The 55,402-nt window shown below is 61.5% G+C and carries 56 protein-coding genes and 3 pseudogenes (2 of these 59 cut by a window edge); 33 read left to right on the top strand and 26 right to left on the bottom strand.

The genetic code is table 11. The features are described 5' to 3' along the window. On the top strand, positions 1-1,687 hold the 3' portion of the coding sequence (locus CO657_RS14800) for a response regulator (RefSeq protein ID WP_054182787.1). 1,694 nt of this gene lie to the left of the window's left edge; 1,687 of the gene's 3,381 nt are visible here — the last part of the coding sequence; its start codon lies off the left edge, out of view; it ends in the stop codon at positions 1,685-1,687. Positions 1,688-1,689: 2 nt separating this feature from the next. Here the strand turns inward: CO657_RS14800 and mnmC2 are convergent, their stop codons facing one another. Next, positions 1,690-2,421 carry a tRNA (5-methylaminomethyl-2-thiouridine)(34)-methyltransferase MnmC2 gene (gene mnmC2, locus CO657_RS14795; protein WP_054182786.1) on the bottom strand — a complete coding sequence of 244 codons (732 nt, stop codon included), beginning with the start codon at positions 2,419-2,421 and terminating at the stop codon, positions 1,690-1,692. Between mnmC2 and CO657_RS14790 the strand changes: the two genes are divergently transcribed. The 8 genes from CO657_RS14790 (at position 2,420) to CO657_RS14755 (ending at position 7,917) form a co-directional block, all read left to right on the top strand. Continuing rightward, positions 2,420-3,598: an NAD(P)/FAD-dependent oxidoreductase gene (locus CO657_RS14790; protein ID WP_054182785.1), complete on the top strand. Its 1,179-nt coding sequence runs from the start codon at positions 2,420-2,422 to the stop codon at positions 3,596-3,598. The two genes, mnmC2 and CO657_RS14790, sit on opposite strands and share 2 nt — an antisense overlap. 114 nt (positions 3,599-3,712) lie before the next feature. Beyond that, the gene (locus CO657_RS14785) at positions 3,713-4,420 is read left to right on the top strand and encodes a DUF1045 domain-containing protein (protein WP_054182784.1); all 708 of its coding nucleotides are present in this window, start codon (positions 3,713-3,715) and stop codon (positions 4,418-4,420) included. A gap of 113 nt (positions 4,421-4,533) precedes the next feature. Then, entirely contained in the window at positions 4,534-5,457 is a 924-nt protein-coding gene (gene puuE, locus CO657_RS14780; protein ID WP_054182783.1) for an allantoinase PuuE, read from the top strand. Then, a complete protein-coding gene (gene uraD, locus CO657_RS14775) occupies positions 5,457-5,957 on the top strand; it encodes a 2-oxo-4-hydroxy-4-carboxy-5-ureidoimidazoline decarboxylase (RefSeq protein WP_054182782.1) in 501 nt (166 codons plus the stop codon). Before puuE ends, uraD begins: the two co-directional genes overlap by 1 nt. Continuing rightward, positions 5,954-6,316: a HepT-like ribonuclease domain-containing protein gene (locus CO657_RS14770; protein WP_054182781.1), complete on the top strand. Its 363-nt coding sequence runs from the start codon at positions 5,954-5,956 to the stop codon at positions 6,314-6,316. The genes uraD and CO657_RS14770 overlap by 4 nt, the downstream gene beginning before the upstream one ends. A 4-nt stretch (positions 6,317-6,320) precedes the next feature. Next, a complete protein-coding gene (locus CO657_RS14765) occupies positions 6,321-6,821 on the top strand; it encodes an ureidoglycolate lyase (RefSeq protein ID WP_054182959.1) in 501 nt (166 codons plus the stop codon). Further along, a complete protein-coding gene (gene uraH / locus CO657_RS14760) occupies positions 6,818-7,174 on the top strand; it encodes a hydroxyisourate hydrolase (protein WP_054182780.1) in 357 nt (118 codons plus the stop codon). Before CO657_RS14765 ends, uraH begins: the two co-directional genes overlap by 4 nt. 2 nt (positions 7,175-7,176) lie before the next feature. Further along, entirely contained in the window at positions 7,177-7,917 is a 741-nt protein-coding gene (locus CO657_RS14755) for a metallophosphoesterase family protein (protein ID WP_054182779.1), read from the top strand. 22 nt (positions 7,918-7,939) lie between these two features. Here CO657_RS14755 and CO657_RS14750 read toward each other — a convergent pair whose 3' ends face one another. The 4 genes from CO657_RS14750 to CO657_RS14735 all read right to left on the bottom strand — a co-directional run bounded on the left by CO657_RS14750 (position 7,940) and on the right by CO657_RS14735 (position 12,288). Beyond that, a complete protein-coding gene (locus CO657_RS14750) occupies positions 7,940-9,703 on the bottom strand; it encodes a flotillin family protein (protein ID WP_054182778.1) in 1,764 nt (587 codons plus the stop codon). After that, entirely contained in the window at positions 9,700-10,347 is a 648-nt protein-coding gene (locus tag CO657_RS14745) for an OB-fold-containig protein (RefSeq protein WP_012558584.1), read from the bottom strand. Before CO657_RS14745 ends, CO657_RS14750 begins: the two co-directional genes overlap by 4 nt. Positions 10,348-10,352: 5 nt before the next feature. Further along, positions 10,353-11,492, bottom strand: a complete 1,140-nt coding sequence (locus CO657_RS14740) for a PspA/IM30 family protein (RefSeq protein ID WP_012558583.1) — start codon at positions 11,490-11,492, stop codon at positions 10,353-10,355. A 184-nt stretch (positions 11,493-11,676) separates the two neighbouring features. Then, a complete protein-coding gene (locus CO657_RS14735; protein ID WP_054182777.1) occupies positions 11,677-12,288 on the bottom strand; it encodes a CDP-alcohol phosphatidyltransferase family protein in 612 nt (203 codons plus the stop codon). 199 nt (positions 12,289-12,487) lie between these two features. Between CO657_RS14735 and CO657_RS14730 the strand changes: the two genes are divergently transcribed. The 3 genes from CO657_RS14730 to CO657_RS14720 are packed head-to-tail and all read left to right on the top strand — an operon-like array spanning position 12,488 to position 16,049. Further along, on the top strand, positions 12,488-14,272 hold the full coding sequence (locus CO657_RS14730) for a bifunctional alpha/beta hydrolase/class I SAM-dependent methyltransferase (protein ID WP_012558581.1): 1,785 nt from the start codon (positions 12,488-12,490) through the stop codon (positions 14,270-14,272). A gap of 11 nt (positions 14,273-14,283) precedes the next feature. Continuing rightward, entirely contained in the window at positions 14,284-15,612 is a 1,329-nt protein-coding gene (locus CO657_RS14725; protein ID WP_041671499.1) for a phosphatase PAP2/dual specificity phosphatase family protein, read from the top strand. After that, on the top strand, positions 15,609-16,049 hold the full coding sequence (locus CO657_RS14720) for a hypothetical protein (RefSeq protein WP_012558579.1): 441 nt from the start codon (positions 15,609-15,611) through the stop codon (positions 16,047-16,049). Before CO657_RS14725 ends, CO657_RS14720 begins: the two co-directional genes overlap by 4 nt. Positions 16,050-16,067: 18 nt before the next feature. Here CO657_RS14720 and CO657_RS14715 read toward each other — a convergent pair whose 3' ends face one another. Continuing rightward, positions 16,068-17,210 (bottom strand): alpha-hydroxy acid oxidase, encoded by a 1,143-nt coding sequence (locus tag CO657_RS14715; RefSeq protein WP_012558578.1) that lies wholly within the window; start codon positions 17,208-17,210, stop codon positions 16,068-16,070. Positions 17,211-17,365: 155 nt separating this feature from the next. On the opposite strand from CO657_RS14715, the pseudogene tnpC reads away from it, so the two are divergent. From tnpC to CO657_RS14700, 3 genes and pseudogenes are all read left to right on the top strand, one after another. Further along, positions 17,366-18,380: pseudogene (gene tnpC, locus CO657_RS14710) on the top strand (IS66 family transposase); the annotation flags it as partial. A gap of 27 nt (positions 18,381-18,407) precedes the next feature. Beyond that, a complete protein-coding gene (locus CO657_RS14705) occupies positions 18,408-18,686 on the top strand; it encodes a hypothetical protein (protein WP_012558577.1) in 279 nt (92 codons plus the stop codon). Between the two features lie 262 nt (positions 18,687-18,948). Next, positions 18,949-19,500, top strand: coding sequence for a hypothetical protein (locus tag CO657_RS14700; protein ID WP_012558576.1), 552 nt, complete (start codon positions 18,949-18,951; stop codon positions 19,498-19,500). Positions 19,501-19,891: 391 nt separating this feature from the next. Here the strand turns inward: CO657_RS14700 and CO657_RS14690 are convergent, their stop codons facing one another. Genes CO657_RS14690 through puuD form a run of 3 tightly spaced genes read right to left on the bottom strand, consistent with a single transcriptional unit; the run spans position 19,892 to position 22,747 of the window. Further along, positions 19,892-20,152 carry a type II toxin-antitoxin system ParD family antitoxin gene (locus tag CO657_RS14690; RefSeq protein ID WP_012558575.1) on the bottom strand — a complete coding sequence of 87 codons (261 nt, stop codon included), beginning with the start codon at positions 20,150-20,152 and terminating at the stop codon, positions 19,892-19,894. A 52-nt stretch (positions 20,153-20,204) separates the two neighbouring features. Then, complete coding sequence (guaD, locus tag CO657_RS14685) at positions 20,205-21,512, bottom strand: guanine deaminase (RefSeq protein WP_012558574.1); 1,308 nt, start codon at positions 21,510-21,512, stop codon at positions 20,205-20,207. Further along, positions 21,509-22,747: a urate hydroxylase PuuD gene (gene puuD, locus CO657_RS14680; RefSeq protein WP_054182776.1), complete on the bottom strand. Its 1,239-nt coding sequence runs from the start codon at positions 22,745-22,747 to the stop codon at positions 21,509-21,511. Before puuD ends, guaD begins: the two co-directional genes overlap by 4 nt. 126 nt (positions 22,748-22,873) lie before the next feature. On the opposite strand from puuD, the gene CO657_RS14675 reads away from it, so the two are divergent. Next, on the top strand, positions 22,874-23,560 hold the full coding sequence (locus CO657_RS14675) for a Type 1 glutamine amidotransferase-like domain-containing protein (protein ID WP_012558572.1): 687 nt from the start codon (positions 22,874-22,876) through the stop codon (positions 23,558-23,560). 162 nt (positions 23,561-23,722) lie between these two features. After that, positions 23,723-24,055 (top strand): hypothetical protein, encoded by a 333-nt coding sequence (locus tag CO657_RS14670; protein WP_003565666.1) that lies wholly within the window; start codon positions 23,723-23,725, stop codon positions 24,053-24,055. Positions 24,056-24,203: 148 nt separating this feature from the next. On the opposite strand, the gene gcvA is transcribed toward CO657_RS14670, so the two are convergent. Beyond that, positions 24,204-25,100, bottom strand: coding sequence for a transcriptional regulator GcvA (gene gcvA / locus CO657_RS14665; RefSeq protein ID WP_012558571.1), 897 nt, complete (start codon positions 25,098-25,100; stop codon positions 24,204-24,206). Positions 25,101-25,201: 101 nt separating this feature from the next. Here gcvA and CO657_RS14660 point away from each other — a divergent pair, with 101 nt between their 5' ends. Next, positions 25,202-25,405 (top strand): hypothetical protein, encoded by a 204-nt coding sequence (locus CO657_RS14660; RefSeq protein WP_012558570.1) that lies wholly within the window; start codon positions 25,202-25,204, stop codon positions 25,403-25,405. Here the strand turns inward: CO657_RS14660 and xdhC are convergent. From xdhC to CO657_RS14635, 6 genes are all read right to left on the bottom strand, one after another. After that, a complete protein-coding gene (gene xdhC / locus CO657_RS14655; RefSeq protein WP_012558569.1) occupies positions 25,381-26,196 on the bottom strand; it encodes a xanthine dehydrogenase accessory protein XdhC in 816 nt (271 codons plus the stop codon). The genes CO657_RS14660 and xdhC overlap by 25 nt on opposite strands. A gap of 250 nt (positions 26,197-26,446) precedes the next feature. Beyond that, on the bottom strand, positions 26,447-26,749 hold the full coding sequence (locus CO657_RS14650; protein WP_425349925.1) for an endonuclease domain-containing protein: 303 nt from the start codon (positions 26,747-26,749) through the stop codon (positions 26,447-26,449). Beyond that, positions 26,691-26,873, bottom strand: a complete 183-nt coding sequence (locus CO657_RS38235; protein WP_425349924.1) for a DUF559 domain-containing protein — start codon at positions 26,871-26,873, stop codon at positions 26,691-26,693. The genes CO657_RS14650 and CO657_RS38235 overlap by 59 nt, the downstream gene beginning before the upstream one ends. Positions 26,874-26,887: 14 nt before the next feature. Continuing rightward, positions 26,888-29,227 (bottom strand): xanthine dehydrogenase molybdopterin binding subunit, encoded by a 2,340-nt coding sequence (gene xdhB, locus CO657_RS14645; protein ID WP_012558568.1) that lies wholly within the window; start codon positions 29,225-29,227, stop codon positions 26,888-26,890. 214 nt (positions 29,228-29,441) lie between these two features. Then, entirely contained in the window at positions 29,442-30,908 is a 1,467-nt protein-coding gene (gene xdhA, locus CO657_RS14640; protein ID WP_012558567.1) for a xanthine dehydrogenase small subunit, read from the bottom strand. A 28-nt stretch (positions 30,909-30,936) separates the two neighbouring features. After that, positions 30,937-31,713, bottom strand: coding sequence for a 3-hydroxybutyrate dehydrogenase (locus tag CO657_RS14635; protein ID WP_012558566.1), 777 nt, complete (start codon positions 31,711-31,713; stop codon positions 30,937-30,939). 255 nt (positions 31,714-31,968) lie between these two features. On the opposite strand from CO657_RS14635, the gene glpK reads away from it, so the two are divergent. The 7 genes and pseudogenes from glpK to map all read left to right on the top strand — a co-directional run bounded on the left by glpK (position 31,969) and on the right by map (position 38,465). Continuing rightward, the gene (glpK, locus tag CO657_RS14630; RefSeq protein ID WP_012558565.1) at positions 31,969-33,462 is read left to right on the top strand and encodes a glycerol kinase GlpK; all 1,494 of its coding nucleotides are present in this window, start codon (positions 31,969-31,971) and stop codon (positions 33,460-33,462) included. 161 nt (positions 33,463-33,623) lie between these two features. After that, a complete protein-coding gene (locus tag CO657_RS14625) occupies positions 33,624-33,998 on the top strand; it encodes a YciI family protein (protein WP_012558564.1) in 375 nt (124 codons plus the stop codon). Next, positions 33,995-35,254 (top strand): RNA polymerase sigma factor, encoded by a 1,260-nt coding sequence (locus CO657_RS14620; RefSeq protein ID WP_012558563.1) that lies wholly within the window; start codon positions 33,995-33,997, stop codon positions 35,252-35,254. The genes CO657_RS14625 and CO657_RS14620 overlap by 4 nt, the downstream gene beginning before the upstream one ends. A gap of 97 nt (positions 35,255-35,351) precedes the next feature. After that, positions 35,352-35,825: an SRPBCC family protein gene (locus CO657_RS14615; RefSeq protein ID WP_054182775.1), complete on the top strand. Its 474-nt coding sequence runs from the start codon at positions 35,352-35,354 to the stop codon at positions 35,823-35,825. Between the two features lie 139 nt (positions 35,826-35,964). After that, positions 35,965-36,255 carry a GIY-YIG nuclease family protein gene (locus CO657_RS14610; protein ID WP_012558561.1) on the top strand — a complete coding sequence of 97 codons (291 nt, stop codon included), beginning with the start codon at positions 35,965-35,967 and terminating at the stop codon, positions 36,253-36,255. Between the two features lie 345 nt (positions 36,256-36,600). Next, a pseudogene (locus CO657_RS14605) lies at positions 36,601-37,662 on the top strand (LLM class flavin-dependent oxidoreductase). A 44-nt stretch (positions 37,663-37,706) separates the two neighbouring features. Then, positions 37,707-38,465: a type I methionyl aminopeptidase gene (gene map / locus CO657_RS14600; protein WP_012558559.1), complete on the top strand. Its 759-nt coding sequence runs from the start codon at positions 37,707-37,709 to the stop codon at positions 38,463-38,465. Positions 38,466-38,746: 281 nt separating this feature from the next. Here map and CO657_RS14595 read toward each other — a convergent pair whose 3' ends face one another. Then, positions 38,747-39,322, bottom strand: coding sequence for a PadR family transcriptional regulator (locus tag CO657_RS14595; RefSeq protein WP_012558558.1), 576 nt, complete (start codon positions 39,320-39,322; stop codon positions 38,747-38,749). 166 nt (positions 39,323-39,488) lie between these two features. On the opposite strand from CO657_RS14595, the gene CO657_RS14590 reads away from it, so the two are divergent. Next, entirely contained in the window at positions 39,489-40,673 is a 1,185-nt protein-coding gene (locus CO657_RS14590) for a YbfB/YjiJ family MFS transporter (protein WP_012558557.1), read from the top strand. Positions 40,674-40,798: 125 nt separating this feature from the next. Then, the gene (sbmA, locus tag CO657_RS14585; RefSeq protein ID WP_003592948.1) at positions 40,799-42,064 is read left to right on the top strand and encodes a peptide antibiotic transporter SbmA; all 1,266 of its coding nucleotides are present in this window, start codon (positions 40,799-40,801) and stop codon (positions 42,062-42,064) included. Positions 42,065-42,276: 212 nt separating this feature from the next. On the opposite strand, the gene CO657_RS14580 is transcribed toward sbmA, so the two are convergent. Continuing rightward, positions 42,277-43,266: a polysaccharide deacetylase family protein gene (locus CO657_RS14580; protein ID WP_054182774.1), complete on the bottom strand. Its 990-nt coding sequence runs from the start codon at positions 43,264-43,266 to the stop codon at positions 42,277-42,279. Positions 43,267-43,388: 122 nt separating this feature from the next. Between CO657_RS14580 and CO657_RS14575 the strand changes: the two genes are divergently transcribed. The 4 genes and pseudogenes from CO657_RS14575 to CO657_RS38230 form a co-directional block, all read left to right on the top strand. After that, entirely contained in the window at positions 43,389-43,973 is a 585-nt protein-coding gene (locus CO657_RS14575) for an NnrU family protein (protein ID WP_054182773.1), read from the top strand. A gap of 102 nt (positions 43,974-44,075) precedes the next feature. Further along, positions 44,076-44,759, top strand: a complete 684-nt coding sequence (locus tag CO657_RS14570; RefSeq protein ID WP_003592953.1) for a tetratricopeptide repeat protein — start codon at positions 44,076-44,078, stop codon at positions 44,757-44,759. 16 nt (positions 44,760-44,775) lie between these two features. Beyond that, positions 44,776-46,197, top strand: coding sequence for a ribosome biogenesis GTPase Der (gene der, locus CO657_RS14565; protein WP_012558554.1), 1,422 nt, complete (start codon positions 44,776-44,778; stop codon positions 46,195-46,197). A gap of 68 nt (positions 46,198-46,265) precedes the next feature. After that, a pseudogene (locus tag CO657_RS38230) lies at positions 46,266-46,409 on the top strand (bifunctional diaminohydroxyphosphoribosylaminopyrimidine deaminase/5-amino-6-(5-phosphoribosylamino)uracil reductase RibD); the annotation flags it as partial. 36 nt (positions 46,410-46,445) lie between these two features. Here the strand turns inward: CO657_RS38230 and CO657_RS14555 are convergent. Further along, positions 46,446-46,883 (bottom strand): MarR family winged helix-turn-helix transcriptional regulator, encoded by a 438-nt coding sequence (locus CO657_RS14555; RefSeq protein ID WP_054182772.1) that lies wholly within the window; start codon positions 46,881-46,883, stop codon positions 46,446-46,448. 159 nt (positions 46,884-47,042) lie between these two features. Here CO657_RS14555 and CO657_RS14550 point away from each other — a divergent pair, with 159 nt between their 5' ends. After that, a complete protein-coding gene (locus tag CO657_RS14550; protein WP_054182771.1) occupies positions 47,043-48,056 on the top strand; it encodes an alpha/beta hydrolase in 1,014 nt (337 codons plus the stop codon). An 87-nt stretch (positions 48,057-48,143) separates the two neighbouring features. Here CO657_RS14550 and CO657_RS14545 read toward each other — a convergent pair whose 3' ends face one another. Further along, a complete protein-coding gene (locus tag CO657_RS14545; RefSeq protein ID WP_054182770.1) occupies positions 48,144-49,325 on the bottom strand; it encodes a glycosyltransferase family 4 protein in 1,182 nt (393 codons plus the stop codon). 239 nt (positions 49,326-49,564) lie between these two features. Then, the gene (locus tag CO657_RS14540; protein ID WP_003592960.1) at positions 49,565-50,605 is read right to left on the bottom strand and encodes a glutamine synthetase beta-grasp domain-containing protein; all 1,041 of its coding nucleotides are present in this window, start codon (positions 50,603-50,605) and stop codon (positions 49,565-49,567) included. A 429-nt stretch (positions 50,606-51,034) separates the two neighbouring features. On the opposite strand from CO657_RS14540, the gene gstI reads away from it, so the two are divergent. Further along, entirely contained in the window at positions 51,035-51,226 is a 192-nt protein-coding gene (gene gstI, locus CO657_RS14535) for a glutamine synthetase translation inhibitor GstI (protein ID WP_003592961.1), read from the top strand. An 86-nt stretch (positions 51,227-51,312) separates the two neighbouring features. Here gstI and CO657_RS14530 read toward each other — a convergent pair whose 3' ends face one another. The 5 genes from CO657_RS14530 to CO657_RS14510 form a co-directional block, all read right to left on the bottom strand. Beyond that, a complete protein-coding gene (locus CO657_RS14530; protein WP_003592962.1) occupies positions 51,313-52,233 on the bottom strand; it encodes a sugar kinase in 921 nt (306 codons plus the stop codon). A 143-nt stretch (positions 52,234-52,376) separates the two neighbouring features. Continuing rightward, positions 52,377-52,718, bottom strand: coding sequence for a hypothetical protein (locus tag CO657_RS14525; RefSeq protein WP_003592964.1), 342 nt, complete (start codon positions 52,716-52,718; stop codon positions 52,377-52,379). Between the two features lie 134 nt (positions 52,719-52,852). Next, positions 52,853-53,839: an ABC transporter ATP-binding protein gene (locus CO657_RS14520; RefSeq protein ID WP_012558549.1), complete on the bottom strand. Its 987-nt coding sequence runs from the start codon at positions 53,837-53,839 to the stop codon at positions 52,853-52,855. Next, positions 53,832-54,839 (bottom strand): ABC transporter ATP-binding protein, encoded by a 1,008-nt coding sequence (locus CO657_RS14515; RefSeq protein ID WP_054182769.1) that lies wholly within the window; start codon positions 54,837-54,839, stop codon positions 53,832-53,834. The genes CO657_RS14520 and CO657_RS14515 overlap by 8 nt, the downstream gene beginning before the upstream one ends. Positions 54,840-54,841: 2 nt before the next feature. Then, a protein-coding gene (locus tag CO657_RS14510) for an ABC transporter permease (RefSeq protein ID WP_003592967.1) crosses the window boundary here: on the bottom strand, positions 54,842-55,402 show its 3' portion. The gene runs 357 nt beyond the window's last position; 561 of the gene's 918 nt are visible here — the last part of the coding sequence; the start codon falls outside the window, past its right edge; the stop codon is at positions 54,842-54,844.

Genomic DNA, 55,402 nt, shown 5'->3' with positions numbered 1-55,402 from the left:
CGTCACCGAGCTGAAGAGCCGTGAGGAGGAACTGCGCCATCTCTTGTCGCGCGCCGAAGCCGCCGACCGTGCCAAATCCGAATTCCTCGCCAATATGAGCCACGAAATCCGCACGCCGATGAACGGCGTGCTTGGGATGGCGGAGCTGCTTGCCAAGACCAATCTCGATACGCGCCAGAAGACCTTCGTCGACATCATCGTCAAATCGGGCAATGCGCTGCTAACGATTATCAACGACATCCTCGATTTCTCGAAGATCGATGCCGGGCAGATGAAACTGCGCAGAGCCGCCTTCGACATCACCGAAGCGGTGGAGGATGTGGCGACACTGCTGTCCTCGCATGCGGCCGAGAAGAATATCGAACTGCTGGTGCGCGCCGCACCCGATCTGCCGGCCGCCGTGATCGGCGATGCCGGGCGCTTCCGCCAGATCGTCACCAATCTCGTCGGCAATGCAGTCAAGTTTACCGAGCGCGGCCATGTCTTCGTCGATGTCGGCTTCGAAGCGGCCGCGGGCGGCGAGATCATGGCGAGCATCCGCATCGAGGATACCGGTATCGGCATCCCGGCCGAAAAGCTCGAATCGGTCTTCGACAAGTTCTCGCAGGTCGATGCTTCCTCGACCCGGCGGCATGAGGGAACGGGTCTCGGCCTTGCGATCACCGCCGGCCTTGTCGATCTCTTCGGCGGCTATCTCAATGTCGAGAGCGAATGGGGCAAGGGCTCGGTCTTCACCGTCAACCTGCCGTTCGCGGTGGCGGCCGCCCGGCTCGAGCCGAAGCCGCTGCCAATCAATGTCCAGGGTGCGCGCATCCTTGTCGTCGACGACAATGACGTGAACCGGCGCATCCTGACCGAGCAGCTGTCGCTCTGGGGCTTCGACGGCGTGGCCGCCGAGGGCGGCGGCACCGGTCTGGCGATCCTCGAGGCGGCGGCCGATCTCGGCATCACCGTCGATGCCGTCGTGCTCGACTATCACATGCCGGACATGAACGGCGCCGATGTCGCGCGCCGGCTGCGCGCCGATCGCCGCTTCGTCGAGCTGCCGATCATCTTCCTCACGTCGATGGATATTTCGGGCACCGAAAAGGAATTCGCGGCGCTGAACGGCCACGCGCATCTGATGAAGCCGGCGCGCGCCAACGTGCTGCGCAATACGGTCGTCGAAGTGGTGCGCGCCAGCCGCGTCAAGCAGGTTTCAGAGGCCGAGATCGCCCGGCTGCAGGCGGAAGCGGTAGCACCTGTGCCGGCGCCTGCACCCCTACCGCAGCAGCGGGCGGCCGAATTCGTCGACGTGCTCGTCGCCGAGGACAACGAGGTCAACCAGATCGTCTTCACGCAGATCCTGCAGGGAACCGGCCTTTCCTTCCTCGTCGTCGACAATGGCGAAGAGGCGGTCGCCGCCTGGGAGCGGCATGCGCCGCGCATCATCATGATGGACGTGTCGATGCCCGTCATGAACGGCCATCAGGCGACCCAAACGATCCGCGAACGGGAAAAGGGGCAGGGCCACCGCGTGCCGATCATCGGCGTCACCGCCCATGCGCTCGAAAGCGATCGCGAGCTCTGCCTCGATGCCGGCATGGACGACTATATGTCGAAGCCGATCAGCCCGGAACTGCTGGAGGAGAAGATCCGGCAGTGGCTCCGCAAGGACGATCGGCAACCTGGGCGCACCAGCTACTGATCTCAGTGCGTTTCGGGCGTCTTGATGCCGCAGAGCATTTCGCGTTTGCCGGCAAAGCCCTGGCGGCGTTCGACGGAAAAACCTGCCGCGATGAGATTGCGGCGGACGAAGCCGGCCGCCGCATAGGTGGCGAAGGTGCCGCCGGGCGTGGTCTTTTCGTGGACGCGCCGCATCAACTCTTCAGACCACATGTCGCCGTTGCGCGACGGGGCGAAGCCATCGAGATACCAGGCGTCGAAGCCGGGCTTTGCGGCTGCGACGCCGTCGAGTGCTGCGCCGCAGACGACGCTGAGCCTTGTCTGGGCGTCGAGATCGAGCGAGACGGTATCGGCAGGGGGGTGCGGCCAGGACGCCGTCAGCGCCTGGCGTTCGGCATCGATCTCCGGCCAGTGCGAGAGCGCCCGGCCGATCTCCTCGCTGCGCATCGGGTGGAGTTCGAAGGAGATGAAATGCAGCTGCTGGCCTGCCGCGCGCTGCAGCTTCCATTGCCGCCAGGTCTCGGCGAAGTTCAGACCGGTGCCGAAGCCGAGTTCGCCGATCAAAAATTCCTGCCGCCCGTCCCAGCGCTCCGGAAGGCCGTTGCCGGCGAGGAAGACATGGCCGCATTCCAGCCGGCCATCGGTCTGGCAATAAAAATGATCGCCAAAGGCAGTGGAATAAGGCATATCGCCGTCGCGCCATTCGAGCGGCTGCGGCGCGCCCGCGCCAATCTGATCGGGGTTCACGTCTGTCATGGAAAAAGCCGATAATCCTCGGCCGGTCTCAGGTCAATCGTCCTGCCAATTGTTGATCGTCGGCGGCGGCATCATGGGGCTCTGGGCGGCCGTCCATGCCGAGCGTCGCGGCATCGGCACGGTCATCGCCGACGCCGGCAGGTTGGGCGCAGGCGCAAGCGGCGGCCTGCTCGGCGCGCTGATGCCGCATATGCCGGATCGGTGGTCCGAGAAGAAGCAATTCCAGTTCGATGCGCTGGTGTCGCTCGAAGCCGAGATCGCCACGCTCGAAGCGGCGACCGGGCTTTCGGCCGGCTATCGGCGTTCGGGACGGCTGATCCCGCTGCCGAAGCCGCATCTCGAAAAGATCGCCCGCCGCCATTGTGAGGACGCCGAACGCCATTGGCAGGCTGGCGAGCGCCGCTTCCACTGGCATGTGCTCGACGGCCCGCCGGTCGGCGGCTGGATCGAGGCCTCTGCCGGCGAGAGCGGTTTCGTGCATGACACGCTCGCCGCCCGCGTTGCGCCCCGCTCGCTGATTGCGGCCCTCGTCGCCTTGCTGCGGCGGGCAAAACATGTGCGCATTCTCGAGCATGCAACGGTTGCCGGCCTTGATCCGGATCGCGGCACGGCCGCCATAGGCGGCGAGAATATTGCTTTCAATCGCTGCATCCTGGCTGCCGGCCATCAGTCCTTTCCGGTGCTGCAGGGACTGACGCCGGGACTGAAACAGCCGCTTGGCCAGCCGGTCAAGGGACAGGCGGCGCTGTTGAAAGCCGAGATCGACCCGGGGCTGCCGACGATCTTCCTCGACGGGCTCTATATCGTCGCGCATGAGGGCGGCCATGCGGCGATCGGCAGCACCAGCGAAAACCGTTTCGACGATCCCGCTTCGACCGATGCCCAGCTCGACGCATTGATCGAAACGGCGCGGGAGATCGCGCCGATCCTTGGCGATGCGCCTGTTGTCGAACGCTGGGCCGGGCTTCGCCCCAAGGCGATCGACCGCGATCCGATGATCGGCCGCCATCCCGATCACCCGCGCCTGATCGCGCTGACCGGCGGCTTCAAGGTCAGTTTCGGCCTCGCGCACCGGCTGGCGGAGGCGGCGATATGTATTGCAGGCGATACAGACTGCGGATTTTTGCTGCCGGAAAGCTTCGGGATATCAGGCCATATCGCAGCCGCTTCACGTTAAACGTGAATTCGGCGCCGCTTCGTTTCGTTATTCTGTCATGCAAATCACCTATCTGCTTGCGCATCGACAGCGCCTGAAATCACCGGCGCTCCTTTTCCCGATGGAGGAAATCGCATGCGCTATGCCATTTGCTTCACGCCTCCGGCGAGCGACCCGCTATCGCTCATGGCCGCCCATTGGCTTGGCCGAAACGTGTTTTCAGGTGAGATGCTGGAGCCTCCGGCCGTTCGCGGCCTCGGCATCCATGAGATTGCCTTCCACACGGCGGTGCCGCGGCGCTATGGTTTTCACGGCCTTTTGAAGGCGCCGTTCCACCTGTGTCCGGAGCTGCCCGAATCGCAACTCCTGCGCGACCTCATGCGTTTTTCCGGGACTGTCCTACCCTTCCAGATTCCGCGTCTCGAAGTCGCCCGGCTCGGCAATTTCTACAGTCTGCTGCCGAGTGTTCCCTGCGAGCAGATCCAATATCTCGCTTCGGCGATCGTGCAGGAATTCGACCGTTTCCGCGCGCCGCTGAGCGAAGCCGACATCGAACGCAGCGATCCGGACGGGCTGTCGGCGGCGCAGTTCGCCAACCTGCATCGCTGGGGCAATCCCTACGTGATGGAAGAGTTCCGCTTCCATATGCCGGTGACGGGCCCGGTCAATGCGATCGACATGCCGCGCATCGAGCCGGCGCTGCGGACGATTTTCGAGCCCGTGCTCTGCGACCCGGTCGTGGTTTCGAATGTGGCGCTGATGATCGAAGAGGGCACCGGCGGTCCTTTCCGGGTTCATTCTCTGCACCCGATGGGCAAGGTCAGCGCGCGCAAGATCGCCTGACATGAGATAAGCTAACATATTGCGTAGAAAGGATAAAAATCCGCTGCGCAGTTTCCGTCTCGACATTCCGGCTGCGGATGCTACCGTTCTTCGTCTTTTCAGAAGGTGATTTGATGGTATCCGAGACTTATCCGCGCAATCTCGTCGGCTACGGGCGTCAAACGCCTGATCCGAAATGGCCTGAAGAGGCACGCGTCGCCGTTCAGTTCGTCATCAATTACGAGGAGGGCGGCGAAAGCTCGATCCTCGACGGCGATCCGGCGTCCGAAAACCTGCTGTCGGAGATCGTCGGCGCGGCCGCCTGGCCGGGGCAGCGCAATCTCAATATGGAATCGATCTATGAATATGGTTCGCGCGCGGGTTTCTGGCGCCTTTGGCGGATGTTCACCGATCTCAAGGTGCAGGCGACCGTCTACGGCGTGACGCTGGCGATGGCGCGCAACCCAGAGGCCGTCGCGGCGATGAAGGAAGCCGGCTGGGAGATCGCCAGCCACGGTTACCGCTGGCTGGAATATAAGGATTTTCCGGAAGATCTGGAGCGCAAGCATATTCTCGAAGCCGTGCGCCTGCACACTGAACTGACCGGCGAGCGACCCTACGGCATGTATCAGGGCAAACCCTCGGACAATACGCTGCGGCTGGTGCAGGAGGAGGGGGGCTTTCTCTATTCCTCCGATTCTTATGCCGACGACCTGCCTTTCTGGGTCAAGGGCATCGACGGGAAACCTTTCCTCATCATTCCCTATACGCTCGAAACCAACGACATGCGTTTTGCGACGCCGCAGGGTTTCAATACCGGCGATCAGTTCTTCACCTACCTCAAGGATGCCTTCGATACGCTCTATGAGGAAGGCAAGGCGGGCAGCCCGAAGATGATGTCGGTCGGCCTGCATTGCCGTCTCGTCGGGCGCCCCGGCCGGGCGGCGGCACTGAAGCGCTTCATCGAATATGTTCTGAAGCACGACAAAGTCTGGATTCCGCGCCGCATCGAGATTGCCGAGCACTGGCACAAGCATCATCAGCCGGACGCGATCTGATGCTGTCGCGCGAGGATTTCGTTTCCCGCTTCGGCGGCGTCTTCGAACATTCGCCTTTCATCGCCGAGCGTGCCTATGATGCCGGCAGCGTGACCGAACCGCTGACGGCATCAGGTGTGCATGTTGCGCTTGCGGCGGCCTTCCGCGCGGCAAGCCGGGAGGAACGTCTCGGCGTGCTCCGAGCCCACCCCGACCTTGCCGGGCGTCTTGCCATATCCGGCGAACTCACCGAGGACAGCCGCAAGGAGCAGTCCGGCGCCGGTCTCGACCGGCTGAGCCCTGCCGAGCACGCCCGCTTCACCGAACTCAATTCGGCCTATGTCGAAAAATATGGCTTTCCCTTCATCATCGCCGTCAAAGGACTCGGCAAGGAGGATATTCTGGAAGCTTTTGAAACACGGATCGGCAACGGCCGGGACGAAGAATTTGCGACCGCGACTGCGCAGGTCGAAAAGATCGCGCTGCTGCGTCTGACCTCGATGCTGCCGGAGGCGCAATGAAGGAGGGGCGTGCCATCGACTATCTCAATGACATGCAAAAGGCAGCATCCGAAGCGCTGTCCTTCATCGGCGGAATGGATGAGGCGGCTTTCGCCGAGGACCAGCTCACGTTCAAGGCCGTGGCCTTCTGCCACTTCACCATCGGTGCCGCGGCATCCCGTCTGCTGGTGACGCATCCGGAATTTGCCACCGAGCATCCCGGCCTGCCGTGGACGAAGATCTGCGGCACGGGCAATCGCATCCTCGACGATGTCTTCGATCTCGATCCCTCCGACATCTGGGAGGCGACCTATCGGACGCTGCCGGAGCTTCTTCGTGAGATCGATGCCGTCCGTAACTGGCATGCCCAAGGTGAGTGAGGCGATGCCCGAATTTCTCGACATTCGCCCGCTCACCGGCGCCGCCTTCGCTGCTTTCGGCGAGGTCATCGAAGCCGATCCGGCCTCGATGCGGCTCATCAATGGCGGCACGACCGAACGGTTTCATGCGCTCGCCGCAGCGGAGGCGGCGGGCGAGGGCGCGCGCGTCATCATCAATCTCTTTCGCGGCCAGCCGCGCAGCTTCCCCTATGATGTCGATATGATGGAGCGCCACCCTTTCGGCAGCCAGAGTTTCTCGCCGGTTTCCGGGCGTGCTTTTCTCGTCGTCGTCTCCGAGGATGAGAGCGGACGCCCGGGCAGGCCGCAGGTGTTTCTGGCACGTGGGGACCAGGGCGTGAACTACCGCCGCAACGTCTGGCATCATCCGCTGATGGCGCTTGGTGAGGTCTCCGATTTCCTGGTCGTCGACCGCGACGGGCCAGGCAACAATCTGGAGGAATTCTTCTTCGAAACCCCCTACATCATCAAAGAGCCAGCCCCATGACCGGTCTGACCACACATGTTCTCGATACCGCCCTTGGCAAGCCGGCCGAACGGCTAAGGGTCGATCTTTTCCAGCTCGACGGCGAGATGCGCAGACATCTGAAGACGGTCGAGACCAATGCTGACGGCCGGGTCGACGGTGGCCCCATCCTTGCCGGCGAAAATTTCCGGGCCGGCACCTATGAGCTGGTCTTCCACGCCGGCGATTACCTAAGGGCCTGCGGCACGCCTCTGCCGCACCCGGCCTTCCTCGATCTCGTGCCGATCCGCTTCGGCATTGCCGATATCACGGCGCATTACCATGTGCCGCTGCTGATCTCGCCCTATGGTTATTCCACCTATCGAGGCAGTTAGGGATGCGTTTTGCCGCAATCGCCGACATCCACGGCAACCATCTGGCGCTCGAGGCGGTGCTTGCGGATATTCGCGCTGAAGGCATCGAGGAAATCGTCAATCTCGGCGATTTCTTCAGCGGCCCGCTGGAGGCCGGCCGGACCGCGGATCTGCTGATGCCGCTCGGCCTGACCTCGGTCCGCGGCAATCACGACCGCTATCTGATCGAACAGGACCCGGCCACGATGCATCGCTCGGATGCTGCGGCCTATCGGCAATTGACGCCATCCCACCTCGACTGGCTGCGCAGCCTGCCGTTCGATACCGTCTATCGCGGCGAGGCCTATCTCTGCCATGCGACGCCGAAGGACGACAATCTCTATTGGCTGGAATCGGTCTCGCCTGATGGATTCGTCTTTCTGAAGCCGATCGAAGCGATCGAGGCGCTGGCCGACGGCATCGACCTGCCGCTGATCCTCTGCGGCCACAGCCACATTCCCCGCGCCATCCGCCTTTCCGACGGCCGGCTGATCGTCAATCCCGGCAGCGTCGGCTGCCCCGCCTATGACGACGTGCTGCCCTACTGCCACAAGGTCGAAGCCGGCCATCCGCTGGCGAGTTACGCTATTCTGGAAAAGACGGCGGCCGGATGGATATGGCAGTTTCGATCCGTCGCCTACGACCATATGGCGATGTCGGCACTGGCCGCCGAAAGGGGCCGTGCCGACTGGGCGAGTGCATTGGCGGCGGGTTGGGTGAGATAGCCCAGACCCGCCAGCCCTTCGATCAATCCTTCGTCGGCGCCGACGGGGCGATCGGCTTTGCCGTGGCTGCGGCCGGTGCCGGCGTTGCCGGAGGTGCTGCGGGTATTGCCGGCTTTACCGGAGCCGCAACCGCCTTTGCCGGTTTTGCGCCATCGAGATTTCCAAGGAGAGACGAGATGGCATTGTCGCCTTCGAAGCCGGCCTCCTTCAGCAATCTGTCGAGGATCGGCTTGTTGGCCTGATAGGAGAGGAGCTGGCCGGCCAGGCCCTCGCCAAGGCCGATGCCGCTGTCGCCATTCCCGCCATTTCCGCGGCCGAGCATGCCGCCAGTATCGAAGATCCTGATATCGGAGATCTTCTCGATCGGCTTGACCGCCTCGGCAAGCGCCTCGGGAATGATGCGGATACGCTCACGGGTGATCTCGAATTCGATGATGGTCTGGCTGAGCTTGTTGCGGGCTTCGTTGAGCAAAGCCTCGCTTTCCGCCGCTGCCTTGCCGGTTTCGAGAACACCCTTGGCCTTGATGATCGCCGCATCCGCTTCGGCGTTCGCCAGCGTCTTGATCGCTTCGGCCTGGTCGATCGCCGCCTGCTTCTCGGCCTCGGCGCCGACAGTGACGGCGGTCGCTTCGGTTTCGGCTTTCTTGCGCGCGTCGATCACGGCAATCTGTTTTTCGCGCTCGGCAATCTCGATCGCCTTGGCCGTGCCGACCTTTTCCTCTGCCGCGATTGCCAGCGCTCGGGCGGCTTCGGCGGTGGCCTTCGCCTCGGATTCCTCGCGGCTCTTATTGGCGACGGCGATCGCGCTTTCCTGGGCGACGATCTGAAGGTCGCGCTTGGCTTCGGTTTCGCGTTGCTGGACGGCGCGGGCCGCGTCGATGTTGGCGCTTTCGCGGGCCTGCTTGGCGGCTGCTTCGCGTTCGGCGATCGCCTGTTCGGAGGCAATGCGGGCTTCTTCCTCGGCGCGTTTTGCCGCCTGCTCCTGCTGGGCGGTTTCGGCGCGCGTCGCCGCGGATTTGTTGGCGATGTCGCGTTCCTGGCTGAGTTCGGCCTCGCGCTTCGTCCGCTCGATGGTCAGCGACTGCTGGCGGGCCTCCAGATCTTTCTGGGCGATGGCGACTTCGGTATCGCGAACGATCTCGTTTCGCTCCTTCTTGCGACCCTCGGTGATGCGGGTCAATGCTGCAAGACCTTGCGCATCGAAGAAGTTGTTGGCGTTGAAGTGCTTGATGTCGGTCTGGTCAAGGCGCGTCAGCGACACGGATTCGAGCTCGAGACCGTTTGACTGAAGATCGGCGCCGACGGCTTCCTGCACGGCCTTGACGAAGTCCATGCGCTGTTCCTGCAGCGCGTCGAGATTCATCGTCGCGGCCACCGAGCGGAGGCCGTCGACGAATTTTGCTTCGATCAGGATACGAAGCGCCTCGGCATCATTGGTGCGGTTGCCGAGTGTCTGGGCGGCAAGCGCAATCGAGGAGGCATCGGGTTTGACGCGGACGTAGAACTCGGCGCCGATATCGACGCGCATGCGGTCCTTGGTGATCAGCGCGTCGCCTTCGCCGCGGCGGACTTCCAGCCGCAGCGTCTTCAGGTTCACCCTGGCCGTGGAATGGAAGATCGGCAGGACGACCGAACCGCCGTCGAGCACGACTTTCTGGCCGCCGAGGCCGGTGCGCACATAGGCTTCGTCACGGCTGGAGCGTGTGTACAGGGAGGCGAGGACAAAACCGATGCCGAAGATCAGAACGATTGCAATGCCGGCCGGTAGAAGAATGTCATACATCATGACTGCTCCGTGAAAGATTGATTGTCCGATCCGGTGGGATCCACCAGGGCGGGAATGGCGATAAACACATCTGCATTGCGATCGACGAGGAGAACCTGCGTGCCGATCCCGAGAGGCTGCTGATCCTTGGCGGCCCTGGCTCTCAGCACATGCCAGTTTCCATGCTGGTCCTTGACGCGAACGCGTCCCGGCAGTCCCTGATCGAGCGGGCCGAGGGACACTTCGGCGGTCCGGCCGACGAGGGCGTCGAGATCGACTGCATAGGTCTCGTCGTGCGGCACGATCCGCGCCACGGTTCTGCTCGATGCCCTGACCATGGGGAAGGTGATCAAGAGAGCTGGAATGACGGCGATGACAGAGGGCAGCGGCGCCCAGAAGGCGTTGGCGACGGCCTGGACGGCAAAGCCTGAAATGGCGAAGAAGCCGAGTGTCAGCATCAGCAGAATGAGCAGGGGAACGCCGCCGAGATTGAGCCAGGAGAGATAGCCGGCAATGCCGTCATGGCCATGGAAATCCGGTTTTCCGAGAAGTTCGGTGATCGAAAAACCCATGACGGTCGCGAGCATCTCGATCGCCGTCAGGCCCGCAAGCACGGCGGCGGCGATGGCAAAGGGAGCACATTCGGGGGCGAAGAACAGTGCCATCGGCGTTACCGGTTATCGGTCTTGAAGCGTGCGAGACGTGCCTCGATCGCCCGCTCGCGGTGCAACCGGTCAAGCTCGTCCAATTCGGAACTATGGGTGTGCTCGCCCGCGGGAACGCCGGTCAGCCGCGAGACTGCCGCGGCGGCGCGGGCGGCACCTGCGCCTGGCGTCGGTCTGTTATGGCCGGCTGCGGCTTCTTCGGGATGCTTGGCGATGCTGCGCTTGAAATCGGCAAGGCGGGCGTCGGCCTCGCGGCGGGTGGCGAGCACGGCCTGCAGGGCTTTCTGGCCTTCGTCCAACTGCTCCCGGGCATCGGCCAGCGCCTTGTCGAGCGCTGCGATCTGGGATTCGAGATCGATCTGACGGGCGACGCCGGCTTTTGCAAGATCATCCCGTCCAGAGGAGACGGCAAGGCGGATCTTCGCGTCGAGCGCGTCCATGTCTTCGACGATTTCGTCCTTGCGGCTCTGGATGCGGTATTCCTCAGCCCGCGCCTTGCCGAGGTCGGTGCGGGCTTCCTCGGCGGCCGCATCGATCTCGCGGATAGCCTGTTCGATGACGGCGATCTTGTTGACGCCTTCCGCTTTGTCGATCGCTGCATTCGCGATGCCCGCGATCAGGCGACCCATGCGTGAAAGAATGCCTTCATTCGTCATGTTTTCCTCCATCCGAGTGGAATGCGGCGTGACGCCGATGTTAATCTCGTAGCGATCGTGGTCCGCTACAAGGTATGCGGGAAAAATACTCTCCCATCCCTTGGAATAGCCCGCGACATCGAAAGGCACGGCAACACGTCCGTGCACCGTGGCGATCGTGAGATCCGAGGGGCCCTTGATGGCGAAGAGCTTATCGTCGAGCGGCAGTTGCAGCGGATCGGGGATGACGCCCCGATTGGCGGCGAAATCACGAAGGCCGAGTGTGACCAGCCGCGCCGGCAGGCCCGTCTGCTCGCGGACGGTTTCGTAAGCAAGATCATGCAGGACCACGAGATTGGCGCCGGCCTTTTCGTCGATGAGTTCGCTCAGGATGTCGGTCATCCTGCGATAGGCGGCAATGGTGTCATCAAGCGCCTGTCGGGCCTGATCGTCAGGCGCAAGCATGTAGCGCAATAGTGACGGATGCGATGTCTTGCTCGTGGGTGCCATGGATAAAACATAAAGCACCGCTTTTGTGCTTTCAAGATGAGGCGCAAAAAATACAACCTTTGTTTAACGTATCGTTAGACGGAGGGAGGCGTAGAGCGATGCGCTTAGTCAGCAACTTGCAAGAAGCAGCGTTTGAGACATTCCGGTGCTGATGGAAGATCCGGCAGCAGATCGGCTCCGCTCCCTATCGGGCGGCCGTCTGCGCCTCGCGGATACCGGCGCTGATACGGTTGATGATGGTCCATATGAGAAGGAGAGCCACCACCGCCCAAAGCCACCAAGTCCATGCCGCAAACGTACCACCCATCGCGAAAAAGATGCCGAGCGCGCCAAAAAGCACTGCTCGGTCGCTCTTACCCAGTGGCCCGTCGTAACGTCGGCTCGCGCCGACCGTTTGACCTAAAACACCGGCAAATTCCGTCAGCACCGAAAGGAAGATGACGGCCATCGCCGGCCCCAAGCCGTTCGGATCGATGAGCGCAAACGGCAAATACAGGGCGACATCCGACACGACATCACCGATCTCGTTCAGGTAGGCGCCTAAAATGCTCTTCTGCCCATGTTCGCGCGCCAACATGCCGTCAATGGCGTTGAGGCCCATGCGCAGGAGAAACCACACAGGCACCAGCAGGAACCAATGCGGAAGCGGAGCAACGCTCAGAAAGAAGCCGAGTGCAACCGAGACGGCGGCGGCAACTGAAGTCACCTGATTGGCGCTGACGCCTCGCGCCGCAAGGGAGCGCACCAGAGGGCGAAGAATATTCTGAAACCGGGACTTCAATTGATAAACAGACATGCGACCTCATGGAATTTCGTGGCATCGGATAAATCTATTCCGGCTCCGGCGGTGCAGATCGTCGTACTTGTGGGGAAGTCCATACTTCATAGCGGTTCTCGCATAGGACTTACATTTGCGACTAGACTTTTGCAATGAATGCAAATCACTGTTCCGCTAATGGTTGCAACTTATCCATCGATCAGAACTGGAGAAGACCGTGCTGCAAGCTGCCGATAGTGGGCATTCGTCATCGACGGCCAGACCAATGCATGAATCCGAATTTGTCTCGCATGATGGCACACGGCTCTTTTATCGGATGTGGCCTGCGACGGGTGCTGCACCTAAGGGCGCAATCGTCCTTCTCCATCGCGGCCACGAGCATAGCGGCCGCGTCGCCCATCTCGCCACCGAGCTCGGCCTCGATGATTTTGCCTTCTACGCCTGGGACGCGCGCGGCCACGGGCGTTCACCGGGGGAGCGCGGCTATTCGCCATCCTTTGCCGCCTCGGCGCATGATCTCGATTGCTTCGTCCGCCATGTCAGCGAGACAAGCGGTACTGCCGTCGACGACGTCGCTGTCATTGCGCAGAGCGTCGGCGCGGTTCTCGCCACCACCTGGGTGCACGACTACGCGCCGCCGATCCGTGCGCTCGTGCTGGCCTCGCCGGCCTTCAGCGTCAAGCTCTACGTGCCTTTTGCCAAAGAGGGCATTGCGCTCTGGGAAAGGCTCAAGGGGACATTCTTCGTCAATTCCTATGTCAAGGCGAGGTTTCTGACACATGACCCCGAGCGCATCGCCTCCTACGAATCCGACCCGTTGATCACCCGGCCGATTGCCTCCAACATCCTGTTGCAGCTCTATGAGGTGGCAGCCCGCGTCGTCGGCGACGCCCGCGCCATCACCGTTCCGACCCAGCTGCTGATCTCCGGCAGCGACTGGGTGGTGCGACACGCGCCGCAGCACCGGTTTTACGAAAACCTCGGCAGCCGGATCAAGGAACGGCATGTGCTTGCCGGCTTCTACCATGACACACTTGGCGAAAAGGACCGTGCGATTGCCTTGGCCGAGATCCGCCGTTTTATCGATGCGCGTTTCGCCGAGCCCCGGGCGCCTGCCGACCTTCGCACCGCCCATATCCAGGGCTATACAAAGGATGAGGCGGACAGGCTCGCGAGCCCACTGGACGCCGCATCCCCACGCGGTATTTACTGGGCGCTCAGCCGCCTCAACATCAGGCTCGGGGCACTGGTGTCCGAAGGCATACGGACCGGGGTCGAGACCGGTTTTGATTCCGGCTCAACGCTCGATTATGTCTACGAGGACAAGCCGCGGGGGCTCGGTCCCGGCGGACGGTTGATCGACAAGGTGTTCCTTGAGGCGATCGGCTGGCGCGGCATCAGGCAGCGCAAGCTGCACTTGCAGGAGCTGATCGACCGCGCGCTGCAGCGCCTGAAAGCAGCCGGGCGCAGTACCCACATGCTCGATATAGCCGCCGGGCACGGCCGTTATGTCCTTGATGCGATCGAGGCGGCCGCCGTGCGTCCCGACAGTGCGCGGCTGCAGGATTATTCCCCCATCAACGTCGACGCCGGCCGCAACAGCATCGCTGCGCGGGGACTGGGTGATTTCGTAAGCTTCCGCCAGCAGGATGCCTTTGACGGCGAGGGGTTGGCTTCAATCACGCCGGCTCCGGATCTCGCAATCGTCTCCGGCCTGTATGAATTGTTTTCCGACAATGCGATGATCGCCGCTTCGCTCGATGGGATTGCCCGCGCGATGCAGCCCGGCGGGCTGCTCATCTACACCAACCAGCCATGGCATCCGCAACTGGAGATGATCGCCCGTGCTCTGACCTCCCATCGCGGCGGCCAGGCGTGGGTGATGCGGCGGCGGACGCAAGAAGAAATGGACCAGCTGATCGCCGCCGCCGGCTTCCGCAAGATCGAACAACGGATCGACCAGTGGGGCATTTTCACCGTCTCGCTGGCGGAGAGAGTGTGAGGGCAAAGCCGTTGGGGCAGGCACGTTCAACGCTTTCTGAGGCAGCGCCGGTCCTGAGGCGGGCAGCGCTCTGGCTCGTCTTCCTGGCGCCGTTCTTCTATCTGACTTATGGCGGCGCCAATTGGGTGGCGTCGCAACGCGCTGATGTGCCGAACATTGCCTTCGCATGGGAAAGCGCCATTCCGTTCTTCGCGTGGACGATCATTCCCTATTGGTCGATCAATCTGTTCTACGCACTCTGCCTGTTCATCAACACGACGCCGCGCGATGTGGATAGGCTCGCGAGGCGTTATCTGACGATCCAGCTAGTAGCCGTCGCCTGCTTTGTCGCGTTTCCGCTCGAAGCAACCTTCGTGCGGCCGGCCACGAGCGGCCTGCCCGGTTTCATGTTCGCCGTCCTCGGTGGCTTCGATAAGCCGTTCAACCAGGCGCCGTCGCTGCATATCGCGCTCCTGGTGGTGATCTGGGACCATCTGCGCGGCCGGCTGTCGCGGAAGGGGCGGCTTCTCTGGCACTTCTGGTGCTTCCTGATTGGCGCCTCGGTGATGACGACGTGGCAGCATCAGGTCATGGACATACCGACCGGCATGCTGCTCGGTCTGTTCGCCGCCTGGCTTTTCCCGCGCGATGCCGGTTCGCCTCTTGCGAATTTTGCTTTGAGCGGCGATCCGAAGTCGCGCCGTCTTGGCGTCTACTATCTGTGCGGCGCCCTCGCATGTCTCGGCCTTGCAGTGCTCTGCACGCCTCTATCGGCCGCAGCGCTTCTGTTGCTGTGGCCGGCCGTTGCGCTGGCGATCGTCGCAGTCGGATATTTCGGCGCCGGTCCGCAGATATTCCTGAAACGCAGCGATGGCCGGGCCGCGTTTGCCAGCCGCTGGCTACTGGCGCCCTACCGGCTCGGCGCTGTCATCAACGTTTGGCTCTGGACCCGAAAAATGCCGGCATCCGTGGCGATCGCCGATGGTGTCCATCTTGGTCGTTTTCCGCGTCGCCACGAGGCCAACCGTTTTGCCACGGTGATCGACATTACCGGCGAACTTCAGCGGCCGAGCGGGACGCTTGCGGGCTGGTCCAGCTTTCCAACCCTTGATCTGACCGGTCTCGACAAGATCCAGACCCGAGCTGCGGCGAACCTTATCGAGGTTGCGCGCCAGCAGGGACCGGTCCTCGTCTGCTGTGCGTTGGGTTTCCAGCGGAGCGCCGGCGTCATCGTGCGCTGGCTGCTCATTAGCCGACGTTGCGACAATCCAGCCGAAGCGCTGCGGCTGATCGAACGGGCGGGGTGGCGTGTTTATCTGCCCGTGGAAAGTCTCCATGCCGTGGCGGAGGGCTTGCAATGACGCAGTGGAATAGCACGGCCTCGGCGGCCGCGCGAAATCTCGGCCGCAATGCGATCTTCTGCGGGCTGACGGCGTTGTTGCCACTGATTGTCGGCCCGATCACCGCGGGATATCGAGGTTTCGCTCCAACGCTCGGCTGGCTCTTGATGCTCGTTTTCTGCGGGATTGTCCTTGCGCTGGCGATCCACCTGCTCTTCGATGCGCTGTTATTTCGCCTCGCGTCGAGCCACGAGACAGAGGCCACCGGCCTTGCCGCCATTGACGACCTCTTGTCCCGGATGCAGCTGCGCAAGCCTGACGGGACGCCGCGTGGCCTCGAGAAGCGGATTGCCGGATCGCGCCGCATCGTCTGGCAGCAGCGTTTCGCCCTCGCCGTCTATCTCGTGATTTTCGCGATCCTTCTGCTCGACGCGACCGATGGGCAGCTGCTCTGCTGAGCGGCTTCTCAAGCAGGGTCACTGCCGCCCAGCGATGATCGACGAATTCACATGCTTGATGTCGCGCTTGCCGCAGAGCGCCATGGTAATATCCATCTCCTTGCGGATGATGCCGAGCGCCAGCGTCACACCCTCCTTGCCCATGGCGCCGAGGCCGTAGAGGAAGGGGCGGCCGATATAGGTGCCTTTGGCGCCGAGCGCCACGGCCTTCAAGACGTCCTGTCCGGAGCGGATGCCGCCGTCAAGATGGACTTCGATGCGGTCGCCGACGGCGTCGACGATTGCAGGCAGCATGCTGATCGAGGAAGGGGCGCCGTCAAGCTGGCGGCCGCCGTGATTGGAGACGACGATCGCATCGGCGCCGGTGTCGGCGGCTGCCTTCGCGTCCTCCGGATCGAGCACGCCCTTGATGATCAGCGGGCCGCCCCATTGCTCCTTGATCCAGGCGACATCGGCCCAGGAGAGCCGGGGGTCGAACTGCTCGTGCGTCCATGCGGCGAGCGAGGTGATATTGGTGACATTTTTCGCGTGGCCGATGATGTTGCCGAAGGTGCGGCGCTTGGTCTTAAGCATATCCAGGCACCAGAAGGGCCGGCTTGCCATCTGCCAGATGTGCTTCGGGGTGAACCTCGGCGGCGCCGACAGGCCGTTGCGCAGGTCCTTGTGGCGCTGGCCGAGGATCTGCAGATCGGCCGTCAGCACCAGTGCCGAGCATTTGGCGGCCTTGGCGCGGTTGATCAGCCCAAGGACGAAATCCTTGTCCCGCATCACGTAGAGCTGGAACCAGAAGGGACGCGTCGTCACCGAAGCGACATCCTCGATCGAGCAGATGCTCATCGTCGACAGCGTGAAGGGAACGCCGAACTCCTCGGCGGCGCGCGCCGCCAACATCTCACCATCGGCGTGCTGCATGCCGGTCAGGCCGGTCGGCGCCAGGGCCACCGGCATCGACACATTCTGGCCGATCATCGTCGTTTCCAGCGTGCGGTTGGTCATGTCGACCATCACCCGCTGGCGCAGCTTGATCCCACTGAAATCACTCTCGTTTGCCGCATAGGTCGACTCCGTCCAGGCGCCCGAATCCGCATAGTCGAAAAACATCTTCGGTACACGGCGCTGCGCGAGCTTCTTCAGATCGGCGATGGTGAGCGGAGTGGCCATGAATTGAACCTTCACATCTGAATGCGGCTATCCGGCGTAACATGGAATTCGCGGGAGAGTGAGGGGAATTCGAAGGTCTTCAACGGCGGCGATGCGGAAAAGCGATTATTCCTCCCAGCCAATATCGGGAAGGTCGCTGGCTTCATCGATGACGCGCACGATATCTGCCGCTCTACCGCCAGGCCCAAATCATGAGCCGACAGGGCATCGATCTCGACCGTTCCACGCTTGCCGATTGGGTCGGCCGGGCAGCGTTCGAACTGCGTCCGGTCTTTGATGCTCTGATCGCCGACCTGAAGCGCTCGACGAAGCTGTTCATGGACAAGACTCGTGCGCCGGTCCTCGATCCCGGCTCCCGCAAAACCAAGACCGGATATTTCTGGGCCCTGGCCCGCGATGACCGACCTTGGGGGAGGTGCGCCGCCAGGCGTCGCCTTCACCTATGCCCCCGGTCGAAGCGGGCAGCATGCCGATCAGATATTGCAAGGGTTCACGGGCGTCCTTCAGGTCGACGGCCACGCGGGATATAATTGGCTGGTCGCACCGGGCCGCGTCGGTGCTGACATTCGGCTTGCCTATTGTTGGGCGCATGCACGGCGCAAGCTGGTCGAGATTACCCGCACTAGCTCCGCGCCGATTGCAGAGGAAGGCGAGAAGCGGATCGGTGGACTATATCGCAACGAAGCCGAGCTCCGCGGCCTTGACCCTGAAGCTCAGTTGGACAGAAGGCAAGCACGGTCAGCGCCGTTGATCGCAGACATGCGGACCTGGCTCACGCATCATCGTGCCCCTGTCGCTGGCAAGTCGCCGCTCGGCGAAGCTCTCACCTATATCGCCAAATACTGGGATGGGCTCTGCGTCTTCCTGACTGACGGGCGCATCGAGATCGACAACAACACCGTCGAGAGAGCCATCAGACCGATAGCCCTGAACCGTAAGAATGCTCTCTTCGCCGGGCACGACGCCGCAGCGGAGAACTGGGCGGCCATCGCGTCCTTCATAGAGACCTGCAAGCTCAATACTGTCGATCCGTTCGGCTACCTGGCTAGGACGCTCACCGCCATCGTTAATGGTCACAAGCAGAGCCACATTGAAGATCTCTTGCCGTGGAACCACCCCTCAATCTCCCCTTTGCAGACATCTGCTGTCGAGATACGCTTATCCGCGTGACTCTAGAGAGATAGAAAGGCGAGCCCCATGACGTCGCCGATTTTCAGAATTTTGCGGCTCTTCGATGACGCCGGTATCCGCTATATGCTTAATAGATATCGCGAGGATACGATTGATGTGCATGCCACCCTTGTAGGTGAGCGCATCGAGCTTTCGATATTTGCAGACGGCCATGTCGAAATGTCTCGTTTCGTTGGAAACGAGGATGTCTTGGAAGGCGATCTTATCTACGAAGTCGTGGCGGCCTACGTTCAGGAAAATGCGGAATGGGAAAAGCGCGTGGGGGAACCAAATCAGGAGGCGTGACCGCTGCCGCCGCCCCGGTATCGTTAGACGAACTCCCGCGTACATAAAGCATCTTGGTCAAGGTGCGACCGGGACACCGCTTACTGTCCACCTTCATTTTCCTGACTGGGATCTTTAACGCAGCTAGTTCCGTCCGTATCGTCGATTCATGCTCGGCGGATACCTGAGTAATTGAAATGCAGCGCAATCATTTGCACTTCATTCTAGCTTTGCATCAGAGTCATCTGATTACATGATGAGGCCGTCTAGATAGGGGCGATCGATGAAGTGCATCTCTGAACTTTTGATGGGATTGGCGGGAGCGACCTTGGTCGTCATTAGCGCAGTTCAACCGGCGAAAGCTAACAGTGACAATGGCGAAGACCCATCCTGTGAAATCGTCAACTTCGCATACGCGGCAACCATGAACGCTACCCGGTCGAGCGTGACTGCTTATGCCGAGCAGGATGATGGATCTTTAGTGTTTACTGCCGATTTGCGAACCCAGTCAGGTACTAATTATCTGAAAGATTCAACGCGAAAGCAATGGATCCGTTACCCACAGACAAAGTGGGTTCCAGCGGACCGATTTGGCTCAAAAATAACTGACTGTGTATTTAAGGGTGATGAAAGTCACCTGGATCTCGCAGCAAAGCACTATTCAGCTATCCGTCATGAGGGGCCGCAGGCCTCTAAAGTGGATTTTTGGATTACGCATGACGATGGACGAATTGTAAAAATGCGAATTGGGCCGTGGGGAGTCAAGCTTAAGTCCGGACTAGGAGTAATTGAAATCCGGAAGTTCGATGATGAGGCACTAACCCCTCCGCCTTGATCCGCAGCCGCGACAGACTTGCGCTCCCATTCGAACGGTATGTCCGATGCTTTTGTCGAAACCCTGAAGCGGAATCACATGAGCATATCAGTTCCACAGGACGCTGAAACAGCGCTCCAATCGCGCCGACGTCCAGTTCCCGTAAAAATCTTAAACCGCTGCGCTGGCACGTCTGCACTGGTGCTATGCGTAAATCCTGTAATCGTCATATGTCGAAACCCCGTTCGGCAACAACACCAACATCACACGCTGATCCGGAAGATGGGTCCATAACACCGCTTACGTCTATGATGGTATCGGCTATTGGTGGGCCGCTCTTTTCGGCAATCCATAGCCACAGATCCAGCATATCCGCGCGGGCGCGGCTCGAATAGAAAACCGTGGCCATCGATCAGGTTTTTGATCCTGAAAATCGCCGTCGCCCTTCGGCTTTTGCGGCATCAATGTCCAAAGGGGCGAAATCGCCACTTTTCATTCCCTCCTGCCATGCATTGCGCAGGCGTTCGGTCTCGCGGGCTTTGGTGCTGTCGCGCTCTTCCAGCAGCCGAAGGGCTTCGCTCACGACATCGCTCGAAGAGCTGTAACCGCCGGAATCGAGCTTTCTCTTGATGTAGCTCGCCAGCTCATCGGGCAGTGAAACGGTCAGGTCCATAGGCGATCTTCTCGGAGAACTATGGGAAGATCGGCGGATTTTTGCAAGTTCGCTAAAGGTTCTTTTTCAAGTCTACACCCGCCACATAGGTTTCGGCGATTGCCCTGTCATCGCCCATCGTCTGCAGCAGGAAGAGTTCTTCGGGCAGCGTCTTCACCGCTTCCATCTTCAGCGCCATGGCCGGGGTTGCCGCCGCGTCGAGGACGACGAGATCGGCCTCGGTGCCGGGTTCCAGTGTGCCGATCCGGTCGGCCAGCGACAGCGCCTCGGCATTGCCGCGCGTCATCAGGTAATAGCTTTCCAGCGGGTTCAATCGTTCGCCGAGCAGCTGCTGGATCTTGTAGGCCTCGTCCATCGTCCTCAGCATCGAATAGCTGGAACCGCCGCCGATATCGGTGGCGACACCGATGCGGACCGGCTTTTCGCGCCGCGCCAATGCCTTCAACGGAAACAGGCCGGAGCCGAGGAAGAGGTTCGAGGTCGGGCAATGGACGGCGACGGCGCCCGTCTCGCTCATCACATCGGCTTCGCGCTCCGACAGGTGGATGGCGTGGCCGAAGAGGCTTTTCGGTCCGAGCAGGCCATAGCGGGCGTAGATGTCGGTATAGTCGATCGCATCAGGATAGAGTTCGCAGGTGAATTTGATCTCGTCGTGGTTTTCCGAAAGATGCGTCTGGATGTGCAGGTCGGGAAATTCGCGGGCAAGGGCTGAGGTTGCTTCCATCTGCGCCGGCGTCGAGGTGATGGCGAAACGCGGGGTGATGGCGACATGGTTGCGGCCCTTGCCGTGCCAGTCCGATATTACCTGGCGGGTCTCGTCATAGCCGATCTCCGGCGTGTCGAGCAGGCCCTGCGGGGCGTTGCGGTCCATCATCACCTTGCCGCCGACCATGCGCATGTTGCGCTTCATCGCCTCGGCGAAGAAGGCGTCGGCCGAAGTCTTGTGCACGGAGCAATAGGCGACTGCCGTCGTCGTGCCGTGGCGGATCAGTTCGTCGTAGAAATGGGTGGCGATCCTTTCAGCATGCGCGCTTTCGACGAAACGGCATTCCTCGGGAAAGGTATAGGTGTTCAGCCATTCGAGCAGATTGGCGGCATAGGAGGCGATCACCTGCATCTGCGGAAAATGCAAATGCATGTCGATGAAGCCGGGCAGGATCAGATGCGGGCGATGGTCGATCTCGACCACATCAGCGGCTGCCTTTGCCTTGACGTCGGCATAGGCGCCGGCCGCCGCGATCAGCCCGTCTTCGATCAGCAGGCCGCCATCTTCCTCGTAGAGATAGCTCTGGCTGTCGGTCAGGCTCAGCGGCGCGCGACGAAAAGAAAGCAGGCGGCCGCGCAGGAGTGTCGTCGTCATTGTTTTTGGCCTTCGACTGCGCTTTCAAACCAGGCGACGAGCAGCTTGCGTTCGTCCGGCGTGATATCGGTGATGTTGCCGGGCGGCATCGCATGGCTGCGGCCCGCCTGTATATAAATTTCGCGGGCATGGGCGGCGATTTCCGCGTCGTTTTCGAGCATCACTCCCTTCGGCGGCCGCACGATGCCCTCATAGGCGGGCTCAGCCGCATGGCACATGGAACAGCGGGTCGAGATCAGCTGTTTGACGGCGGGGAAATGCTGATCGCCGGCAAATTGCTGGAAGGCGGGCGCGACGGCTGCCGCATCCGTCTCGCCGGTCAGCAGTTTCGGCACCGTCGAAAGCCACATGATCAGGATGAAGAGGACGAGGGTGACGATCCAGGTCCAGGTCGGCCGGCCTTTCCTGGCATGCGTGGTGTTGAACCAGTGACGGATGGTGACGCCCATCAGGAAGACGAGCGCTGCGATCACCCAGTTGAACGCCGTGCCGAAGGCCAGTGGATAATGGTTCGACAGCATGAAGAAGATGACCGGCAGCGTCAGGTAGTTGTTGTGCAGCGAACGCTGCTTGGCGATCTGGCCGTATTTCGGATCGGGCGTGCGGCCGGCGATGAGATCGGCAACGACGATCTTCTGGTTCGGGATGATGATCATGAAGACGTTGGCCGACATGATCGTTGCGGTAAAGGCGCCGAGATGCAGGAAGGCGGCGCGGCCGGTGAAAAGCTGCGTATAACCCCAGGCCATGAAGACGAGCACGACATAGAGCACGGCCATCAACCCCCAGGTGTTCCGGCCGAGCGGGGATTTGCACAGCAGATCGTAGACGAGCCAGCCGAAGGCCAATGACGCCAAGGAGATGAGGATCGCCACCGTCGGGGTGATATCGAGCACGTGCGGATCGATCAGGAAGAGGTCGGCGCCGCCGTAATAGACGATGCAGAGCATCAGGAAGCCGGAAATCCAGGTGAAATAGCTCTCATATTTGAACCAGGTCAGGTGCTCCGGCATTTGCGCGGGCGCGACCAGATATTTCTGGATATGGTAGAAGCCGCCGCCATGGACCTGCCATTCCTCGCCATAGGCGCCGGGCGGCAGATGCGGGCGTTTCACCAGTCCGAGATCGAGCGCGATGAAATAGAAGGACGATCCGATCCAGGCGATCGCGGTGACGACATGGAACCAGCGCGCCGCGAAGGCGAGCCATTCCCATGCTATGGCATATTCATACATCGAGTTCCCCTATCTTCCTCCGACTCGTGACATTGCGGAAATTTTGGCGGGGAGGGAAGAGGAGATTGAAAGACTGCACATGCGCACCGGTTTCCGCAACGGTGGCGAGGCCGAAGGAGCAATGGAATGATCACCGCGCTCTACAGCGATCAGCTCATCGCCGAGAACGCGCCGATGGACCGGCGGCTTGCCGCGCTCATTCTGTCGCGCGGCAACCGCATCGGCTATGTCGCCTCGGCTCCGGAGCCGCAGCGGGCGTTCTTCGACGAAAAACGGCAATATTATGCGCAATATGGGCTATCTCTCGATCTGTTCGTCGATCTCGACGCGCTTGCCGGCGACGAGGAGATCGGCCGGCTGTTTGCCTGCAACGCCATCCATCTTACAGGCGGCCACACCGGCGATTTTCTGAGACGGCTGCGCCAAAGCGGCATGCTGGAAAAACTGCGCGCATGGGCGCTTGATGACGGCATAGTCGTCGGCACCAGCGCCGGGGCGATTTTGATGACGCCGACGATCGCCGCCGACGCGCTGTTTGAGGGCGGTTCTCCGGATGCGGTACGGGATGGCGCGGCTCTCGATCTCACGCCCTTCGAGTTCTTTCCGCATCTGAACGACGATCCCGGCTATCTCCCCGCGCTGCTGCGCTACAGCAAGACCACGGCAAATCCCATTCTCGCATGCCGGGACGGTGAGGGTCTCATCCTCGGCAATGGGCTCGTCGAAATCTTCGGCGCTCCGCTGATGATTGCCGGCGGTTTTGTCGAAGCAGCGGATCGCGGCCGCATCGCCGATCTGCTGTCCCGTGCCTAAAAGCTGCCGAGAATGCTGTGCATTATCTCCGTCTTATACTCGATCTGCTAATATAGCGGATCTTGAACGATGACGACTCGATTGCAGTTATGTTTAAGGCCGCCGGAATAAATAAGAAAAGTTAGATCATCGGCGGCGCATTCATCAACGGAGAAGATGCCCATGCGCAGCATTCTGACGTGTGTGATGATTGCGTATGCGTCGCTGGCGACGGCTCACGACGCACCGTCGGGGTGGAGTTATGACCCCTATTGTTGCAACGGCGACAGTCATAATGGCGACTGCCAGATGATCCCTTCGAAGAGCGTGGCGGTGACGCCGGGCGGATATCGTGTCACGCTGCTGCCGGGCGACCACCGGCTGGTCACGCATGCCCACGTCTTCCTGCTGCCGATGACGAAGGCGATGCAATCCGGCGACAACGACTATCATCTCTGTCTATTCCCGAACGAGGACACGCCGCGCTGCTTCTACGCGCCGGAGATGGGATACTGAGGCCGCGGCGATGCCTGGCTCCAAAGCGCGTCGCAGCAAGCTTGATTCATGCGACGCGCTTTAGCTTTTTGTTTTGATGCATGTCGTTGCGGCAAAAGCGCTTCGCGCTTTGCCTGGGAAACCGCTGCACACTTCCGGGCGACATGCGTTAATTGCCGGCTGCCTTCATCTCGTCGAGGATCCAGTTGCGGAAAGCTTTGATCTTCGGCACGTTGCGACGGTTTTCCGGATAGACGAGCCAATAGGCCTTGCCGTCGCTGCGGGTCAGTTCGAAAGGTTGATACAGCCGGCCGAGGGCGATCTCGGCCGCGTAGAAGGCCGGATGGAGGATGGCAACGCCATGGCCGGCGATTGCCGCGTCGGCTTCCACCGCCTGGGAGCCGAGCTGGTTGCGCGGGCGGCGATCGAGATCCGTGTCGGTGACGCCGGCTGCCTCGAACCATTGTTTCCACCAGATGTCGCCGGCGTCGAAGAGATCCAACTTCAGGAGATCGCGCGGTTCCTTGATCCCGCCGGCTGATTCCGCCAGCTTCGGGCTGAGCATCGGGGTGAACTCCAGCCCCATCAACCGGTGCAGGGTCAGACCCGGCCAGTTGCCGTCGCCCCAGCGGATCCCGACATCGATCTGTTCACGGGTAAAATCGATGATGTCGGAACTCGCCTGAAAGCGCACCGCAATCGCCGGATGTTTCAAATGGAAAGAGCCGAGGCGCGGCGCCAGCCATTTCGAGGCGAACGTATGGGTCGAGCTGATGGCGAGTGTGCCTTCGACGCTGTCGCGCGCCGTCGCCATCGCGTCGTGCAGCATGGCGAAAGCTTCAGTCACCTTCGGCGCCAGCCGCTCGCCGGTCTCGGTCAAGGCGATCTGACGGGGACGGCGCAGGAAGAGCGGCTCGCCGACATTCTCCTCCAGCAGCTTGATCTGGTAGCTGACGGCCGTCTGCGTCATCCCGAGTTCGTCGCCCGCCTTGGTGAAACTTCCGAGCCGTGCCGCGGCTTCGAAGACGCGCAGCGCATTCAGCGGAAATTGTTTCGAGAGTTTCATGGATAAGTTCTCTTGATGCAGGCAGACGGTCGTTCGATTGGAATTGCAGCATTTTCGGCGGCAAACTGCAACTCATACCATCAATCTATCGAGGTGATGTCATGGATTGCTCCACGATCGAAGAGAACCGCCCACAGCAGAGCATCGGTGCTTTCCGGCGTCTTGCCGGCTGGCTGGTGGGCAGCGCCAACCGTTTCTGCCGTCTGCCTCGGCTCGACTTTTCCGCAATGCCGGACCGCGTCAAGCGCGATCTCGGTTTCCTCGACGGGCGGGACCCTTACTACGAAGACGAGCGCATGCGGTAGGCCGAAAGCGCCGTCAGGATTTCGGCGGCACTCATCGCGGCGATCACTTCGGGGCGCTTGTCCCTGACCGCCGAGCCGCCGATCGGCAGCGTCAGCCGCTCCATCCAGCCGCGCTCTCCCCCGCCTTCGCGGGAAAGCCAGCTTGCGAAGGTGGCGCGTTTGGTCGCCGAGCCGATCATGCCGGTGTAGGCAAGGTCGTTTCTCTCAAGCGCCTCGCGGGCGATGAGAAAGTCCAGCGCATGGTCATGGGTCAGAATGACGACTGCGCCGCCGGCCGGAATATCCTTCACCAGTGCTTCCGGCATCGGCACGAGGCGGGTCTTCGTCTCCGCCGGCAGATTGGTCAGTTCCTCCTGCCTGGTTTCGACGACCGTCACCGACAGTGGCAGGGGCGCCAGCGCCGCCGCCAACGCCCGCCCGACATGGCCGGCGCCGAAGAGAAGCACCTCGGGCAGACGCTCGATCTCGCCGGCAAGCGTGGCTTCGACTTCGTCTCTCACCGCCCCAGTCAGCCGGCGAAACCGCAGCTGCGTGCGCCCACCGCAGCACTGGCCGATCTCGGGGCCGAGCGGAATATCCATGGTTGGTGCGCCGCCGGTTCCCGCGAGCATCTCCCGGGCATTCCGGATGGCCATGAACTCGAACTGCCCGCCGCCGATCGTGCCCCAGAGCGCGTTTTGCGAGACCAGCATAAAGGCGCCGGCTTCACGCGGGGTGGAGCCTTGGGTGCCGGTGATGTCGATGAGGACGCTGTCGGGATGGGTGGTGAGGAAGGTGGGGAGGTCGGTCATGGCAGCCGGACCTCGCGGTCGTTGGAGTATGCCGCGAAGACCCCCTCATCCGACCCTTCGGGCCACCTTCTCCGCGCTGGGGAGAAGAGGGAGAATGCCGCCCTCTCGTTGATCCCATTTGCGTTTTTACATGTGGTTCCCACAGGTTCAGCGATTTGCTTGAGCAATGCGTAAAAGTCTTGCTCCCTCTTCTCCCCAGCGGGGAGAAGAGGGCCCGAAGGGTCGGATGAGGGGGCTTGGTTCAAGCGCATTACGTTTTCAAATTCTCCGGACGAACGATCGCAGGATAGAAGCGAAGAATATCATCTCGCTGGAATATCCGCCTTTCAAGTGCGGCAATGATCGTTTCAAGAACTGCTCTTCGTTCTCTGGTTATTTCATGGTTCCAGAAACGCAAGACAGCGTATTCAGCACCATTCAACCATTGGGTCCGCGCTTCGTCAGACCTATTGTCGGCGTGATGAAATCCGTCGATCTCGACAACCAACCGTTCTTCATAGAAAGTCGGCGATGTAGGCCCCAAGCGGGGCTTGTCGCGTAAGCTTATAGCCATTTAGCTGCCGATTTCGCAGGTCGCCCCAAAGCCGATATTCCTCTTCAGTTTCGGTTTGGCGCAATTTGCGAGCCTGCAGAGTTTTGCCGGGACGTCTTTTCCTGATGTCTTCGGGATCGGGCATTTTTCGCCGCCATCCTACACCCGCTTCATCCGCTCCACCGCCATCAGCACCCGTTCCGGCGTGGCCGGGGCGTCGAGCCTGGGGCAGACTTTGTAATCCGCCACGCTGGCCACCGCCATCGACAGCGCTTCCAGCACCGAGATCGCCAGCATGAAGGGTGGTTCGCCGACGGCCTTGGAGCGGCCGATGGTGGCTTCCGTGTTTTCCGACCATTCGGCCAGGCGCACGTTGAAGATCTTCGGGCGGTCGGAGGCGAGCGGGATCTTGTAGGTGGATGGCGCATGGGTGCGCAGCCGCCCCTTATCATCCCACCAGAGCTCTTCCGTCGTCAGCCAGCCCATGCCTTGGACGAAAGCGCCCTCGACCTGGCCGAGGTCGATCGCCGGGTTCAGCGAGCGGCCGACATCGTGGAGAATATCGGTGCGGTCGATCAGATATTCGCCGGTCAGCGTATCGATCGAGACCTCGGTGCAGGCGGCGCCATAGGCGAAATAATAGAAGGGTGTGCCGCGGCCGGCCTTGCGGTCCCAGTGGATCTTCGGCGTCTTGTAAAAGCCGGCGGCGGACAGCTGAACGCGGGCGAAATAGGCCTGCTTGATGAAATCGGGGAAGGGGATCTCGATCTCGCCGACGCGCACACGGTTCGGCAGGAAGACGACGTCGGAGGGCGCCACATCCCATTTTTCGGCGGCAAAGGCTATTAGCCGTTCCTTGATCTGGCGGGCGGCGTCATAGGCTGCCATGCCGTTCAGATCCGAGCCGGAGGAGGCGGCGGTGGCCGAAGTGTTCGGCACCTTGGCAGTCGTCGTCGCGGTGATCTTCACCCTAGAGATATCGACCTGAAAACTGTCGGCCAGTACCTGCGCCACCTTGGTATAAAGGCCCTGGCCCATTTCGGTGCCGCCGTGGTTCAGATGGATCGAGCCGTCCTGATAGATGTGGACGAGGGCTCCCGCCTGGTTGAAAGCGGTCATGGTGAAAGAGATGCCGAATTTCACCGGGGTCAGGGCGATGCCTTTTCTGATATAGCGGCTGTCGCGGTTGAAGCCGATGATGGCGTTGCGCCGCGCCCGGTATTCGGCCGTTTCCTCCAACTCCTCGACGATACGGGCGATGATATTGTCCTCGACCTCCTGGTGGTAGGGCGTCAGCGTGCGCCCGGAGCCCGGCTGGCCGTAGAAATTCAGTTTTCGGATATCGAGCGGGTCCTTGCCGAGGGCATAGGCGATCTCCTCGATGACACGCTCGGCGCCGAGCATGCCCTGCGGTCCGCCGAAGCCGCGGAAGGCGGTGTTGGAGACGGTATGCGTCTTCAGCGGTTTCGACTGCAGATGCACATGCGGATAGAAATAGCTGGAATCGGCGTGGAAAAGCGCACGGTCGGTCACCGGTCCGGAGAGATCCGAGGAGAAGCCGCAGCGCGCCGCGTACGTCGCATCGAGCGCGTGGATGCGGCCCTCGGCATCGAAGCCCACTTCGTAGTCGACGAGGAAATCATGGCGCTTGCCGGTGGCGCTCATATCCTCGTCGCGGTCCGGGCGGAATTTGATGGCGCGGCCGAGCTTCTTGGCGGCGATCGCCGCGAGCGCTGCGAACTGGTTGCCTTGCGTTTCCTTGCCGCCGAAGCCGCCGCCCAAGCGGCGCACGTTGACGGTGACGGCGTTGGACGGGATATCGAGCACGTGGCCGACGATGTGCTGGATCTCGCTCGGATGCTGCGTCGAAGACCAGACGGTGACCTCGTCGTCCTCGCCGGGGATCGCCATGGCGATATGGCCTTCGAGATAGAAATGCTCCTGCCCGCCGATGCGCATCTGGCCCTTCAGACGCATGGCGGCATTCGGCATTTCCGTTTCCGGCTCGCCGCGCTGCAGCGTCATCGGGGTGATGACCAGCGGGCCGCCATTGGCGAGCGCGCCGTCGATATCGTGCCAGTGCGGCAGGTCGCGATAGTCGATTTTTGCCAGCCGTGCAGCCCGGCGGGCAGCGTCCCGTGTTTCGGCGATGACGGCAAAGATCGGCTGGCCGTGGAACTGAACCAAGGTTTCGGCGAGCAGCGGCTCGTCATGGCTGCCGTTGGAGCTGGTGTCGTTGACGCCGGGCACATCCTTGCCGGTGAAGACCCAGACGACGCCGGGATAGGCGGCGACGGCGGACAGATCGATGTTGATGATTTCGGCATGCGCCCGATCGGAGAGGCCGAGCGCGCCGTGCAGCAGGCCGGCAGGTTCGGGAATATCATCGATATAATCGGCGCTTCCGGTGACATGCTTATGCGCTGAATCATGACGGAGCGAACCGTGCATGGGGCCGGAGATGACGACCTTGGGGTTTTCGAAGGTGGACTTGTCCATTAACATCTCCCTGCCGAAAGATTGCCCGTCGCAGATGCTCCAGGCGCTCGCGGCTTAGTGCCGCTCGCCCCCCTCATCCGCCCTATCGGGCACCTTCTCCCCGCTGGGGAGAAGAGGGAGTCGAGACGTTGCCCCCTGTCTCTTCTCCCCAGCGGGGAGAAGGCGCCGGCAGGCGGATGAGGGGGGCGGTTGGCGCCGATGGTCGAGATGTCCATCACGCCACCTCCTCAAACCGCTTCAGCTCCGCCGGCGCGCCCACCGTTTCCAGGTAGAAGCGCGTCAGCAGGTTCTTCGCCGTCAGCTGGCGGTAGTCCGCCGTGGCGCGCCAGTCGGTCAGCGGCTGGTAGTCAGCGTCGAAGGCGGGGCGGGCGGCTTCGATCGTCGCTTCCGTCCATGGTTTGCCCATCAGTTCGGCCTCGACGGTCCGGGCGCGTTTCGGCGTTGCGGCCATGCCGCCGAAGGCGATGCGGATGTCGGTGACCACTTCGGCTTCATCGAGCGTCAGCAGGAAGGCGCCGAGTACGGCGGTGATGTCCTCGTCGCGGCGCTTGGTGATTTTGTAGGTGGCAAAGCGGCTGGTTGGCTTGGGGTAGGGCACGAAGACGCTTTCGACGAATTCGCCGGGCCTGCGATCCTGTTTGCCATAGGCGATGAAGAAATCCTCGAGCGGCATTTTGCGCTGACCTTCCAGGGAGCGCAGCGTCAGCGTCGCGCCCAGCGCAATCAGCGGCGGGGGGCTGTCGCCGATCGGCGAACCGTTAGCGATATTGCCGCCGATCGTGCCCATGTTGCGCACCTGCTCGCCGCCGATGCGGTCGATCAACCGTCCGAGTGCCGGGATTTTTCTGGCGATCGCTTCGAAGGCCCTGCTGTAGCTGACGCCGGCGCCGATGGTGACGCCGTCCTCGGCTTCCGCGACTGACTGCAGTTCGCTCAAATGATTGATGAAAACGACCGGGCTCAGCCGGCGCATCTGCTTCGTCACCCAGAGACCGACATCGGTGGAGCCGGCGATGACGGTCGCGTCGGGCTCCTCAGCGAGGACTTCCGCCAGTGCCTGAAGCGAAGCCGGCACGATCAGCCGGTCTTCACCGTTGGCAATCCGGATGGTGCCGCTTGCCTGCATGGCCCAGAGCCGTGCGATGATTTCCGAGCGCGTTCGCTCCAGCGGGTCGAAGAGCGCGCTCGGCCGTGTCAGGCTCACCTGCTCGGCCGCCTTGACGATCGGCTCGTAGCCGGTGCAGCGACAGAGATTGCCTTGCAGCGCTTTTTCGATCTCGCGGCGGCCGGGTTTTTCCTTCGTCAGCCAGAGGCCATAGAGCGACATGACGAAGCCCGGGGTGCAGAAGCCGCATTGCGAGCCATGGCAATCGACCAGCGCCTGCTGCACCGGATGCAGCGCGCCGTCCCGGCCGGCAAGATGTTCGACCGTCACCACATGGGTGGCGTGCAGCGAGCCCATGAAGCGAATGCAGGCATTGACCGATTCATAAGCGAGCTTGCCGTCGGCGAGCCGCCCGACGAGGACGGTGCAGGCGCCGCAATCGCCTTCCGCGCATCCTTCCTTGGTTCCCGTCAGCCGCCGCCTCAGCCGCAGAAAATCGAGAAGCGTCTCGGTCGGCCCGACATCGGTGAGCGCGATATTCTCGCCGTTCAGGATGAAGCGGATGCTGTCGTTCATGATATTCCCGGTTGTTTTTTCCAAATGGTTAAGCCGCCGTCCAGCCACCGTCAATCGAGATGTGCGTTCCGGTCACCTGGCGGGCGGCGTCGCTGGCGAGGTAAAGCGACAGTGCGCCGATCTCTTCGGCCTTGACGAATTCACGGGTTGGCTGCGCCTTGAGGATGACTTCGCTCTTTACCTGTTCCTCGGTCATGCCGCGGGCCCTGGCGGTATCGGGTATCTGCTTCTCGACGAGCGGCGTCAGCACATAGCCGGGGCAGATGGCGTTCACCGTCACGCCGAATTCGGCAAGCTCCAGCGCCGCCGTCTTCGTGAGGCCTAATATACCATGTTTTGCTGCGACATAGGCGGATTTGAAGGGGGAGGCGACGAGCCCATGCGCCGAGGCGATGTTGATGATGCGGCCACGCTTCTTCGCTTTCATCAGCGGGATGGCGGCGCGCATGGTGTGAAAGGAGCTCGACAGGTTGATGGCGATGATCTGGTCCCATTTTTCGATCGGGAAATCCTCGATCTTCTCGACATGCTGGATGCCGGCATTGTTGACCAGCACATCGACGGTGCCGAAGCTCTTTGCCGCCGTTTCGATCAGGTCGGCGATATCGGCGGGCTTCGTCATGTCGGCCGGATGATAGATCGCCCGGCCTTTCGACACTGATTCAAGCCGCTCGACGATCGCCTTGATTTCATCGGCATTTCCGAAGCCGTTGATGACGACGTTGTCGCCGGTTTCGGCAAAGGCCGTGGCGATCGCAAGGCCGATGCCGCTGGTGGAACCGGTGACGACGACTGATCTGCTCATGCTGTTTCTCCTGACATCGCGATGCTGCGTTGCAACGTTATGGCGAGGTTATGCCCAAAGCCGGCAGGCTGGCAATTCCGCTTTATTCGCTTTTCTCGCCCGCATCCGTGTCCTATTGATTTGTCACGATAATCGACATGCCGAGCATTTCCGTTTTTCTGCGAATCACGGAAATGTTCTATCTCTTTTTCCACGCAATTCCGGAGGCAAAACCGCTTCGCACTTTTGCTGGAATTGCTTTAGCGGGAGGATTTCATGGGTGGATATGTTCTGGCGATCGATCAGGGGACGACGTCGACGCGGGCGATCGTCTTCGATGGCGACATGCATGTCGCCGGCAAGGGCCAGAAGGAATTCACCCAGATCTATCCTCGCTCCGGCTGGGTCGAGCATGATCCCGAGGAAATCTGGGATTCGGTCGTCGCCACTGTCCAGATGGCGCTGAGCGATGCCGGCGTTACGGCCAGGGATATTGCTGCACTTGGGATCACCAACCAGCGCGAGACGGTCGTCGTCTGGGAGCGCGAGACGGGCCGGCCGATCCAGAATGCCATCGTCTGGCAGGACCGGCGCACCGCAAGCTATTGCGACAATCTGAAACGGCAGGATCTCGAGCGGCTGTTCACCAAGAAGACCGGCCTGCTCCTCGATCCCTATTTCTCCGGGACGAAGCTTTCCTGGATGCTCGCCAACGTGAAGGGTGCCCGGGCACGCGCCGCCAGAGGCGATCTCTGCTTCGGCACGATCGACACCTTCCTGATCTGGCGGCTGACGGGCGGCAAGAGCTTCGTCACCGACGCCACCAATGCCTCGCGCACGCTGATGTACAATATCGCCGAAAACAGCTGGGACGAGGACCTGCTCGATATTCTGCGCGTGCCTGCCGCCATGCTGCCTGAAGTGAAGGATTGCGCCGCCGAATTCGGCACGGTCGATTCCGAGATTTTCGGTGCTGCGATCCCGATCCTGGGCGTCGCCGGCGACCAGCAGGCGGCGACCATCGGCCAGGCGTGTTTCCAGCCGGGCATGCTGAAATCGACCTACGGCACCGGCTGTTTCGCGCTGCTCAATACCGGCGCCGACATGGTGCGTTCGAAAAACCGGCTGCTCACCACCATCGCCTATCGCCTGAACGGCGAGACGACCTATGCGCTCGAGGGGTCGATCTTCATCGCCGGTGCCGCCGTGCAATGGCTGCGGGATGGGCTCGGCATCATCGGCAGCGCCGCCGAAACCAACGCGCTGGCCGAGAGGGCCGATCCGACGCAGGAGGTCTATCTCGTGCCCGCCTTCACCGGCCTCGGTGCACCGCATTGGGATGCCAAGGCACGCGGTGCGATCTTCGGGCTGACGCGCAATAGCGGCCCGGCGGAACTGTCCCGGGCGGCGCTCGAAGCCGTCTGCTACCAGACCCGTGATCTGCTCGACGCCATGCAGAAGGACTGGAAGAATGGCGGCGACGACACGGTGCTGCGCGTCGACGGCGGCATGGTCGCCTCCGACTGGACGATGCAGCGCCTGGCCGATCTGCTCGATGCCCCGGTCGACCGGCCGGTGATCCTGGAGACGACGGCACTGGGTGCTGCCTGGCTCGCCGGCAGCCGGGCAGGCGTATGGCCCGACAGGGACGGTTTTTCGGCGGCATGGAAGCGGGACCGGCGGTTCGAGCCCGACATGGACGAGAAGGTGCGGGCGGCCAAGCTCAAGGGCTGGAGAAGCGCTGTCAGGCGGACGCTGAGCGAGGGGTGAGGAAAGCGCTATAGTCTCTGGGCGTCTTCACGCAGCATCCAGTTATTTCTTCCGCGGAGCGTTGCCGTGCTCCGCAAGATCACGAATTCCATCCAGAATTTTTTGATGCGGCCTGTCGGCTAAGCGGCTACTCCTTCGTCATTCGGAAAGAGGAGTGAGCAATGCTTTATGCAATCCTTTGTTACGCCCATGAGGAAACCGTCTTCGCCTGGACCAAGGAGGAAGAGGCCGCCGTCATGGAGAAGCTTTACGCCGTGCAGGAGCCGCTTGCCCAATCCGGCAAGCTCGGCCCCGTCGGCCGGCTGATGCCGACGACGGCTGCGACCACCGTGCGCAAGGGCAAGGACGAGCCCTTGGTCATCGACGGGCCTTTTGCGGAAACCAAAGAGGCGCTTCTCGGCTTCTACGTGGTCGATTTCGAAACGCTCGACGAGGCGGTCGCCTTTTCGAAACAGCTTTCATCGGTCAATCCGGGTTCCACCTCTTACGAAATTCGGCCGTTCTACGTGTTCAGGCCGGGAGATGCTTCATCATGACAGACATTGCCTGGATCGACCTTGCTCTTGCCTCGGCCCGGCCGAAGGCGCTCGGCGCGCTGCTGCGCTATTTCCGCAATCTCGATACCGCGGAAGAGGCGTTTCAGGAGGCATGCCTGAGGGCGATCCGCACTTGGCCGGAAAAAGGGCCGCCACGCGATCCGACGGCGTGGCTCATCTTCGTCGGCCGAAACAGCGGGATCGACGCGGTGCGCAAGCGGGCGAAGCTCCAGGCCCTGCCGGACGAGGATACGATCTCCGATACCGAGGACGCCGAAAGCGATATCGCCGGGCGGCTGGACGATTCCCACTATCGCGACGATATCCTGCGGCTTCTTTTCATCTGCTGCCATCCCGATCTGCCGGCGACCCAGCAGATCGCGCTGGCGCTGCGCATCGTTTCCGGCCTTTCGGTGACGCAGATCGCCCGCGCCTTCCTGGTGTCGGAAAGCGCCATGGAGCAACGCATCACCCGCGCCAAGGCGCGCGTCGCCAAGGCAGGCGTGCCGTTCGAGACGCCGAGCCCTGAGGAAAGGGCCGAGCGTCTTACGATCGTCAGCACGATGATCTATCTCGTCTTCAACGAAGGCTACAGCCAGGCCGACCCGAAGCATGAGGCGGCCGCCTTCAGCGACGAGGCGATCCGGCTGGCACGGCTGATGCTGCACCTCTTTGCGTCCGAACCGGAGTTGATGGGTCTGCTGGCGCTGATGCTTCTGCAGATCTCGCGCCGGCCGGCGCGCTTCAGCGCCGAAGATGAGATCGTGCTGCTCGAAGATCAGGACCGCTCGCTGTGGAACCAGCCTTTCATCAACGAGGCCCTGGCGCTGCTCGACAAGGCGCTGCGACACCGCCGGCCCGGCCCGTATCAGCTTCAGGCGGCGATTGCCGCCATCCATTCCCGGGCAAAGCGCGCGGAAGACACCGACTGGGTGGAAATCGATCTGCTCTATCGCGCGCTGGAGCGGGTTCAGCCTTCGCCCGTCGTGACGCTTAATCGCGCGGTCGTGGTTTCCAAGCTGCACGGGCCGCAGGAGGCGCTCGATCTGATCGATCCGCTCGGTGAGAAGCTCGGCGGCTATTTCTACTATCACGGCCTGCGGGGCGGGCTGCTGAAGCAGCTTGGCTTGACCCGCCAGGCGCGCGAAGCCTTCGACCGCGCGATCGCGCTTGCCCATTCGGCGGCGGAAGCTGCCCATATCCGCCGACAGATCGACAAGATGCAGGCAGAGGCAGCCCAACCGGTCGCAAAATAATCAAGAGAAAATCGCCGCTTTGTCGGAACGGCGAACTTCGGCACGTCCTTGTAACAACCTGACGGAAACAGGTTTATTCAAATGGAGAGATGTTGAAATGACCGCCAGCACCCAACATGAACTCACCCTCGTTCGCGAATTCGACGCGCCGCGCGAGAAGATCTACAAGGCATGGACCGATCCAGACCTGCTGAAGCAATGGTTCGTGCCGCGCCCCTGGAGTGTGGCGGAAGCAACGCTCGATGTCCGTCCCGGCGGGGCCAGCGTCATCGTCATGCAGGATCCCGAGGGCAATCGCTATCCGAACCGCGGCGTCTACCTCGAGATCGTCGAGAACGAGAAGATCGTCTTCACCGACGCCTATACCAGCGCCTGGGTGCCTGCCGAAAAACCTTTCTTTACCGGGGTCATCCTGCTCGAAGACCTCGGCAATGGCCGCACGAAATATACCGCCAAGGCGCTGCACTGGCGCGCCGAGGACAAGGAAACGCACGAGAAGATGGGCTTCCATGAAGGATGGGGCAAGGCCGCAGATCAGCTGGCGGGATTGCTGGCGAAGGCGCCGTCCTGACGCTTCAAGTACGGTTTGAGGCGGCTTGGAAGATGATTCCGCCGGCGCCTCGAAGTCATTGAATTCAGATTCGAATTGGGGGCTTGAGTGTGGCCCTGTCTCTGTCGACGTCGGATGTATCCTGTGCCAATCTGCGGAGATGAAAGGATACGTCTACATCCTCGCATCTGGACGCAACGGCACGCTCTATACCGGCGTGACGCGGGACCTGGCCGTGCGGCTATACGAGCATCAGAATGAGCTGACGCCGGGCTTCACATCGAAATATGGAGTCAAGACGCTGGTGTGGTTTGAGGAGCATGATCTGCTGACGACAGCGATCACGCGGGAGAAGACGATCAAGAAATGGCCACGGCAGTGGAAGCTCAATCTGATTGAACAGGAGAATCCGGAATGGGAGGATATTTCGTTTCATCTGCTCAGTCTGTGACGAGTCTCTCGTCGCGCGGACGCGCGACTGCTGGATTCCTGTGACGAGCACAGGAATGAGGGAGTTCCTGGTGTTGGCAGTGCTCAAGAGCATCCTCTTGGTATAGGCATATAGTGCCAAGACTGACGGGAAATATGAGTGCGGTTCATCCCCCTTGCTCCCTCATTCCTGTGCTTGTCACAGGAATCCAGCAGCGCCGTGTCTACGGCGCAGGGACTCTTTATGACGCAACCAATAGGGCACCCCACCGCTATCGAAATTCTCGAACATTCTGTTCCAGAGTTTGTATTTGTGTTCCCTGCCGCCGATCCTTATCTCCGGGCGGAATTCAACAGGATGCCGACGATGGAACTGGGTCTTTATACGTTTGCGGATGTCAATCCCAATCCCTCCCGCAGCAAGGGAGTGGAAGGGGCCGAACGGCTGAAGCATCTGATTGAGGAGATCGAGCTTGCCGATCAGGTGGGACTCGATGTCTTCGGGCTCGGCGAACATCATCGGCGGGATTATGCGGCGTCGGCGCCTGCCGTCGCGCTGGCGGCGGCGGCCGTCAAGACGAAAAACATCCGGCTGACCAGCGCGGTTACCGTACTTTCCTCCGATGATCCGGTGCGCGTCTTCCAGCAGTTTTCAACGCTCGACCTGATTTCGAACGGCCGGGCCGAGATCATGGCAGGGCGCGGCTCCTTCATCGAGTCCTTCCCGCTGTTCGGCTACAATCTCGAGGATTACGACCAGCTATTCGAGGAAAAGCTCGATCTGCTTTTGGCGCTGCGTGACGGTGAGACGGTCGACTGGAGCGGCGAGCTTCGCGCGCCGATCCGCGGGCGCGGCGTCTATCCCAGACCGCTGCAGGATCCGTTGCCGCTGTGGATCGCCGTCGGCGGCACGCCGCAATCGGTAGCGCGCGCCGGTGCGCTCGGCCTGCCGGTGGCGCTGGCGATCATCGGCGGCTAGCCGCGCCGTTTCGCGCCACTCTTCGATCTCTACCGGGAGGCGGCGCGCCGCGCAGGGCAGGATCAGGCCAAGCTGAAGACCAGCATCAACGTCCACGGCTTCATCGCCGATACGACGGAGGCCGCCGCCGAACAGTTTTACGGGCCGCAGGCCGAAGTGATGAACCGCATTGGCCGCGAGCGCGGCTGGGGGCCGACGAGCCGGACGCAGTTCGACATGTCGCGCGGACCGAACGGGGCGCTCTTTGTTGGGGATCCCGAGGTAGTTGCCGAAAAGATCATCGCCCATCACGCGCTCTTCAAGAACGACCGCTTCCTGCTGCAGATGGCGATAGGCCTGATGCCGCATGATCAGATCATGCGCGGCATCGAGCTCTACGGGACGAAAGTCGCGCCGATCGTCAGAAAGGCATTGACTGAAAGCGGCGAAGGGGCGAAAGCCACGGCCTAACCAAGGCGACTAAGCTCGCCCCTGCGCAAAGCCGGAACAGACGAATGGTTATCGCAAACGACGACGAACTGACAAAGCTCAAGGAGATCGGCCGGATCTGCGCCAACGCCATCCAGGTGATGGCGGCGGCAATGGAGCCCGGCATGACGACGCTGGAGCTCGACCGGATCGGCCGTAAGGTGCTCGAGGATTCGGGCGCGCGCTCGGCGCCGGAGTTCTGCTACCAGTTTCCGGGGGCGACCTGCATCAGCGTCAATGAGGAAATCGCCCACGGCATTCCCGGGCCGCGCGTCATCCGCGCCGGCGACCTCGTCAACATCGACGTCTCGGCGGAGAAGGACGGCTTCTTTGCCGATACCGGCGCTTCCTTCGCGATGCCGCCGGTCAAGCCGAAGATCGACAAGCTCTGCCGCGACGGCAAGCGGGCGCTCTGGGTCGGGCTTAACCAGGTGAAATCGGGCGAGCCATTGGCAAAGATCGGCACCGCTGTCGGCGCCTTCGCGCAGAAGAACCGCTATACGCTGGTCGCCAATCTGGCGAGCCACGGCGTCGGCCGCTCGCTGCACGAGGAGCCGGCCGAACTCTCGACCTGGCCGGACCCTTCGGAAAAACGCGTCATGACGGATGGGCTCGTCTTTACCGTCGAGCCTTTCCTGTCGCTCGGCGCGACCTGGGCGGAAGGCGGCGACGATGCGTGGACGCTCTATGCCGATCCGAAGGCGCCGACCGTGCAGTATGAACATACGGTTGTGGCAACGCGCAACGGGCCGGTGATTCTGACTTTGCCGGACGGGCGGGCGTAGGGAAGCGCCGCGCCCTTCGAGGATACCCGATGGTTACCGTGATCTGCCGGCGTCTCGACGGCGCATCGTCGGGGACGCTCACTTCTCCTCCCTCATTCCTGTGCTCGTCACAGGAATCCAGCCACCGCGCGTCGGCGCGGTGAATGACTCTATAAGCAGTTGAAGACAGTCTCACGCGCCCAGGGACCTGGGCGCACTGGATTCCTGTGACGAGCACAGGAATGAGGACGGAGAGGTTTAGTGCACTTGCAACCCACCGAAATCGGCGCCAACCTTCTTCCTCACCCCCGCGTTTCCGGCCTGCCGCCCTGCAGGATTTCCGTCGCCGCACGTTCCAATATCCCGGCGATGCGGGCGGCCTCGGGCTTTGACCAGGGATAACGCATGCGAAGGGCTGAGCGCAGCAGCATGCGAGCGGCGCGAATATCGCCGCCGTCCTGCATGAAATCGCCGTCATCACCCTCGTCGGCGCCGTGGCGGTCGGTTTCGAAGACGCGCTTCACATAGGCCATCTTCTCGCCGATGCGTTCCAGCTTGGCGAGTGTGTGCAGGATCATGTCGCGGTTTTCCTCGACGCGGCGGCGGCCGGCCTCGGTGATGCTGTAGAGTTTCTTGGTGCCCTCGTTCTCAACCTCGGCAAGACCGGTTTCTTCGAGATAGGTGAGTGCCGGGTAGATAACGCCGGGGCTCGGCACGTAGAAGCCGCCGGAGCGTTCCTCCAGCAACTTTATCAATTCATAGCCGTGGCGGGGTTGCTCAGCGAGCAGCGCCAGAATGACGAGCTGCAGATCGCCGGCCGCGAATTTGCGGCCCATGCGGAAAGCGTCGCCGAACATGCCGCCTTTAAAACCTCTCATGATTTTTCCTGTCATCGTTGGATATATCGTTGGCTATGTCTTAAAACATATATCGTAAGATAATCGCTTTCAAGGGAGGCGAGGAATTTTTCATGTTTCCGGAAATTGATCGACCGATCAGAATTACTTGATTGTCGCGCAGGTGCTGCGGCGCGATAAGCGCTGCATGCTTGAGCGCATCCGTCATTCTCCGCCGAATCTCGTATCCACTGCCGCCGCCGGCGCCGTTGCGATGGCGGCGGCCATGGGGTTCGGGCGTTTCTCCTACACGCCGATCCTGCCCGGCATGATGAGCGGGGTGCCGCTTTCTGCGGCGGATGCAGGTTTTATCGCTTCGGCGAATTTCGTCGGTTATCTCGTCGGCGCCGTGCTTGCCGCCTATGGCTGGGCGGCGGGGCGCGAACGGCTGGTGGCGCTGCTGGCACTGCTTGCCACCGCAATCCTGCTCGCCGCCATGGCCGCCACAAATTCCGTCGCAGTCTTTGCCGTCATCCGCTTCCTGGCCGGCCTCGCCAGCGCTTTTGCGATGGTTTTCACCTCATCGATCGTGCTCAGCCACGGGGCTGCCGCCGGCAACGACCATGTGCAGGCAGCGCATTTCGGCGGGCCGGGGGCGGGGATCGCGCTGTCCTCGATCATGGTGTTTCTCATCGGCCTCGGCTTTCACGGCGGCCAGGACAGCTGGCGCGCCGACTGGATCGGCGGCGCGCTCTACTGCGCGGCAAGCCTCGTCGTGGTCTTCCTGCTCTTGCCGTCGGCGCCGGCGCAATCGGCGCGTACGGGCAAGGAGCCGGCCCTCGTCTGGAGCCGGCCGATGGTGCTGATCACGCTGTCCTACGGCCTGTTCGGCTTCGGCTATGTGATCACCGCGACCTTTCTCGTCACCATCGCCCGCCTGTCCTCCACGGGTGCCTTCGTCGAATTTCTCTGCTGGTTCATTGCGGGCCTGACGTCGGCGGTGGCGCTATTTGCCTGGAAGCCGCTGGTCAGGCCGCTCGGGCTCGGCGGCGTCTATGTCGCAGCACTTCTGGTCGAAGCCGCCGGCGTGCTTGCAACGGTGATGCTGCCGCACTCTGCCGCACCGCTGATCGGCGGGGCGCTGTTCGGGGCGACCTTCCTGGCGATCACCGCTTACGGCCTGCAGATCGGCCGCAAACTTTCCCCGGAGAGCCCGCGGCGGATCCTGGCGATGATGACCGCAGCCTTCGGTGTCGGCCAGATCGTCGGGCCTGTCGTTGCCGGCTGGATCGCCGAACGCTCGGGCAGTTTCACCGTTCCGACGGTGATTGCCGCCGCCGCACTTCTTGTCTGCGCGGCGCTTGTGATGCCGGTGATCAAGAAAATCGCTTAACCCGTTACATCTGCGTAACAATCGGCTGAACCCATTGCTGCTTCCTTCGAACTGCCTTAGTTTCCGGCAAAATCAGTGTTCCACGACACTCCCGAGACTCACAGTTCAGGAAAGCAAAGCTCCCCGTGTTTCATTCCTTTTTTCCCCAGCCGAAGGCGTTCTTTACCTCGCTCGTGGTTTGGACGCTGATTTCGATCGCCGGCTGGTATCTCTTCGCCGGTCATCTCGGTGTATCGCTCGGCTATGGGCCTGTTCCGGAAGAACAGCAACCCATCGACCTGTCGTTCTTCCTGCTGCCCGAAAATCTTTGGTTCTACGGCTATTTCTTCCTTACGGCGGTGATTTTCTGTGGCGCATGGCATCTGAAGGCGCTGCATCATCCCTGGAAGTTGTGGTCGATCTGGGGGTCGGCGCTGATCATCTTCGTCACCTATTTCGGCGTCCAGATCAGCGTCGTGATCAACAACTGGCGCCGACCATTCGGCGACCTGCTGCAGAACGCATTGTCGAAGCAGCAGGGCATTTCCGTCGACAATTTTTATAGCTTGATGTGGGTCTTCTGTCAGATCGCGTTCCTCAGCATGTTCGTGTCGATCATGACCGACTTTTTCACCAGCCACTACATCTTCCGCTGGCGCACGGCGATGAACAATTTCTACATGTCGAAGTGGGAAAAGCTGCGCCATATCGAAGGCGCCTCGCAGCGCGTTCAGGAAGACACGATGCGCTTTTCGAGCACGCTCGAAGGTCTTGGCATCAGCCTCATCAACTCGGTGATGACGCTCGTGGTATTCCTTCCGATCCTGCTGGCGCTGTCGCATTATGTGACGGAACTACCGTTCATTGGGCCGGTGGCGAATTCGCTCTTCTGGCTGGCGCTCTTCTGGTCGGCGTTCGGCACGGTTTTGCTGGCGGTCGCGGGCGTCAAGCTGCCGGGCCTGAACTTCCGTAACCAGCGCGTCGAAGCGGCCTATCGCAAGGAGTTGGTCTATGGCGAAGACCATGCGGAACGGGCTCAGCCGCTGACGGTCACCGAACTCTTCGGCAACGTTCGCCGCAACTATTACCGCATGTATTTCCACTACATGTATTTCAATGTCGCCCGCTATTTCTATATCCAGGCCGACGCACTCTTCGTGGTCTTCATGCTGGTGCCGACGATCGTGGCGGGCACTATCACCTACGGTATCTTCCAGCAGATCTCGACAGCCTTCGGGCAGGTCAGCAACTCGTTCCAGTATCTGGTCAATTCCTGGACAACGATCATCGAGCTGCTCTCTATCCACAAGCGCCTCAAGGCCTTCGAGGCAGCAATTGACGATGAGCCGCTGCCGGATATCGACCAGCGTTATCTGGAGCGTGATGCGGGTGTCGTGCACGCCGACGGTTGATGAGTGGGGCTGCCTGGATGGGGAAGGGTATGCGGGCATTCCATGACGGCATGCCGTGTGGCCCCTCATCCGCCCTACGGGCACCTTCTCTCCGCTGGGGAGAAGAGGGAGTTGAGACGCCGCTGCTTGTCTCTTCTCCCCAGCGGGGAGAGGTGGCGGTAGCCGGATGAGGGGGCCGCTCGGTTCGACGTTTCGCTTTAAAAACTATCCCGTCATAGCCCCGACGTCTGCTGCAATCTTCCGCGCGCCTCGATCATCGGGATCGCTTCCGAATAGCTGACGCAGGCGACGTCGGCTCGATGGCAGACGTCGCTGACCAGACGGTCGAGGGCGCGCCAGTAGGCGCCGCCGTTCATCTCGACGAAGTGGAAGCCGAGCTGGAGGGGGATTCGGCTTCCGGCATATTGCTTGTCAAAAGCCTCTTTGAAGGCTGAATAGGCGCGCTGCTCGAAGGCTGAACTGTCTGCGGTGTCTTCCTCGCCTTTCGAATGGCGCACGAAGAGATTGTAGTCCATGCCGATGATCGGCTTTTCGCTTGGGCCTTCGGGGATCAGCGGCAGGCCGAAGCGGATGATGCCGTCTTCCTCGACAGGCATGGCCGGGCCTTTGGTGACGAGGCTCGCGTCATAGCTGAAGCCCGCCTTCTTTTCGGCGGCAATCATGTCGGCTCCCGCGGTCGCGGAGAGGTAGGGGGCGCGGAAACCCTTGATGCCGTGATCGACGAGATCCTGCCAGCCGGCCGGCTCGTCCAGACCGACGCCTTTCCAAGCATTCTTCAGGGTGGTGTGGAAGGTGGCGTATTCGGCCGACCAATCGGCCTCGCTCCACTCGCGGCCATCGAAATGGCCGCAGGCGTGGCTCGATATGTCGTGACCTTCGAGATGGGCGTGCCAAATATTGCCGAGGCGTTCGCGGATCTCGTCGTCGCTCTGGGCGAAGCCGACATTGGATTTTCCGCGTCTCTGGTGCGGCGCCTGGTAGGCCTTCTTCGCCGCCTCGTTCATCAGGAAGGTGCAGGAGAGGAAATAGGTGAAATGGGCGCCGTTCTTTGCGGCCATCTCGCGGCTTTTCAGCCAGAGCGCATTGTCGTGGGCGCCGTCGAAGGAGATGATGACCAGCTGTTTCGGCCGGTCGACCGCCTCTGCCGTGACAGGCAGAAGGAAGGAGACAGCCAGACAGGCGGAGAGGAGGGGACGAGACATGGGCACCGCGACAATTTGTTCGCGGTTTCCCTCCGATAGAATTGCGGCGAAGCTGCGGTCTCAACTGGTATTTTTTCCCGCCAGCCGCTAAGCCATGACAAACGGTACGGAAGGGATCCGCCATGGCATTGCTTATCGTCGGCATCATACTTTTCCTCGGGGTGCATCTGGTGCGGGTGGTCGCCCCCGGCTTCCGCGCCTCGATGATCGCAAGCCTCGGCGAGAAGGGCTGGCGGGCCGGCTATTCGATCGCGAGCCTGGCGACGCTGATCCTGTTGATCTACGGATTTGGCCAAGCCCGCCAGGTGACCGGCATACTCTACAATCCGCCGGTCTGGATGGCGCATATCACCATTACGCTCATGCTGATCGCGATGATCTGTCTGGTCGCCTCGCTGCTGCCGGCGGGGCATATTGCGACCAAGACCAAACATCCGATGGTGCTGTCGGTGAAGATCTGGGCGCTGGCGCATCTGCTCGCCAATGGCGAGACCTCGTCGGTGCTGCTGTTTGCGGCCTTTCTCGCCTGGGGCGTCATCCTGCGCATTTCGCTGAAACGGCGGCAGCGGGCGGGCGAGATCGTGCTCCGGCCGTTCGTGTCGGCCAAATACGATCTCTATGCGATCGTCATCGGGATCGTCGTCTGGGCGCTGATCATCTGGAAGCTGCACGAATGGTCGATCGGCGTTTCGCCGCTTGTGATGTAACGAATCTTTCATATCCCCCTTACAACTGCGGCAAAATGGGGTAGAAGGCCCGGCAATATGCATCTTGCATAGTGTTGGGTATTTCCGCGGCCGGAGACGAGAATGGCATTCAACGACGACAGCTTCATCCGTGAAGTCAATGAGGAATTGCGGTCCGACCAGATGAAGGGTGTCTGGCGCCGCTTTGGCCGCTATATCATCGTCGTCGCCATCCTGATCGTCGTCGGCACCGCCGGCAAGGTGCTCTATGAATATTGGGACGATACCCGCTCCTCCGGCGCCGGCGACCAGTTCCTGGCGGCAATGAAGCTTGCCGACGAAAACAAGAACGACGAAGCGCTGGCCGCGCTCGATAAGCTGGAGAAGGAAGGCCATGGCGCCTATCCGGTGCTGGCGCGCATGCGGGCGGCGACCGTTCAGGCGCAGAAGGGCGACGCTGCCGCGGCGATTGCTGCCTTCAACGAGATCGGCAAGGATAATGGCGTTCCGGCCGCCGTGCGCGATGCCGCAAAAATGCGGGCCGGCTGGCTGCTGATCGAAAACGGCTCCTATGAACAGGTTTCGGCCGCGATCGAGGAAATGGCCGTGCCGGGCAACGCCTTCCGCCATTCGGCACGCGAAGCGCTCGGCCTTGCTTCCTACAAGGCCGGCAACATGGCGCAGGCGCGGCAATGGTTCCAGTCAATCGTCGACGATACCGACAGCCCGCGCAATGTTACCAATCGCGCTCATATGATGCTTGATCTCATTACCGCATCCGGCAAGGCGCCCGCCGCGCAGGGCTGAGTTTTAAGGAAAAAGAATGAGTTTCACGGTCGCGATCGTCGGTCGTCCGAATGTCGGCAAGTCGACGCTTTTCAACCGCCTGGTGGGAAAGAAGCTGGCGCTTGTCGACGACACGCCAGGCGTGACCCGCGACCGCCGGCCGGGCGATGCGCGGCTGATGGGCCTGACCTTTACCATTATCGACACGGCCGGTCTGGAGGAGGCCGACGAGGAAAGCCTGCAGGGCCGGATGCGCGCCCAGACGGAAGCAGCAATCGACGAGGCCGATCTTTCGCTTTTTGTCGTCGATGCCAAGAACGGGCTGACGCCCGTCGACACGGCTCTTGCCGAAATGCTGCGCCGGCGCGGCAAGCCGGTGGTGCTGGTCGCCAATAAATCCGAAGCACGCGGCTCCGACAGCGGCTTCTACGACGCCTATACGCTCGGGCTTGGCGAGCCGACGCCGATCTCGGCCGAACACGGCGAGGGCATGCTCGATCTGCGCGACGCGATCGTCGAGGCGATCGGCAAGGACCGGGCCTATGCCAAGGAGGATGTCGCCGTCACCAACGTCGATATTTCCGAGGCCGCGGGTGAAGGCGAAGACGAGGACGAAGAGCCCCTCTATGACGATACCAAGCCGCTCAGGGTGGCGATCGTCGGCCGGCCGAATGCCGGAAAGTCGACGCTGATCAACCGTTTCCTCGGCGAGGACCGGCTTTTGACCGGGCCGGAGGCAGGCATTACCCGCGATTCCATTTCGGTCGAATGGGATTGGCGCGGCCGCACCATCAAAATGTTCGATACCGCAGGCATGCGCCGCAAGGCGCGGGTGACCGAGAAGCTGGAGAAGCTTTCCGTCGCCGACGCGCTGCGCGCCATCCGTTTTGCCGAAACCGTCGTCATCGTCTTCGACGCGACGATCCCTTTCGAGAAGCAGGATCTGCAGATCGTCGATCTCGTGCTGCGCGAAGGCCGCGCGGCCGTGCTCGCCTTCAACAAGTGGGACATGATCGAAGACCGGCAGGCGGTGCTTGCCGACCTGCGCGAAAAGACCGACCGGCTGCTGCCGCAGGCGCGCGGCATCCGCGCCGTGCCGATCTCCGGCCAGACCGGCTGGGGCCTCGACAAGCTGATGCAGTCGATCATCGACACGGACAGGGTCTGGAACAAGCGCATTTCGACGGCAAAGCTTAATCGCTGGCTGGAAACGCAGCAGATCCAGCACCCGCCACCGGCCGTTTCCGGCCGCCGGATCAAGCTGAAATATATGACGCAGGTGAAGGCCCGTCCGCCGGCCTTCATGATCTCCTGCACCCGTTCGGATGCCCTGCCGGAATCCTATACGCGCTATCTGATCAACGGCTTGCGCGCCGATTTCGACATGCCGAGTGTGCCGATCCGTATTCATTTCCGTTCAGCTGAGAATCCGTTCGAAGGCAAGAAGAGGCGGACGTAGAGGCTAAACATTTAGGACGCTGGGTCTGCGCCTAGTGCAATATCCATTCGCGTCGTGCCTGAGGCACCCCCTCTGCCCTGCCGGGCATCTCCCCCACAAGGAGGGAGATCGACTCGCGGATGGTATCTCCCCAAACAATCGATGTTGGAGCGAGCGGGTCCGCCCAGCCGATCTCCCCACCTGTGGGGGAGATGCCCGGCAGGGCAGAGGGGGCGCCTCAGGTGCGTGCTATCTCGGTCGTCTTGAACCTAAGCCGCGCTCTTATTCAGCGCTTCGCGCAGCGCCACGATCTCAGCCTGTAGCCGGGTGAGATCCACCGCTTCGCGGCCGCTCGCTTCGACGATGCAGCCCGGGATGCCGATCGCATTTTCCTTCAGGCGAATACCCGCCTCGCTGAGCCGAATGACGACGACGCGTTCGTCCTCGCTGCTGCGTTCGCGCCTGATATAGCCGGCGCTTTCCAGGCGTTTCAGTAATGGTGTCAACGTGCTCGATTCCAGGAAGAGCCTTTCGCCGAGGCTGCCGACGCTCTGGCCGTCCCGCTCCCATAACGCGACCATGGCCAGATATTGCGGATAGGTGAGGCCGAGTTTATCGAGAAGCGGCTTGTAGACGCGGTTCAGCGCGTGGCTTGCCGTATAGACGGCAAAGCAGATGAAATTGTCGAGCTTCAGCTGATCCTGCATGTTCATCTCCAGAACCGGGCAACTCTATATCGCGCGATAAATAATCGCAAGCGAATTTTCTGCATGGCAGGCATGCGGAAATTTGAGTTGTCCGATAAATAATCGTGCGCGATATAAATGCTGTGTTCACGACGAACACCAAACCGAGAGGACAAGACAATGTCGACCATCAAGACCGCCGTTTCCGCCGCAGCACTCCTTGCAGCCTCCGCCGCCGGTGCGCTTGCCGACCCGGTACTCGAGCCGACAACGCAGACATTCATCGACGGCCTTGCCGGGGGAAAGCCGATCTACACGCTGTCGCCGGCCGATGCCCGCAATGTTCTAGCCGGCGCACAGAAGGGCGAGGTTAAGAAGCTTGCTGCCCAGGTGGAGGATAAGGTCATCAAGGCTGGCCCGACGGACAGCATCAAACTGCGCATCGTCCGCCCGGAACATGCCAAGGGCACGCTGCCGGTCATTCTCTACTTTCATGGCGGCGGCTGGGTACTGGGCGATGCGGATACGCATGACCGGCTGGTGCGCGAGATCGCCAACGGCGCCAACGCTGCCGTCGTCTTCGTCGATTACGAACGCTCGCCAGAAGCCCGTTATCCCGTCGCCATCGAGCAGGCCTATGCGGCGACCAAATATGTCGCAGAGCATGCCAAGGAGTTCAACGTCGACGCCGGCAGGCTGGCGGTCGCGGGCGACAGCGTCGGCGGCAATATGGCGGCGGTGGTGACGCTGCTCGCCAAGGAGCGCGGAGGTCCCGCCATCGACCAGCAGGTGCTGTTCTACCCGGTCACCGACGCCAATTTCGACAATGGTTCCTATAATGAGTTCGCCAATGGTCCGTGGCTGACCAAGGAAGCGATGAAGTGGTTCTGGAACGCCTACCTGCCCGACGAAGCCAAGCGCAAGGAGCCGACGGCTTCACCGCTGCAGGCCTCGCTGGAGCAACTGAACGGCCTGCCGCCGGCACTGGTCATCGTCGATGAGAACGACGTGCTGCGCGACGAAGGCGAGGCCTATGCCCGCAAGCTCAGCCAGGCCGGCGTTCGCGTCACGTCGATGCGCTACAACGGCACGATCCACGACTTTGTGCTCTTGAACGCCATTGCCGAAACGCCTGCGGCGCGTAGCGCGATCGCCGTCGCGAACGACACGCTTCGCAACGCTTTGCATAAGTAGGGGCGATTGAAGCTCTTTGTTTTCACGCAATACCCGGCAAAAGCGCTTTGCCTGGCAAAGCCGCTTCACACTTTTGCTGGAATTGCTTTAATCTGCGGAGGGGAGAGGCCCGGCGGTTTCGCCGGGCTTTCTGCTTCTTGGCAGCGATTTGGCAAACTGCCAGGCCTTTTTCCATTTCGGCGTAATGACGCCGTTGGCGGCGCGAATATTGTTGATGAACTGCAGCGTCGCCGCTTCCCAGGAATATTGCATGGCAAGCTCACGCGCTTTGGTGCGCGAGGCGGAAAGGGCGGCAAGGCAGGCGGACTGAAGGTTCTGGTCGAGCGCGCCGACCTCGCTGTCTTCGCCGATGATATCGAGCGGGCCGGTGACCGGATAGGCGGCGACCGGGACACCCGATGCCAGCGCTTCCAGGATGGTGTTGCCGAACGTGTCGGTGAGCGAGGGAAAGACGAAGACGTCGGCCTGGGCATAGGCTTTGGCCAGCTCCTCGCCGAACTTCACACCGGTAAAGTGCACATCGGGATAGCGCTGCTCCAGCTCGGTGCGCGCCGGCCCGTCGCCCACGACGACCTTCGAACCGGGCAGGTCGAGATCGAGAAAGGCCGGCAGGTTCTTTTCGAGCGCCACGCGGCCGACCGTCATGAAGATCGGGCGGGAAAGGCCGAATGGCTTTTCCTCAAGCGGCATGGGATGGAATTGCGCGGCGTCGATGCCCCGGGTCCAGGGCATCAGGTTTTTGATGCCGCGTGCCGAAAGCTCACGAGCAAGACTCGGGGTGGCGACCATGCAGCCGGCGCCGCCATTATGGAACCAACGTACGAAGGCATAAAGCCAGCTTTGCGGAATCGGCAGGCGGGCGGAAACATATTCGGGGAAGCGCGTGTGATAGCTGGTGGAGAAGGGCATGCCCTTGCGCAGGCACCAGCGGCGGGCGGTCAACCCCAGCGGCCCTTCCGTGGCGATATGCACATAGGAGGGATTGTGTTTTTCGATCTCACGGGCGATGCGGCGGTAGTTGGCGATCGACAGGCGGATCTCGGGATAGGTCGGGCAGGGGATGCTGTTGAAGCGCTCCGGCGTCACCATCGAAACAGCCACGCCCATCTTGGCCAGCTCGCGATTGGTGTTCTCGATCGAGCGCACAACGCCGTTGACCTGCGGATGCCAGGCGTCGGTGATGATCACCAACCGTTCGGGCAGGTTGCCGGCGGCTGCGGCATTGGCCCAGCTCTCGCTGTGATGAGTGTTTGCCGGACGTTGCAGCATGTCACGATTTCCATCCGCGTTGCATCGATATGCCAACGCTCAACCCCAAAGCGGGGTTCCGGAACGGCGATTCCCGCTTGCCTATTTTGAGGCATGACCATGATGGAAATATTACAGCCGCATGCCAGCGTTTGCAGGCCTTTCAACGGCCCGATCCCCGCGAATATGTCAGCGGCCGATCGCGGTTTGCATGCGGAAAGAAGGACGGCGCCGGTCGTGGACCGGCGCCGTTTGGGAGGTTAAGCGGCAGCGGAAGCCGAGCTTGCAGTCGGAACTTCCGAAATCGTCTTCAGAACCTGCGAAGCGATCTGGTAAGGGCAGCCCTGCGAGTTGGGGCGGCGATCTTCCAGATAGCCCTTGTAGTCGTTCTTGACGAAGGAGTGCGGGACGCGAATCGATGCGCCACGGTCGGCAACGCCGTAGGAGAACTTGTTCCACGGTGCCGTTTCGTGCTTGCCGGTCAGGCGCTTATCGTTGTCAGGACCGTAGACGTCGATGTGGTCCATCAGGTTCTTTTCGAACTGCGCCATCAGCGCTTCGAAATAGGTTTTGCCGCCGACTTCGCGCATGTACTTGGTCGAGAAGTTGCAATGCATGCCCGAGCCGTTCCAGTCGGTGTCGCCGAGCGGCTTGCAGTGATACTCGATGTCGATGCCGTATTTTTCGGTCAGGCGCTGCAGCAGATAGCGTGCCATCCAGATCTGGTCGGCGGCCTTCTTGGAGCCCTTGCCGAAAATCTGGAATTCCCACTGGCCCTTGGCCACTTCGGCATTAATACCTTCGTGGTTGATGCCGGCAGCGAGGCAGAGGTCGAGATGCTCTTCGACGATTTCGCGGGCGACATCGCCGACGTTCGAATAACCGACGCCGGTGTAGTAGGGACCCTGCGGAGCCGGATAACCCTGCTCAGGGAAGCCGAGCGGACGACCGTTCTGATAGAAGAAATATTCCTGCTCGAAGCCGAACCAGGCGTCTTCGTCGTCGAGGATGGTCGCGCGGGCGTTGCTCGGGTGCGGCGTGACGCCATCGGGCATCATGACTTCGCACATGACGAGCGCGCCATTGGTGCGGGCCGGGTCGGGATAGATTGCGACCGGCTTCAGCACGCAATCGGAGCTGCGGCCTTCGGCCTGCATGGTCGACGAACCGTCAAAGCCCCAGAGCGGAAGCTGTTCCAGCGTCGGGAATACGTCGAATTCCTTGATCTGCGTCTTGCCACGCAGGTTCGGTACCGGAGTGTACCCATCGAGCCAAATATACTCGAGCTTATATTTTGTCATCGTGACTCTCTCAATGCTACGAAGGTGAGCAAATCCGGAGACGATCTGGGCGCGCAAGCGCACCCAACCGCCAGGGGATGCACCTTTAAAAGCACGTAGCGTGCCAGTTCGGCCGCCGAGACAAGAAAAATCGCAAATCAGCCCGTCGAGATGGATTTTTCTTTTGTCAAAACCACCCCGTTTTGACGGCGGAAGGCCGTATCATCAGCACGAAACCGGTTTTCCCCTTCGGAACCGGATGAAAATTTCAGCGTTAGCCCGGAGTGATGAAGTGTTGAACAAATAGGCGGGCGCTCTCGGCATAGACAGCATATCGATCAATCATAATGTGGATATGCATATAATATGTGCAATTTGCATAAACTATGTGCATCGTGTTATGGTCGCGGCTTAGAATGTCGATGCGCCGAACTGAATGGAGGCGATTTCATGCCCACCGGTTTCCATCGTGAATCCGCGACGGTCTATCAGTTTCCCGTCAAGCCGCCGCGGGCCGCCAGCCGGTTCGAACGCGCCCGGCTGATGGAACGCGAGGCCGCCGATATTTGCGACGCGGCACTCGACAGCTGCTGGTACCATGACGAGGCGGTTCGCGAGACCGATCGGCCGACGAAGTCCTGATGCCTCACCCCATTTAACGGTTTAGAATGCCGACAAGGCAGGGAGCGCTCGTACATGGCACGCGTACCGAATTGTCATGCGCGGGCTTAGCCGCCGTCCAATCCGAGTTTTTCCTTTGCCACCAATGCGCCGTGTTCGCTGACGACACGGGCTGCGACGCCTGCGGCGAAGCGGGCGGCGGCGGTTGCATCCGCTGTTTCCAGATAGTGCGCAAGGAAGGCGCCGTTGAAACTGTCCCCGGCGCTGGTGGTATCGACCACTTGCTCGACCTTCTCGGCCGGAACGAAGCTCTCTTCGCCGGCGAAATTCAGCCTCACCCCGGCCGCGCCATTCTTCACGACGATATGGACAGCGCCCAGCGCGCGATAGCGGTGGACCGTCGCTTCAATGGAATCGTCGCCGAAATGGGCGGCTTCGTCGTCGAAGCTCGGCATGACGAGGACGGAGGAGCGTGCGCCCTCGCTGATCGTCGCGTGCATGATGTCATAGCTCGACCACAGGCGAGGGCGGATGTTCGGGTCGAACACGACGAGCTTGCCGGCGGCCTTGGCGCGGCGGATTTCGGCGAGCAGCGTTGCGGCGTCCTCCTGCGGCAGGATGGCAAGGGTGATGCCGGAGAAATAGACGAGGTCAGCGCTCTCCACCGCCTCGCGCAGGCTGTCGGGATCGGCGGCCAGGCTGCGGGCAGCCGAGCTGTCGCGCCAGTAGCTGAAGGAGCGCTCGCCGTTCTTCAGATTGATCATGTAAAGGCCGGGCGTTTTGCCCCTGATGCGGCGGATGAGGCTCGTGCCGATGCCCGCCTTGTCGATGAAGGCCACCATCTCATCCGACATGGCGTCATCGCCAAGCGCCGTGAAATAGTCGACCGACCAGTCGGGGCCAAGGCAGGCGCGGGCATACCAGGCGGTGTTGAACGTATCGCCGGCGAAACCTTTGCGCAGCAGGCCGTCGCCTGCCTGCGAGAGTTCCACCATGCATTCACCGATCGATAGAAACCGTCTGCTCACCTTGTCCTCCCGGCACTGCTCTTCATCGCTGATACGCGGAGCCAGACGGAGTGACAAGCGTTGATATCGTGGATGCCGATATCGCAGGAGGTAAAAAGCCCGCCTTCGCGGACGAGGCGAGGGCGGGCATCGGCGAAGGCTGCTTATTCGTGGATGGTGTAGCTGCCCATCTGGCAAAGATCCTGCGTATCTTCGGTGGTCGCGAGGTTTGAGCCTTCCTCGAACTCGAAGCGCATATCGTATTTGCAGACGGTGCGGCCATCGGCGATGGTGATGTCGATGCTTTCGCCCGGATCGAGAACGTCTTCGCCGAAGACGTCTTCTTCCCAGTTGGCGACACCCGTGGGCGAGCTGTAGAAGCGCGTCAGGACGGAGTCGGTGCCGTTGGTGAGCTTGAACTTCAGATCTTCGGCCTGTGCCGAAATGGCGGAGGCAGCGATGATCGCAGATGCAACTGCGATCAATCCCGATAGTCTCGATTTCATATATGCGTTCCCCTAACCCGTGATTGGGCGGGAAAGCGTTAGCATGCGCTCAGATAAATCTTTCTTATCGGGGACTTTAGAACCCAAAATAAGTCCGCTTTTCCACGCGCTTCATCCTGATATTGCGTCGTCGCTCATGGCCTGTCCATATGATAGCACGCTGCCTTCTGGCCGGGACGGACCTCCTCGGTCGGCGGCATTTCGGTGCGACAGATATCGGTCGCCTTCCAGCAGCGCGGCGAGAAGACACAGCCTTTCGGCGGATTGAGCGGCGAGGGCGGATCGCCCTGCAGGCGGATGCGGGTGCGCAGGCGCGCGAGCTTCGGATCCGGGATCGGTGCTGCGGAAAAGAGCGCCTGCGTATAGGGATGGGCCGGATGGTCGAAGACGGTGGCGCAGTCGCCCGCCTCTACCACTCTGCCGAGATAAAGCACCAGCACATCGTCGGAGATCAGGCGGACGACGGAAAGGTCGTGGCTGATGAAGATCAGCGTCAGGCCGAATTCCTTGCGCAGTTTACGCAGAAGCGTAATCACCTGACCCTGGATCGAGACGTCGAGTGCCGAAACCGGCTCGTCGCAGATGATCAGCTTCGGTTTGGTGACGACGGCGCGGGCAATGCCGATACGCTGGGCCTGGCCGCCGGAAAATTCGTGGGGGTAGCGGTTGATCATCTCCGGCACCAGCCCGACGGCGGTCATGATTTCGCGGACACGTTCGGTGCGCTCGGCCTTCGAAAGCTTCGGCTCGAAAACGGTGAGCGGTTCGGCGATGATGTCTCCAACGGTCATGCGCGGGTCAAGCGAGGCGATCGGATCCTGGAAGATGATCTGCATGTCGCGGCGGGCGGCGCGCATTTCCTCTTCCGAGAGGTCGAGAAGATTGCGGCCCTGCCAGAGGATGCGGCCCTTCTGCGATTTCAAGAGCCGCAGGATGGAGCGGCCGAGCGTCGACTTGCCGCAGCCGGATTCGCCGACGACGCCGAGGGTCCGACCCTCGGCGAGATCGAAGCTGACATTGTTGACGGCGGTGAGGAAAATCGGCGGCTTGAACAAGCCCTTTGCCGGCAATTCGAACTGGGTCGTCAGGTTCTCGACCCTTAGAAGCGATCGGTCAGCCATGATTCAGCAACTCCTCACGACGTGGGAACGGATGATAGCAGGCGGCGCAGTGGTGCGGCGCGAGTGTTTCGAGCGGCGGCGGACGGTCGATGCAATCGTCCTGGACCTGCGAACAGCGCGGCGAGAAATTGCAGCCCTTCGGCAGGTGCTGCAGGTTCGGCGGGCGCCCGGGGATGACGACGAGCTCGTCGACATCCTGATCCGGGCGCGGGATCGAGGCATGCAGCGCCGCTGTATAGGGATGGGCCGGATTGTCGAAAAGCTCGTCGACGGGCGCCTCCTCGACGATGCGGCCGGCATACATGACGGCGACGCGGTCGGCGAGGCCGGCGACGACGCCGAGATCGTGGGTGATCATGATCAGCGCCGTGTTCATCTCCGCCGTCAGGTCGTTGAAGAGATCGAGGATCTGCGCCTGGATGGTGACGTCCAGCGCCGTCGTCGGCTCGTCGGCGATGAGCAGCTTCGGTTTGGTGAGCAGCGCCATGGCGATGACGATGCGCTGGCGCATGCCGCCTGAGAGTTCATGCGGATAGAGGTGGAAGCGCCGCGTCGGGTCGGGGATGCCGACGCGTTTCAGCATGTCGAGGGCAGCGTCCGATGCTGCGCGTGCCGTCAGGCCGCGATGAACCTCGAGCTGTTCGGTCAACTGCCGTGAAATCTTCAGCGAGGGATTCAAGGCGGTCATCGGGTCCTGGAATACCATCGCCATGTCCTTGCCGCGGATCTGGTCGAGCTCGCGCGGTTTTAGCGATAGCACATCCCTGCCTTCAAGCAGCGCCTGTCCGGTCGTTCTGCCGTTCTTGGCGAGCAGGCCCATGATGCCGAGGAAGGTCTGGCTCTTACCCGAACCGGATTCGCCGACAATGGCAACGCGCTCGCCGCGCCGGACGGTGAGGTTCATGTTCGAGACCGCCTTCACTTCGCCATCCGGCGTTTTGAAGGTGATCGAATAGTCCTTGAGTTCGAGGAGGACGTCTTTTTGTGTTTCGTAGGGCATTCTTAGCGATCCTTCGGGTCGAACGCGTCGCGCAGGCCGTCGCCGATGAAGAGCAGACTGAGCAGCAGGGCCACGAGGAAGCTCGCCGGGAAAATCAGCAGCCAGGGCATGCTTTCCATGGCATCGGTCCCTTCGGCGATCAGCGTGCCGAGCGAGGTCAGCGGTTCCTGGACGCCGAAACCGAGATAGGACAGGAAGCTTTCGGTGGCGATGATTTCGGGCACGGTCAGTGCTGCGAAGATGACCACCGGACCGACGAGATTCGGAATGATGTGTTTGACGATGATCTTGAACGGCCGCTGCCCGGAGGCTCGGGCGGCCTCGATGAATTCGCGATGCTTGATCGACAGCGTCTGGCCACGCACGATACGGGCCATGGTCAGCCACTCCAGCGCGCCGATGGCGGCAAAGAGCAGATAGACGTTGCGGCCGAAGATCACCATCAGCAGGATGACGAAGAGGATGTAGGGAAGCGCATACATGATATCGACGAAGCGCATCATGATTGCGTCGAGCCTGCCGCCGATATAGCCGGATATCGCACCGTAGAGCACGCCGATGAC

It is taken from the genome of Rhizobium acidisoli (assembly GCF_002531755.2).
GTDB classification, from domain to species: Bacteria; Pseudomonadota; Alphaproteobacteria; order Rhizobiales; family Rhizobiaceae; genus Rhizobium; species Rhizobium acidisoli.
The sequence above is the reverse complement of the archived record's forward strand: the minus strand, read 5'-3'. Positions and strand labels throughout refer to the sequence as shown.

Excerpts from the sequence above, each read along its gene's own strand:
- puuD (WP_054182776.1), bottom strand. The coding sequence starts at position 22,747 with ATGTATGAATATGCCATAGCATGGGAATGGCTCGCCTTCGCGGCGCGC.
- CO657_RS14635 (WP_012558566.1), bottom strand. The coding sequence starts at position 31,713 with ATGAGCAGATCAGTCGTCGTCACCGGTTCCACCAGCGGCATCGGCCTT.
- CO657_RS14675 (WP_012558572.1), top strand. The coding sequence starts at position 22,874 with ATGATCACCGCGCTCTACAGCGATCAGCTCATCGCCGAGAACGCGCCG.
- xdhC (WP_012558569.1), bottom strand. The coding sequence starts at position 26,196 with ATGACCGACCTCCCCACCTTCCTCACCACCCATCCCGACAGCGTCCTC.
- CO657_RS14770 (WP_054182781.1), top strand. The coding sequence starts at position 5,954 with ATGAAGGAGGGGCGTGCCATCGACTATCTCAATGACATGCAAAAGGCA.
- CO657_RS14705 (WP_012558577.1), top strand. The coding sequence starts at position 18,408 with ATGACGTCGCCGATTTTCAGAATTTTGCGGCTCTTCGATGACGCCGGT.
- CO657_RS14545 (WP_054182770.1), bottom strand. The coding sequence starts at position 49,325 with ATGCTGCAACGTCCGGCAAACACTCATCACAGCGAGAGCTGGGCCAAT.
- CO657_RS14715 (WP_012558578.1), bottom strand. The coding sequence starts at position 17,210 with ATGGCCACTCCGCTCACCATCGCCGATCTGAAGAAGCTCGCGCAGCGC.
- CO657_RS14580 (WP_054182774.1), bottom strand. The coding sequence starts at position 43,266 with ATGTCTCGTCCCCTCCTCTCCGCCTGTCTGGCTGTCTCCTTCCTTCTG.
- CO657_RS14610 (WP_012558561.1), top strand. The coding sequence starts at position 35,965 with ATGAAAGGATACGTCTACATCCTCGCATCTGGACGCAACGGCACGCTC.
- CO657_RS14620 (WP_012558563.1), top strand. The coding sequence starts at position 33,995 with ATGACAGACATTGCCTGGATCGACCTTGCTCTTGCCTCGGCCCGGCCG.
- CO657_RS14755 (WP_054182779.1), top strand. The coding sequence starts at position 7,177 with ATGCGTTTTGCCGCAATCGCCGACATCCACGGCAACCATCTGGCGCTC.
- uraD (WP_054182782.1), top strand. The coding sequence starts at position 5,457 with ATGCTGTCGCGCGAGGATTTCGTTTCCCGCTTCGGCGGCGTCTTCGAA.
- der (WP_012558554.1), top strand. The coding sequence starts at position 44,776 with ATGAGTTTCACGGTCGCGATCGTCGGTCGTCCGAATGTCGGCAAGTCG.
- gstI (WP_003592961.1), top strand. The coding sequence starts at position 51,035 with ATGCCCACCGGTTTCCATCGTGAATCCGCGACGGTCTATCAGTTTCCC.
- CO657_RS14555 (WP_054182772.1), bottom strand. The coding sequence starts at position 46,883 with ATGCAGGATCAGCTGAAGCTCGACAATTTCATCTGCTTTGCCGTCTAT.
- CO657_RS14520 (WP_012558549.1), bottom strand. The coding sequence starts at position 53,839 with ATGGCTGACCGATCGCTTCTAAGGGTCGAGAACCTGACGACCCAGTTC.
- CO657_RS14650 (WP_425349925.1), bottom strand. The coding sequence starts at position 26,749 with ATGGCTATAAGCTTACGCGACAAGCCCCGCTTGGGGCCTACATCGCCG.
- CO657_RS14765 (WP_054182959.1), top strand. The coding sequence starts at position 6,321 with ATGCCCGAATTTCTCGACATTCGCCCGCTCACCGGCGCCGCCTTCGCT.
- CO657_RS14745 (WP_012558584.1), bottom strand. The coding sequence starts at position 10,347 with ATGGCACTGTTCTTCGCCCCCGAATGTGCTCCCTTTGCCATCGCCGCC.
- CO657_RS14700 (WP_012558576.1), top strand. The coding sequence starts at position 18,949 with ATGAAGTGCATCTCTGAACTTTTGATGGGATTGGCGGGAGCGACCTTG.
- CO657_RS14740 (WP_012558583.1), bottom strand. The coding sequence starts at position 11,492 with ATGGCACCCACGAGCAAGACATCGCATCCGTCACTATTGCGCTACATG.
- CO657_RS14690 (WP_012558575.1), bottom strand. The coding sequence starts at position 20,152 with ATGGACCTGACCGTTTCACTGCCCGATGAGCTGGCGAGCTACATCAAG.
- CO657_RS14525 (WP_003592964.1), bottom strand. The coding sequence starts at position 52,718 with ATGAAATCGAGACTATCGGGATTGATCGCAGTTGCATCTGCGATCATC.
- CO657_RS14515 (WP_054182769.1), bottom strand. The coding sequence starts at position 54,839 with ATGCCCTACGAAACACAAAAAGACGTCCTCCTCGAACTCAAGGACTAT.
- CO657_RS14720 (WP_012558579.1), top strand. The coding sequence starts at position 15,609 with ATGACGCAGTGGAATAGCACGGCCTCGGCGGCCGCGCGAAATCTCGGC.
- CO657_RS14790 (WP_054182785.1), top strand. The coding sequence starts at position 2,420 with ATGGAAAAAGCCGATAATCCTCGGCCGGTCTCAGGTCAATCGTCCTGC.
- xdhB (WP_012558568.1), bottom strand. The coding sequence starts at position 29,227 with ATGGACAAGTCCACCTTCGAAAACCCCAAGGTCGTCATCTCCGGCCCC.
- puuE (WP_054182783.1), top strand. The coding sequence starts at position 4,534 with ATGGTATCCGAGACTTATCCGCGCAATCTCGTCGGCTACGGGCGTCAA.
- uraH (WP_054182780.1), top strand. The coding sequence starts at position 6,818 with ATGACCGGTCTGACCACACATGTTCTCGATACCGCCCTTGGCAAGCCG.
- CO657_RS14625 (WP_012558564.1), top strand. The coding sequence starts at position 33,624 with ATGCTTTATGCAATCCTTTGTTACGCCCATGAGGAAACCGTCTTCGCC.
- CO657_RS14785 (WP_054182784.1), top strand. The coding sequence starts at position 3,713 with ATGCGCTATGCCATTTGCTTCACGCCTCCGGCGAGCGACCCGCTATCG.
- CO657_RS14670 (WP_003565666.1), top strand. The coding sequence starts at position 23,723 with ATGCGCAGCATTCTGACGTGTGTGATGATTGCGTATGCGTCGCTGGCG.
- CO657_RS14735 (WP_054182777.1), bottom strand. The coding sequence starts at position 12,288 with ATGTCTGTTTATCAATTGAAGTCCCGGTTTCAGAATATTCTTCGCCCT.
- guaD (WP_012558574.1), bottom strand. The coding sequence starts at position 21,512 with ATGACGACGACACTCCTGCGCGGCCGCCTGCTTTCTTTTCGTCGCGCG.
- CO657_RS38235 (WP_425349924.1), bottom strand. The coding sequence starts at position 26,873 with ATGCCCGATCCCGAAGACATCAGGAAAAGACGTCCCGGCAAAACTCTG.
- CO657_RS14590 (WP_012558557.1), top strand. The coding sequence starts at position 39,489 with ATGCTTGAGCGCATCCGTCATTCTCCGCCGAATCTCGTATCCACTGCC.
- gcvA (WP_012558571.1), bottom strand. The coding sequence starts at position 25,100 with ATGAAACTCTCGAAACAATTTCCGCTGAATGCGCTGCGCGTCTTCGAA.
- map (WP_012558559.1), top strand. The coding sequence starts at position 37,707 with ATGGTTATCGCAAACGACGACGAACTGACAAAGCTCAAGGAGATCGGC.
- CO657_RS14615 (WP_054182775.1), top strand. The coding sequence starts at position 35,352 with ATGACCGCCAGCACCCAACATGAACTCACCCTCGTTCGCGAATTCGAC.
- CO657_RS14660 (WP_012558570.1), top strand. The coding sequence starts at position 25,202 with ATGGATTGCTCCACGATCGAAGAGAACCGCCCACAGCAGAGCATCGGT.
- mnmC2 (WP_054182786.1), bottom strand. The coding sequence starts at position 2,421 with ATGACAGACGTGAACCCCGATCAGATTGGCGCGGGCGCGCCGCAGCCG.
- CO657_RS14540 (WP_003592960.1), bottom strand. The coding sequence starts at position 50,605 with ATGACAAAATATAAGCTCGAGTATATTTGGCTCGATGGGTACACTCCG.
- CO657_RS14575 (WP_054182773.1), top strand. The coding sequence starts at position 43,389 with ATGGCATTGCTTATCGTCGGCATCATACTTTTCCTCGGGGTGCATCTG.
- glpK (WP_012558565.1), top strand. The coding sequence starts at position 31,969 with ATGGGTGGATATGTTCTGGCGATCGATCAGGGGACGACGTCGACGCGG.
- CO657_RS14750 (WP_054182778.1), bottom strand. The coding sequence starts at position 9,703 with ATGATGTATGACATTCTTCTACCGGCCGGCATTGCAATCGTTCTGATC.
- CO657_RS14550 (WP_054182771.1), top strand. The coding sequence starts at position 47,043 with ATGTCGACCATCAAGACCGCCGTTTCCGCCGCAGCACTCCTTGCAGCC.
- CO657_RS14595 (WP_012558558.1), bottom strand. The coding sequence starts at position 39,322 with ATGAGAGGTTTTAAAGGCGGCATGTTCGGCGACGCTTTCCGCATGGGC.
- CO657_RS14570 (WP_003592953.1), top strand. The coding sequence starts at position 44,076 with ATGGCATTCAACGACGACAGCTTCATCCGTGAAGTCAATGAGGAATTG.
- xdhA (WP_012558567.1), bottom strand. The coding sequence starts at position 30,908 with ATGAACGACAGCATCCGCTTCATCCTGAACGGCGAGAATATCGCGCTC.